We start from the raw sequence: 57,671 nt of genomic DNA, 5'->3' as shown, positions 1-57,671 counted from the left end.
CATTGTCGTAGCTGGCCTCAACTGTCGCCTCACTGTCGAGCAGTCCCTGCACTTCCTCGGGAATTGCCGCACCGGCGATTTCGGCCAGTGCCTCGGCGTCAGCATCAAAAATCCGCAGGCTGGTCGTGATATCAGAGGTTTCGGCAGCAACATCGAAACGCCCGGATGCCCGCAACAGGGTCCGGCCACCGCTGGCATAGAGGCGGGTCGAGCCAAGAATTCCCAGGCCCACTTCGGTTGCCAGAACGGACAGGGACATCTCGTCAAAGCGAATGATGTGACCCATCTTGCGGTCGATGAACAGGAACCGCGCATCATTTATGCTGAGGCTTTCGAGGCCACTTGGAATCTCACCCTGTTCATCGGGCGTCAGCGTGGTCAGCAGGTAGTTCAGCGTGTCGTCAGTGGTCGAGGCGCCCTCGGCCGGTGCCAATGCTTCAGATAACGGCGCGTCAGCTTCGGTAAAATCAACATCAAACTCACCATCGAGCTTGCGGGTCAGGCGGATAAACGGGCGCTGCAGGGTCGCTTGTTTGACCACCATCCTGCCGCGCAGCAGGTTCGGGACGCTGAAGGCCACATCCATCTGCGGCACCCGACCGACCAGCCTGCCGTCCTCACGACGCAGCTTGACCTGACGCCCGGCGAGGCGCAGCCAGCCTTCATCATTATCCCAGCGGATCGCGGCGGCCTCGATATCCACCCGCAGCGGCGCGACAGCCTGATTGACCGCGAGTTCAATCTCATCGGTCAGGAAATCGAGCGTGATCGGCCCGGACGACAGCCGCCAGGTCAGTGCGATGACCAGAATGACCAGCAGGCCGGTCAGCATCGCCGCACCCTCAAGGCACAGGATCAGCGGTCGGCGGCAGCCATGCCAGAAGCGGCGCAGCCCCAGATAACGGGGCGTGACATAGTTTTCCCCAGTTCCGTCATCGGAAGGGGTGTCAGCCGCCGTCTCGGGGATATTATGATGTTCATCAACCACGTTCTGTCGATGGTCCTTTAAATTCCGCTATCTGCCCGTTATCTGCCAGTATGCACAACAGATGGTGTTGCCAGAGGCCGGATACCAAGCCAAAAACACCTGACACCACTGAACCCGCATCAACTGTTCGTCACCATGATCGCCGCCGCCCTCGATACACTCCCCGGAACCGGACTTATGACCCTCGCGGCGCGGTCGGTAAGCGATGAGGTCATGCCGGACATTGCGGATGGCGACTACACGGACTGGATCAGCCAACTTGACCACTATGCGACAAAACACGGGGCAATAGACAAAAACCTGCGAGAGATTCTCACCAGCGCCAATCATCTGCACCTGACTTTGGGCAAAATGATGGCGTATTCGCCTTATTTATCAGGGCTGATGCACCGTGAGGCCGATGCCGGGCTGGCCCTGCTGACCCAACCGCTGAAAACCTCGCTTGAACAGATCCTCCAGCAGGCCAGCGACGACATTGACCCGCAGGCTTCCGCCGATTCTGTCGCGGCCACATTGCGCAAGGCCAAAACGCGGGCACATCTGGTGATTGCACTCGGTGATTTCTCCGGGCTCTGGCGTTTACGCGACATCACACTGGCGCTGAGCCTGATCGCAGATCATCTGATCCGGCTCGCGACCCGACACCTGCTCTGGCAACTCGCCGCCGCCGGGAAATACGCACCAACGGATATGACGGCACCGGAACGCGGCAGCGGGCTGGTTATCCTCGCCATGGGCAAACTCGGCGCGGGTGAGTTGAACTATTCCAGCGATGTGGACCTGATTGCATTCTATGATCCCACCGCCACGCCGATAGACCGCTACGACGCGCCACAGGTTTTCACCCGACTGGCCCGCGACCTGATCAACCTGCTGGAGAAGCGTACAGTCGATGGCTATGTCTTCCGGGCTGATCTGCGCTTGCGGCCCGACCCGGCATCGACCCCGCTCGCTGTCTCCACCACCAGTGCGATTGCCTATTACCACGCACAGGCGCTGAACTGGGAACGGGCCGCGATGATTAAGGCGCGTCCGGTTATTGCCGACCCGCCAGTGGCCCGCAGCCTGATGGAAACCCTCGGACAATGGGTCTGGCGTGCGGGCAGCGACTTTACCGCCATCGAGGACATGGAAGCGGTCAAGCGCAAGATCGACCTGAAGCAACGGCGGCATCAGGACAACCCATGGCATGGCTATAACGTCAAGCTCGACCGCGGCGGCATTCGTCAACTCGAGTTCTTTGCCCAGGGCCATCAGTTGCTGTTCGCCGGACAGCAGCCGGGCTTGCGCATCATGCAGACACTGGATGTGCTCGACGAACTGGTGCGCAGTGGTCGTCTGACACCAATGAAGCGCGACCGGTTGACCGATGCCTATATCTTCCTGCGCACGGTCGAGCACCGGTTGCAGATGCAGAGCGACCAGCAAACCCACAGCCTGCCCGTAAGCGATGAGGGCATCGCTGCCGTTGCCGCCAGCATGGGACAGACAAGCACCGCGTTTCTGGCCGCACTGAAAACCCATACTGATCTGGTGGCGCACGAGTATCAGCACTTCTTCAACGGTACTGCCGAGACCGATGACGCGAATAGCGGCGAGGCACTGCCATCGAACTGGCAACATGGCCTGAGCGCCTATGGCTTTGCCGATCTCACAAAATCACAGGGCATCATCACCGGCTGGCTCGAGGGCAAATATCAGTCGACCCGCAGCGAGCGAGCGCGGGACCTGCTGAAACAGGTTCTGCCGGTTTTGTTGAGCGCCTTCGGCAAGACGCCGGACCCGGATCAGGTCTTGCTTCGTTTTGACGGCTTCCTGTCCCAGCTATCGGCTGGCGTGCCGGTTTTCTCCCTGATCAAAAACAGCCCGCGCCTGCCGCAACTGTTTGCCAGCATTCTGGGCTTCGCCCCGGCGCTTGCCGATCTGGTGACCCGACGCCCCAATCTGCTCGACGCGGTCCTTGATCCGCAGGTGACCGAGCAACTGCCGGACTGGAATGTGCTGGAACAGGAATTATCCGGGCAGTTGAGTGTGGCCGGGTCCTATGAGGATTGCCTCGATATCTGTCGGCGCTGGACCGCCCGCCGCCGGTTTCAGGCAGCACTGCACCTGCTTGACGGCAAAACGCCCAGATACCGGGTCGGTCAGTTTCTGGCACGTGTCGCCGAAATCAGCCTGACCGCCCTCGAACCTATCGTGATCGGTGAATTCGAGCGCCAGCACGGCCATTTCCCCGGCGGCGGCCTGTCGATCATCGCCATGGGCAACCTTGCCAGCGGCCAGATCACCCTGACCAGTGACCTTGATCTGGTGCTGGTCTATCGGGTCGATCCGCATAACGAAAAATCCGATGGCAAACGTCCGCTCTCGCCCAATGAATACTGGATCAAGCTGGCCTCAAGGCTGGTCACGGCGATTACCAGCCTGACCTCGGAAGGTCGGATGTACGAGGTCGATCTGCGGTTGCGACCACAGGGAAACAGCGGACCGCTGGCGGTCAGTCTGGAGAGCTTTGCACAATATCAGGACAGCGATGCCTGGACCTGGGAGCATATGGCCCTGACCCGCGCGCGGGTAATCTCCGGCGACATTGATCTGCGGGCACAGGTCGAGCGGATCATCTTCCAAACCCTCACCGCCCGGCGCGACCCGGACCGTCTGCTCCGCGACGTGGCGGATATGAGCCGACGCCTGCGCGACCAGCACAGCCAGACCGATATCTGGCAGCTGAAGCATCATCCGGGCGGTATCACCGACATCCAGTTCATCGCCCAATATCTCCTGCTGCGCCATGCCCATGCGGAGCCGGGCATTCTCTCCGCCAGCACCACCGCGGCTCTGGAGCGCTGCAAGGCTGCCGGGTTTATCGAAACAGGTACCGCCGATGATCTGATTGCTGCCTACAGCCTCTATCGCCGGATACGCAGCTATCTGCGTCTGATCGCACCGGATGGTACGCGGTTTGACCCGGCCAGCGTCAACCCTACGATACGCGATCATCTGGCCCGGATCATCCAGCCTGATCATCCTGAAGACGCAGAAATTGACTTTGACGCGGCAACGGCTGATCTGTCGTCTGTCATTGACCGTACAGAGCATCACTTCAAAACCATCATCACCGATCCGGCAAGCGCCCTGCCGCCACCGGACAGCCAGTAACCGACAATCAGGAAACCCATAAGATGAGCACGGAAATCGGAAAACCAGCCCCCGCCTTTGATATGCCGACCGATGGCGACGGCACGGTCAGCCTCGCCGGACTGAAGGGCAAGACGGTGGTGCTGTTCTTCTATCCCAAGGACGACACCTCCGGCTGCACTGCCGAGGCCATTGCCTTTACCGAACAACTGCCAGCCTTCGAGGCGGCTGGTGCTGTTGTGGTCGGCGTGTCCAAGAACAGCGTCAAGAGCCACGACAAGTTCAAGGCCAAGCACGACCTCAAGGTCATTCTCGGTTCCGATGAGGAAACCGGCGTGGCCGAGGCTTATGATGTGTGGAAGGAAAAGAGCATGTATGGCCGCAAATATATGGGCATCGAGCGCTCGACATTCCTGATTGATGCCGATGGGGTCTTGCGTCAGGAGTGGCGTAAGGTGAAAGTACCCGGGCATGTGGATACCGTTCTGAAGGCCGTGCAGGAACTCTGACACTCCAACGGCCCGTTTAAGCAGCTTTTCTTGACCGACCAGCCCAGCCATTCCCCGTCATCAACCGGTGTCGCCATTGCCGAGGCACGGCACGCCGCCGCAACCGTAACCGGCGATGCGGGGAGGATTGTGCGCTATGGGCTGCCATGGTTCGGCGTGCTGTTCATGATGGCCCTGCCGCTGCCGTTTCTCGGTATCTTTGACGGCGCGCAGGAATATTCCCCGAGCGGTCTCGACTTCTCGGCCTTTGCCGCCACGCTCGCCCTGATCCTGCATGGCGCGATCTGGTTGCGCAGCGAGCTTGAGCAGAATTACCCCGGCGGCATCCCCTTCCCGCTCGGCATGCGTGAGGCCCAGATCGTCATCGGCGGGTTGTTCCTGATCGGTATTCCGGTCTGGTGCTGGCTGCAGGTTGGCGGGCTGCTGTTTTCCATGGAGCACCGGTTCTTCGCCACCCACAAGCTCGCCGGATGGTTCGGGCATCGCACCATCCTCGATATCGGCATCAGCGAGAGCCTGCGTCTTGCCAGCATTGCCTATGCCGCACTGGCCTTGCTGACCACGGCACTGGCCTTGCGGTTCAGCCTCGTCATGGTCGATCTCACACTCGACAAGCCGATACAGATCAATGCGGTCTGGGAAGCGCTCGACCGTCATGAGGCATGGCAACTGGCCCTTGCCCTGATCTTCGGAGCGGCACCGTTCCTGCTGGTTGCCGGGATTGCCCAGTCGCTGATCGTCTGCTGCGGTCTGCCCGGTCCGGTAATCGGTGTGCTGCAGGTCGTGGGCACGCTGGCGCTGTTCCCGGCATCAGCCTGTGTTGGCATCACCCTCGGGCGCATGTCCAGACATCTGGGCTATAACGGATAGCAGCAGGTGCTATTTCAGGCGTTTTGCGCCGCCTGCCGCCTTGTAGATTTCCGCCGCCAGCGCCTTGACCTCTTTTGCCCCGACGCTGCTTCGCTGGGTTTCGGAGACCGTCTTACCGTCCAGCATGGCCGCGGCAAGGCCGACCCGGTTACCGAGGCGGGCCTTGGCAACCTTGGCATCGAGCTTCTTCAGCTTGCCCTCGATCACCTCTGACAGCACCGCGCGCGGCGGCACCCGGTTGAGCGCCAGCATCGGCGTCACCTTCTCCGACTTCGCGAGATCAAGGGTTGGCTGGGTGGCCCAGAAATCCATCGGGCTCGGCTGCACCGGGATCACCACGAGCGAGGCCGCTCGGATCGCGGTCTTGGTCTCCATCTCCGCATGGGGCGCGCTGTCGATCAGCACCACATCGTGACTGGCGGCCAGTTCCTCGACCTCGCGTTGGGTACGCCAACCGGAAATCTTGCTATGGGTAAGCCCGGTCTCCTCGTCGCCGAAACTCTCCTGTCGGGCATCATACCAGTATGACAGCGAGGCCTGCGGATCGATATCGACCAGCGCCACGGACAGGCCACGCTGCATCAGGGAAACCGCGAGATGCGCAACCAGTGTTGTCTTGCCGGCCCCGCCCTTTTGCTGGGCGACTGTTATGATGGTTCCTGACATATCCCCTGAACTCCTGCTTGCTGGCTGTCTGAAATTGATGCAGCGCAACAATGAGTGCACGGGTCGGCACCGGTCAGCAAGTAGCGCCTGCAACCGTATCCGACACTTGCCATCGGTCCTGACACAGGGCATCAAACGGACATGAGCACAGAGACACCAACCATATTGCCCGGATCGGCAAGCGGAATTGCCCGCGCCGCCAATGCCTTAACGGCTGGCGATGTGGTGGCGTTCGGGACCGAGACCGTCTACGGGCTGGGTGCCGATGCCGGCAATGCAGCGGCGGTTGCCCGGGTGTTTGCCCTCAAGGGCCGCCCCCCGCAAAACCCGCTGATTTGCCATGTGGACGGCCCGGCAATGGCAAAAACCATTGCACGAGTCGATGACCGGACCGCCATGGTGATGGCGCAATACTGGCCGGGCCCATTGACCCTGATCCTGCCCTATGCGGGTGGTGCAGCGGTGGCCGACATCGCCCGCGCCGGTCTCGATACCGTTGCGGTACGCGCGCCCGCCCATCCGACGGCGCGCGCGCTCATCAGCGCATTCGGCAAGCCGATGGTGGGACCGAGTGCCAACAAATCCGGTCGTCTCAGCCCGACCACGGCCATGATGGTGGCGGAAGCCTTCGGCGCAGAGGTGCCCCTGATCCTCAGCAGCGGCCAATGCGAGATCGGGCTGGAGAGCACGGTGCTTGACCTCAGCAAACCCGACCGCGCCACCATCATGCGCCCCGGTGCGCTCGGCGTTGATGACCTGATCGACCTGCTGCCAGAGGTGATGGCGGTCAATGTCACTGACAATACCGCCCCCATTTCGCCCGGCCTGCTGCTGCGCCATTACGCGCCGCGCATCCCGGTGCGGATCAATGTCCGCGATAACGAGCTGTCTGATGGCGAAGCCTTTATCGGCTTCGGCCCCAACCCGTTCACCCCCAAAGGACAAGGCGAGCGCCGCAATCTCAGCCCGGTCGGCGATCTCGATGAGGCAGCACACAACCTGTTTGCCATGCTGCATGAGCTGGAAGACAGCGGTGCCACCGCCATTGCCATTGCGCCGATCCCGGATATGGGCCTCGGCCTCGCAATCAATGATCGCCTGCGCCGGGCTGCTGCAGCCAGCAAGGTGGACGCATGACCCAGAGCTTTCTGACCGCACTGCAGGAAACCATTGCCGACGAGGCGATCATCCTGCCCGATGACAGCCGGATCACGCCCTATATCACCGAATGGCGCGGCAAGTTCCGGTCGAGCGCACTGGCCGTGGTTCGACCAGCAGCGACCGAGGACGTGGCCAGCGTGGTCAAACTCTGTGCCGCCCATGGCATCGCCATTGTGCCCCAGGGCGGTAATACCAGCCTTGTCGGTGGTTCCGTGCCTTATGAGGATGAGGCGGCGATTATCCTGTCACTGGATCGCATGGGCGGCGTGCGCGAGCTTGACCCGATCAACAACACCATCACTGTTGATGCCGGCTGTATCCTCGCCGAGATACAGACTGCCGCCGAGGGTGCCGACCTTTACTTCCCGCTCAGCCTCGGTGCCGAGGGGTCGTGCCGGATCGGTGGCAATATCGCCAGCAATGCCGGGGGCATCCTGACCCTGCGCTATGGCAATACCCGTGATCTGGTGCTGGGGCTTGAAGTGGTGCTGCCCGACGGCACGATCTGGCATGGCCTCAACAGCCTGCGCAAGAACAACACCGGCTATGATCTGAAACAGCTGTTTATCGGCAGCGAAGGAACGCTTGGCATCATCACCGGTGCCTGCCTGAAGCTGTTTCCACGGCCACGCCATCGCCTGACCGCCATGCTCGCAGTGCCGTCACCAGCAGCGGCGCTGACGGTGCTGAACAGCCTGAACAGTGCCAGCGGCGGACAGGTCGAGGCCTTTGAGATCATCGCCCGCCCCTGCCTCGATATCGCGTTCCGGCATATGGAGAACTGCCGCGATCCCTTCGATGACGTTCATGACTGGTACGGTCTGACCGAGATCACTGCCGGACGGGCCGATAGCGGTCTGGACGAGACCATCGAGAATGCCCTCGGCGAGTTGTTCGAGGCCGGTGTCGTCAGTGATGTGGTCATTGCCCAGAATGACAGCCAGCGCGGTGATTTCTGGTATCTGCGTGAAGCGATCGTCGAGGCCCAGCGCCTTGAGGGCGGGTCGATCAAGCATGATATTTCCGTGCCGGTCTCACGCATTGCAGATTTTATCGAGGCCGGGATCGACCGGGTGACAGAGATAATGCCCGATATTCGCCCGACGGTTTTCGGCCATATCGGCGACGGCAATCTGCATTTCAACATGATGCAGCCGGTTGCCATGGACCGGGCGGATTTCCTCGCCCGCTGGGATGACATCACTGGCCCGATCCACAAGCTGGTCATGGCCCATGGCGGCAGTTTCAGTGCCGAACATGGTGTCGGACGCCTGAAGCTGAAGGATATGGCGGCCTACAAGGACCCGGCGGAACTGGCGATGATGCGGGCAATCAAGCAGGCACTTGACCCCGACAACCGGATGAATCCCGGCAAGCTGATCCCGGACGAAACGCCCTAGCGCCCTTGAAGTGCCACCGGTTTCTCGCCACCGGTTGCCCAGTTGATAAGCTCCACCGTATGCACGACCGGAAACTGCTTCGCGCTGGCGATCTGGGTGATACAGCCGATATTGCCCGTCGCCACGATGTCGGGAGCGGTTGAGGCGATATTCTTCAGCTTGCGCGCCCTCAACTGCTCGGACAATTCGGGCTGCATGATGTTGTAGGTACCCGCCGAACCACAGCAGAGATGCCCTTCCGCCGGTTGTTTCACGGTGCAGCCGAGCTGTTTCAACAGATTGACCGGCTGGTCCTTGATCTTCTGGCCATGCTGCATGGAACAGGCGGAGTGATAGGCAACGGTCAGATCGCTCAGCGGATTGGTCACATCACCAATGCCGAAATCGCTGAGGAACTCGGTAATGTCCCGTGTGATCGCCGATACCGCCTTGGCCTTCTCCGCCAGCTTCGCATCGTTCCGGAACATGAAGCCGTAGTCCTTGACCTGTGTACCGCAACCGGATGCGTTGATAATCACCCCATCCAGCCCCTCACCGGACATTTCACGGTGCCATGCCTCAATATTCGCGGCGGCCTGTACGTGGCTCGGATCGGTCTTGCCAAGGTGATGAACCAGCGCGCCACAGCAACCGGCGGCTTTCGGCACCACCACCTCGACGCCGATACGGTTGAGCAGCTTGATCGTTGTCTCATTGATCCATGGCTGCAGCACCGGCTGGGCACAGCCCGCCAGAAGCGCAACTCGTGCCTTGCGGGCACCGAGCGCCGGAAAGACGCCGGGACGGTCAAGCGGGCTTGGCGCCGGCAGATGCGCTGGGGCAAGGCGCAGCATCGCCTGCATCCGTTGCGGGAGCTTGCGCGATAGCTTCAGCTTCAGCACCGGCTTGGCAAACCATGCACCCATAAGCGCAAAGCGGAACCGCATGGGATGGGGCAGCAGGAACGCCAGCAGCGAGCGCAGGGCGCGGTCATGCCATGGGCGATTATAGGTGTTCTCGATATGCTCACGCGCGTGATCGACCAGATGCTGATAATGCACGCCGGACGGGCATGTGGTCATACAGGACAGGCAGGACAGGCAGCGGTCGATATGCTTGACCACCTTGTCGGAGGCAGGCTTGTCATTCTCCAGCATGTCCTTGATCAGATAGATACGACCGCGCGGGCTGTCGTTCTCATCCCCGAGCAGGGTATAGGTCGGACAGGTCGAGGTGCAGAAACCGCAATGCACACAGGTACGCAGGATTTCTTCGGATGCCGCCATCTGGGGATCGGCGAGCTGTTCGTCACGGAAATAGGTTTGCATGGGCGGGTATCGCGTTAGAGGCTGGCGTGCATACGGTACGGGCTGAACAACCCATGGGGATCGAAGCTGGACTTGATCCGTTTATTAAGCGCATCAATGGCATAGGACGGCACATCGAAGACGGGTACAGCCGTACGTACCTCATCCGATGCCCGAACCAGTGTCGAGCGGCCACCGCGTCTGCCAGTCACCTGGCCGACCGTGTCACGGATGGTTGCGGACACCTCGGCCATATCACCGGGTGCGATGGCGAGCCAGACGAGACCACCGCTCCAGTCCATGAACATAGTGGCGGCAGGCAATTTGACGCCGAGCGCACCTGCCACCGCCCCGCCGAGGACCGGCGGCACCGACAGGCGCCAGATATTGTGATCCCGGTAATCGGCACCGGTAAACGGCACCACATCACCGAGCGCGCGCCACAGCGCTTTCGAAACAGCGCCATCAACCTCGACAAACCCGGCACCGGCAAATTCCTTGCCCAGCAGCGCAGTCAGTGCTGCAATCCGGCGGGTAACAAAGGTTTCGAAATTCTCCAGCCGGAGATAGACACATCCCTTGCCGCCATCAGCCGGGATGCCATCAACGCCAAGGGCGGCAATAAGATTGCCCGGCACCCAGGCCGCCGCTGAAATCTCGTATGGGCTGGTAACGGCAGCGGACATGACCGCACTGGCCTGATCGAGATCGATACCACTGACAATCAGGGTACGGGTAACCTCGCCCTTGGGCAGAACCTTGAAGGTACATTCCGACAGCGCGGACAGCGTGCCATATGATCCCGCCATGATCCGGGGAATATCGAGGCCGGTGACATTCTTCATCACCCGGCCACCGCCACGGATCAGCTCGCCCATACCATTGACCGCGCGGGTACCGATCAGCAGATCGCGGGCGGCACCGGCATAAATCCGGCGCGGGCCGGACAGGTTGGTCGCCACCACACCGCCGATTGTCTGTTTACCCGGTTCGGTGCCGAGCAGCCGGGCATAATCCGGCGGCTCGAAGGCGAGCATCTGGTTGTTGCTGTCGAGCAGCTTTTCGATCTCGGCCACCGTGGTACCGGCCTTGGCCGACAGCACCAGCTCCGCCGGCTCATAGAGAGTAACCCCGCTCAAACCCGCCGTGCTGACGGTTGTGGCCGACGGATCGAACGGGCGGCCGAGACCGGCCTTGGTACCGGCGCCGATGATATTGACCGGCTTTTTCGCCTGTGCCGCCTCGGTTATGGCAGCGACAAGCGCCTCTTCGGTTTTGATAATGGTATCAGCCTCGGCCAACATCTGGATGCTCTGCTGTTCGGGTTATCGTGAGGTTATGCGGCTTCGTCAGCCAGACGGCTGTCGAGGGGGAAGACCTTGGCCGGGTTCAGCAGCCATTTGGCATCAAAAGCGGTCTTGATCCGACGCTGCTGGGCCAGTTCGATCTCGTTGTACTGGTAGGACATCAGATCGCGCTTTTCGATCCCGACTCCGTGCTCGCCGGTCAGGCACCCGCCAACATCGACACAGAGTTTCAGAATATCGGCACCAAACCGCTCGGCACGCTCGGTCTCGCCCTCAACCTGCGGATCGAACAGGATCACCGGGTGCAGATTGCCGTCACCGGCATGGAAGATATTGGCGACCTCGAGCTTGTATTCCGCTTTCAGCTCATTGATACGGTGGAGCACCTGCGGCAGCTGCCCGGTCGGAATGACACCATCCATACAGAGATAGTTCGGCAGAATCTGGCCGAGCGCGCCGAAGGCCGATTTCCGGCCCTTCCAGATCGCGGCACTCTCTTCTGCCGAGCCACTCACCTTCATGTAGCTGGGGTTGTGCTGGCTTGCGATCGCCGTGAGTTTTTCGAGCAGATAGTCGATTTCGTCATCAGAGCCCTCGACCTCAACAATCAGCAGGCTTTCCACATCGAGCGGATAACCGGCCTTGGCAAAGGCTTCGGAAGCATGGATCGACGGCTTGTCCATAAACTCGATGGCCACCGGAATGATGCCGGATGCAATGATCGCGGCGGTACAGGCACCGGCCTGTTCATTGGTGCCAAACCCCATGATCAACGGGCGGGCCGCTTCCGGGGAGCGCAGAACCTTGAGGCTGACCTCGGTAACAATACCGAGCATCCCTTCGGAACCGGTCATCAGGCCCATCAGGTCATAGCCATCGGTCTCATAGAAATCGCCACCGATCTCGATCACCTCACCATCAGCGAGCACCACCGTCATGCCCATGATGTTATTGGTGGTGACGCCATATTTCAGGCAATGGGCACCGCCGGAATTCATACCGATATTACCGGCAACGGTGCAGGCAATCTGGGATGACGGATCGGGCGCGTAGAAGAAATTCTCCGCCTCCACCGCGCGGGTGACATTGATATTGGTGATGCCGGTCTGAACCCGGATCGTGCGGTTATCAAGGTCGATATCCAGCACGTCCCGCATCTTGGATATGCCAAGGATGATTGCATCGGCGGTCGGCAATGCGCCGCCGGTTAGCGAGGTTCCGGCACCGCGCGCAATCACCTTGATCCCGTGCTGATGGCAATAGGCCATGATCGCCGAGACCTGTTCGGTGGTGCGTGGCAGCATGACCGCGAGTGGCATTTGCCGATAGACGGTGAAGGCGTCGGTTTCAAACGGGCGCATCTGATCATCGGTATCGATAATCACCTCGGCAGGCACAATACCGCGCAAATCGGCCAGAATACTGTTCCGGCGTTCGGTAATGCCTTTATCGGCCTCCGGCATATTGATAATGCCCATGGGCCAACCTCCCTGTTTCAAAACGATCTTATCCGGCCAAATATCTGGCTTCGTTATGCGCAGGATAGCCGGAATTACGGCAGATGCTACCGGCAAATCGACACAGAAAGGTTATTTACGCTGGAAAAAACTGATGCCCAAAACGCAAAAATCGGCGGCCTCACACGAGACCGCCGTTTTAAAAACTGTTAAGCCGCAATCGCCCGGATCGCGGACAGGATCAATCAGCCCTGACGCGCCTTGAAGCGTGGGTTCTTTTTATTGATCACGAAGACCCGGCCTTTGCGGCGGATCACACGGCAGTTTTTGTCACGCTTTTTCAGCGTTTTCAGAGAATTCGCAATACGCATGGTTCTATTCCTAATACGGGGATGCGTGGTTGATAATGGCTGACCCGCCGTCTGTCAACGCTGGGAACAACCATATCTGGCCAAAATCAGCAAAAAAATCCGCTTATTCCGTCAGATCATCGCTCTCCCCCGCCGAAATCGGCAGGATTGCGTGAACCCGCTTGACCCGCAGACCGTTTTCGAGCGCCAGCAGACGCCGGGTCAACAGCGCAATTTCATCGGTCAGGATAGTCTTGCTGTCCTGATCCAGATCCTTGGCCAGCAAATAATCATGCAGACGCGACAGCCCCAGCTTGGTCTCACGTTTATAGGCAGTCGACAAATCCTCAACGGTCCGCACATCAAACCCGGCAGAGGTAAGCTGCTTTTCCGTCTCCCCGATTGTCTGCAGATGGGGTTCGAGCCGTTCGGTATCCTGCCAGGCTCTCATGGGTTTGGCTGTCAGATCGGTATCACCGTCGATAACAAAGTCGGTGAACACCAGCTGCCCACGATCCTTCAGCACCGACGACAGATGCTGCCAGAGCAGCGGCTTATCAGCGATGGTATAGAACACATTGAGCGCGACACAGAACTCGTACCGCCGGGTAATGCCGAACCGTTCCAGCGAAAACTCATCGAGATTGATATGCGACTGGTCGGGAATGCTCTTCAGCCGCTTGCCTGCCTCTTCGACCAACAACGGGCTTTGTTCATAGGCATCGACATAGGTGCCGTATTGCTCGATCGCATGTCTTGAAACACCACCCAGCCCGGCAGACAGGTCAAGCAGGCTTGAGTCCCGGTTGAGCGGCAAGGTGGCTATCAGTTTGGGAATCCAGCTGGTGGCACCCGGCTCCACATAGCCCTCGCCCCACATCAGCTCGGCAAGCTCGATCCGGGTCAGGGACCAGAGCGCACGGCCATGGCGGTCGAGGCCATTTTCGATTTCCGGTTCCTCAACCGGCAATGGCAGCGGGGTGTCCTTCTGCTTTGACATGTCGCGCTTGGCCTCAAGCAGGCGGGCGCGTTGCTGCTCCTGTTTCTGACGTATGGCGTCGAGGTCAAAGCCCTCCCACCAGGCGACAATCTTGGTCCGCCAGTCAATCCGTACCTCGCTCAGCGGCATACCTTCATAAAGCAGGGGCATGATCGATTCCTCCTCATCTTGGACTAGGAGGAGAATACGGATCAGATGCTTAAGACTTGCTGAACGGCAGCGCGAAAATCAGAACAGCGACCCCTGACCGCCAGAGCCGGGGGAAGCCGGTTTCTTTACCGGCTTGGCTGGCTTGGCTGCCGGCTTGGTGGGCACTTCGGCTTGTTTTGGCTCGGATGGTGTCACCTGTGCGCCAGCACTGCCCACAACCGCTTTAGCAACACCATCTGCGAAGTTGAGATCGACCGCCTGCCCGTCGGACAGCGATGCCGCCTTGGTAATCGGCACGCCCTGTTCATCGGCCACCATGACATAGCCACGGTCGAGCACGGATTTATGGCTGACCGCTTCCAACTGGCGGGACACGGCGGTCAGGCGCTCGCCACGCCGCTCCACATCACGCACCATGCTGGCCTCAAGACGTGCCGCCATCTCGGCAACGCGGGTGGTAGACTGGGCAATCGCCTGCTGCATCGGCTTGAGGCTCAGACGGCTGGCGGCATGGGCGAGCGTGGTCTGACGGTCGCGCATATACTGCCCACCGGCCCGACGCAAACGTTCATCGAGTTGGTCGAGGCGCTGCATTTCGGTTTCGAGGCGCTGGCGTGGATGCACCAGCCCGCGTGCCATGCCTTCAAGCTGCAGCTTCAGCCGCTCCACATGACGACGGGCGGCACTGTCGAGGCGGCTTTCGGCATCACGCAAGGTATAGATCAGGTCGCTGCGAACCGGCACGGCCATTTCCGCAGCCGCCGTCGGGGTCGGTGCACGCTGGTCACTGGCAAAATCAATCAGGGTGGTATCGGTCTCGTGACCCACAGCAGAGATAAGCGGGATCGAGCTCGCCGCCGCTGCCCGGACAACATTCTCCTCGTTGAAGGCCATGAGATCTTCGAGGCTGCCACCGCCACGGGCAACGATAATCAGGTCAGGTCGCGGCACCTTGCCACCGCTTTCCGGCAGGGCATTAAAACCGTTGATCGCTGCCGTCACCTGTTCTGCCGCACCCGGACCCTGCACCACGGCAGGCCAGAGCAGCACATGGCGCGGGAAACGGTCCTGCAGCCGGTGCAGAATATCCCGGATCACCGCACCGGTGGGCGAGGTCACCACCCCGATTACCGTCGGCAGGAACGGGATCGGCTTTTTCCGCTCGGCATCGAACAGCCCTTCGGCTGCGAGCTTGCGTTTGCGCTCCTCGAGCATCTTCAGGAGTGCGCCCTCACCGGCCATCTCCATCGACTCGATAACGATCTGATACTTGGATCGCCCCGGATATGTCGTCAGGCGACCGGTACAGATGACCTCCAGCCCCTCTTCCGGCCGGACGCTCAACTTGCTGGCCGCACCGCGCCAGCAGACACCATCGATTACCGCCTGATCATCCTTCAGGGTCATGTAGATATGACCGGATGCGGCCTGCTTGGGCTGGCTGATTTCGCCGCGAACCCGCACAAAACCATAGGCATCCTCAACCGTGCGTTTCAGGGAGTTGCTGAGCTCACCCACACTGAAAATCGGCACATTGCTGCCGGTTTTCGCGCCCTCGGCATCGGGCGGCGGGCCTGCGAGCGCACTTAAAGGGCTAGATGATGGTGTTTGGGGGTCTTGTGCCATGGTCGCGGCATGATACAAACCGCTGACTGTAAAACAAGCGGCACAGCAACCGGTGGCCGCATAAATATGGCGAAGACGGATCAATGAAGATTTTGGTGGTTGGCTCAGGTGGCCGCGAACACGCTCTCTGCTGGGCTATCTCCGGCTCCCCTCTGGCAAATGAACTCTACTGCGCCCCCGGCAATGCCGGTATCGCCGAGGTTGCCAAACTCGTGGACATCAAGGCTGATGATGTGGACGGCATCGTGGGATTCGCCACCGAGAATGCCATCGACTTCGTTGTGGTCGGCCCGGAGCAACCGCTGGTCCTCGGCCTTGTGGACAAGCTGGATGCGGTTGGCATTCCATCCTTCGGCCCAAATGCAGCGGCAGCCCGGCTTGAGGGCTCCAAGGCCTTCTCCAAAGACCTGATGAAGAAATATGGCATTCCGACCGCCCGCTACGAGCGTTTCACCGATGCCGAAGCGGCCAAGGCCTATCTGAGCGGCGAGGAATTTCCGATCGTCATCAAGGCCGATGGTCTCGCCGCCGGTAAGGGCGTCATCATCGCCCAGAATTTCGATGAGGCCGATGCCGCCATTGAGGACATGCTGTCCGGCAATGCCTTCGGTGATGCCGGTTCGGAAATCGTGATTGAGGAGTTTCTCGAAGGCGTTGAGGTAAGCTTCTTTGCCTTATGTGATGGCAAAACCCTGCTGCCACTGGCCAGCGCACAGGATCACAAGCGCGTCGGTGACGGTGATACCGGACCAAACACCGGTGGCATGGGTGCCTATTCCCCGGCCCCGGTGCTGACCCCGGTACTGGAGGCAAAGGTCATGGAGCGGATCGCCAACCCGACCATGGCCGCGATGCAATCCGAAGGCTGCCCCTACAAGGGCGTGATCTATATCGGCCTGATGCTGGTCGAGCGTGATGGCGAGACCGAACCTTACGTCATCGAATATAACGCCCGTTTCGGCGACCCTGAATGTCAGGTGCTGTTGCCGCGCCTGATGTCTGACCTGCTGCCAGCCCTGATTGCCTCACATGACGGCGAGCTGGATCAGTTCGATCTGCGTTGGCACGATCAGGCTGCCCTGACCGTGGTTATGGCCAGCCACGGCTATCCGGGCAGCTATCACAAGCTGACCGAAATCCGGAATATCGAACGGGCGCTGAACCATGATGGCGTGCAGGTCTTCCATGCCGGCACCACCCGCGATGACATGGGGCGCCTGATGTCCAATGGCGGGCGCGTACTCAATCTGGTCGCGACCGGCAAGACCATCGCCGATGCCCAGAAGCTGGCTTATGTGGCGATCGAGGATATCGACTGGCCCAACGGCTTCTACCGCCGTGATATCGGCTGGCGTGCGGTTGGCGGCAGTACCAACTGACCCTGCCAGGCTGGTTGTCAATCAGGCGAGCGGTTCGTGGCTGGTGCCATCAATAACGGTATCGAACATCTCGGTCGCCTTATCGAACTTGTCGCGGCAGCCGGGATTGCAGAAACCAACGACCTTGCCCTTGTAGAGGGTGAGGCTGTCGGCTGAGACCGGCTTGCCCGACCATGGGCAGGTGTCATTCATGCAGTCTTCGAGTTTCAGATTGCTCATCGACGTTCCTTGAAAAAATCTTTCAGCATGGCAGCGGCTGGCAATTCCTGTATCCCGCCATAGACTTCCGGGCGGTGCATACAGGTCGGTTGCTGGAACCATTTTGGCCCATGATCTACTGCTCCGCCCTTAACATCGGCGGCACCGTAATACAGCCGCCGGATACGGGCGTGACTGATCGCCCCCGCACACATGGCACATGGCTCAAGGGTGACATAGAGATCGCAATTCGAAAGCCGCGACTGGTCAAGATTTTCAGCCGCCTGTCGGATGGCGACTAGCTCGGCATGGGCGGTCGGATCGCAATCGCTCTCGGTCGCATTGCAGGCCGCTGCCACCAGTTCACCGGTCGCACTGTCGACAATTACCGCCCCAACCGGCACTTCACCGAACTCGGCAGCAGTGCGGGCAAGCTCCAGCGCGCGGGTCATCGGATGCTCGTCAGGGCCTAATGGCCGCAGCGGATCACTGGCGTCAGCGGTTTCCAGATCAATATTTTCTGCGCGAACATCGGTCATGATAGCAGCATGGTAATTGCCTTTTGACGGCATCGAAGGTACCACCGCGCAATGACAAAGCCGACAGAAAATAAATCACCCGACACATCCGACGCAAAACCGCAGCCGGAGCGCATCGCAAAACGCATTGCGCGGGCCGGTGTGTGCTCGCGTCGCGAGGCGGAAACCCTGATTGCCGAAGGCCGCGTGCGCCTGAACGGCAAGCTGCTGGATACGCCCGCCACGACCGTCACACCCAGCGACCGCATCGAGGTTAATGGCAAGCTGCTGCCGGAACCGGAGCAGCCACGGGTATGGCGTTATCACAAGCCTGACGGCCTCGTCACCACCAACCATGATCCGCAGGGTCGCGAGACGATCTTCGACGCCCTGCCGAAAGACCTGCCACGGGTGATCACGGTTGGTCGCCTCGATCTGACGTCCGAAGGACTGCTGCTGCTGACCAATGATGGCGAGATCGCGCGCAAGCTGGAACTGCCAGCAACCGGCTGGTCCCGCAAGTACCGGGCGCGGGTTCATGGCACCGTCGATCCCAAACAACTGGCCAAGCTCGCCAAGGGTCATGAGGTGTCCGGCATCAAATACGGACCGATACAGGCCGAACTGGAACGACAGGTCGGGGCAAATGCCTGGATCACCGTCATCCTGCGTGAGGGCAAGAACCGTGAGGTCCGTAAGGTGCTGGAAAGCATCGGCCTGACCGTGAACCGCCTGATCCGCATTTCCTACGGTCCGTTCCAGCTCGGCAACCTGCCGGTAGGGGCGGTTGAGGAACTGGCACCGAATATTCTCGCCGACCAGATGGGTATCGGCACCCCGAGCAACAAAAAGGGCCATGCGGTCGCCAAGGTGAAGCCAAAGCGCAGCACTCGCCCGAAGCCGAAAACCGAAAGCGGCAATGACAAGCCCGGAAAAGCAGGCAAGTTCGCCAAGAGCGACGCCAAGCACCGCGGCAAGGGCAATGATCGTCCCGGCAAGCACAGCCCAGGAAAGCATGTCCCCGACAAGACAGGTCCGGGCAAGGCAGGCGCCGGAAGGCCCGCGACCGGCAAGTCTGGCAAACCCGGCGGCAGAGCAGGCAAGCCATCTGCCCGGCCACATAAATCTGGCAACCGTCAGGGTGCAGGTCGGAAATGAGGATTGTTGCCGGTGACTGGCGTGGGCGTCGTCTGACATCGCCGCCCGGACGCGAAACCCGTCCGACCACGGACCGGGTGCGCGAGAGCCTGTTCAACATTCTGGCCCATGCACCATGGGCGCAACAGGTGGCAGGACTGCTGACCAGTGGCGATGCGCTGGTGCTCGATGCCTTCGCCGGTTCAGGGGCGCTCGGCTTCGAGGCCCTGTCCCGTGGTGCCGAACGCGCCTGGTTCTGGGACCGGTCCGCCGCCTGTATCACCACCATCCGCGACAATGCCCGGCACCTCAATGCCGGGGACCGGGTCATCGCCCAGCGTATCGACGCCACCAAGCCGCCGACGGCACCGCGTCCGGTCGATCTGGTCTTCCTCGATCCACCCTATGAACAGGGGTTCATTCCGACAACCCTCGATGCGCTCACCCGCCATGGCTGGGTGCGTGACCTGACGCTGGTTGTTGCCGAGACCAAACGCCGGGAGCAACTGGTACTCAACACCGACTGGATCAGCCTCGACCGTCGGGACATTGGCGATACGGGACTGAGCTTCCTGCGGCCGAGCATGGCCGGAGCCGCTTAACGACGATCAAACAGCCGCTCAACCGCACCCAGATCAAGGGTGATGAAGGTCGGGCGGCCATGGTTGCACTGGCTCGCTGCCGGTGTCGCCTCCATCTGCCGCAGCAGGTTATTCATCTCATCCACATTCAGCCGCCGTCCGGCCCGGACCGAGCCATGACAGGCCATGGTGGCGCAAACCTCATGCAGGGCGCGGGTCAGGAGATCAGCACTGTCGATTTCCTGCAGCCGGTCGGCGAGATCACGCACCAGCGCCGCCGCATCGGTCTTGCCGAGCATGGCGGGCACTGATTGTACAGCAACCGCCCCCGGTCCGAATGCCTCAAGCTCCAGCCCGAGCCTGGTCAGGGCCTCGGCACAATCCATCAGCTCGGCGACATCGCCCTCCGACAATTCCACCACCACGGGCAGTAACAGCCGTTGCGCGGGTACCGTTTCATTATCCGCCAGCTTCGCCTTCATCCGTTCGAACACGATGCGTTCATGGGCAGCGTGCTGGTCCACCAGCACCAGCCCCTGCGGCGTCTGGGCGACGATATAGGTATCGTGCAACTGCGCCACCGCCGCCCCAAGCGGATGCGGGTTGTCCGCTGCCGCAGATTCACCCGACACCGGGGACGTCGTCACCTGCTCCGGTGGCAGGGCCATGCCGGGCATGATCGAGCGGACCGATGGCAGGCTGCCGGGTCGTGCCCCCTGCCCGAAGAACCGGGCCGATGGCGGTGCCTGATCCATGAAACCGGGCATGGTCGAGGTGACCGGCGTGCTGTTTTCCGTCGCTGCGGACTGGTGCCCGGCGGCCATGCTGTTGAGCGTGGCGGCACTGCGCTCGCTGCTGACCCGAACCCCGGCATCGGCCAGCGCGTGGCGGATCGAGGTGACAATCAGCGAGCGGATGCGCCCGGCATCCCGGAACCGCACCTCGGTCTTGGCCGGATGCACATTGATATCGAGTTCCGGAGCCGGAATATCGAGAAACAACGCCACCATGCCATGACGGTCGCTCGCCATCACATCCATATACCCGGCACGAATTGCACCGAGGAACAGCTTGTCCCTGACCGGGCGGCCATTGACGAACAGATACTGAAATTTTGACGAGGCCCGGCCATGGGTCGGCAGCCCGATCCAGCCGGTGAGCCTGATAGCGGTTTCAGTGTCATCCCCCACCGGACGCTCGACCGCGAGCGGTACCGCATTGGCGATAAAGTCCTGCCCCATGAGCGCATCGAGACGCTGGGCCTGCGCCACATCAACATCGGTAGTGGCCAGATCGGCGGCGGGCAGGTTCAGGACCGTGCGATCCTCGCTCTTGACCGTAAAGCCGATCAGCGGGTGCGCCATGGCCAGCCGCGTGACCGTATCCATGGCAGTAGTCGTTTCGGTTCTGGCGGCCTTGAGAAACTTCAATCGTGCCGGGGTGGCGTAGAACAGGTCGTTGACCGCAACGGTCGTACCCGGCTGGCGGGCCGCGGGCTCGGGCTTGCCGAGTTTGCCCCCGGCAACCTCAAGCTGCCAGCCATGGTCACTGCCCGGCTGGCGCGTGGTGATGGTGAGACGCGCAACGGCACCGATTGACGGCAGCGCCTCCCCCCGAAACCCGAGGGTGGAGATATGGACCAGCTGGTCGTCCTGCAGCTTCGATGTGGCATGGCGCTCCACCGCCAGTTGCAGGTCGCTGCTGCTCATCCCGCGACCGTTATCGGCAATGCTGATGGCGCGGCGACCACCATCGCGCCAGGCAATGTCGATCTGGGTCGCACCGGCATCAATGGCGTTCTCCACCAGTTCCTTGACCACGGCAGCCGGGCGCTCGATCACCTCACCGGCGGCGATGCGGTTGACCAGCGTTTCCGGCAGGCGGCGAATGACGTCCTGTGTTTCGGCATCGGCCATCATGGGCGCACTCATCCCTCCCCCTGTCCGCGGTGACGGCGCAGCCAGTCGAGGATGGCATTGGTGGAGCAGTCATGACCGGTAACCGGCTGGCTCTTGTCGTCCTGCAGATCGCTGAGCGTACGCTTGGCCAGTTGCTTGCCGAGCTCAACGCCCCACTGATCGAAGCTGTTGATATGCCAGACCGCCCCCTGTACGAAGACCTTGTGCTCATAGAGTGCGATCAGGGCACCGAGGGTATAGGGCGTCACCTGCTCCATCAGGATCATGTTCGAGGGGCGGTTGCCGGTAAACACCTTGTGCGGGGCCAGCGCCTTTGCCGCCGAGCCGACAATATCGTCGGCCTTCAGTTCTGTCCGCACTTCCTCGATAGTCTTGCCCATGGCCAGCGCTTCCGCCTGGGCGACGGCATGGGCCATCAGGATGTCATGATGCTGGCCGAGCGGGTTATGACTGCGGGCAGGCAGGATGAAATCGCATGGGATAACGCCGGTGCCCTGATGGATCAGTTGATAGAAGGCGTGCTGACCATTGGTGCCCGGCTCCCCGAACACAATCGGGCCGGTTGATACCGGTACGGCATGGCTGCGGCGATCAATGGATTTGCCATTGGATTCCATATCCATCTGCTGCAGATGCGCCGGGAACTTCGCCAGATACTGATCATAGGGCAGCAGGGCATAGGCCGGGAATTCCCAGAAACTCGCATACCAAAGCCCGAGCGCGCCAAGCAGCATCGGCAGGTTGCGGGAGAATTTCTCGGTGCGGAAATGCACATCCATACCATGGGCACCGTCGAGCAGCTCCTCGAACCGCTCGAAGCCGATGCTGAGAGCGATAACCAACCCGATCGCCGACCAGAGGGAATAGCGCCCGCCAACCCAGTCCCAGAACCGGAACATATTGGCGGTATCAATCCCGAATGCGGCCACTGCCTCGGTATTGGTCGAGACCGCGACGAAATGCCGGGATACGGCCTTGTCATCGCCAAGCTGCTCGATCAGCCATGACCGGGCCGTATGGGCATTGGTCAGGGTTTCCTGTGTCGTGAAGGTTTTGGACGCAATGATGAACAGGGTGGTTTCCGCATCGATGCGTTTCAGCACCTCGGCGATCTGGGTCGCATCCACATTGGAGACGAAATGAGTCTGGAACCGATCAGCATAGGGAGTCAGCGCCTCAACCACCATGGCCGGGCCGAGATCGGAGCCGCCAATGCCAATATTCACCACATGCTCGATCCGCTTGCCGGTATGGCCAAGCCATTGGCCGCTGCGCACATCCTCGACAAATACCCGCATCTGGTCGAGTACGGCATTGATGCCGGGCATGACATCAGCATCATCCACCAGCACCGGCTCATTGCTACGGTTACGCAGCGCCGTGTGCAGGACCGCCCGTTCCTCGGTGGTATTGATGACCTGACCATCGAACATGGCATCGCGCTGAGCCGCCACCTGCTCCTGCTCGAACAGTACAGCGAGCAGCCCCATGGTTTCTTCGGTAATCAGGTTCTTGGCATAGTCGAGCACTAGCCCGCAGGCTTCGGCGGAAAACCGCGTGTGGCGGTTCTGATCGGTGGTAAAGGCATCGCGCAAATGAAAACCGCTCAGGCTCTCCCGATGCGCTTCCAGTGCCTGCCATGCCTTGGTCTGGTTCAGTGGCGTCGTCATGGTCTCGTTTCATGTCGCATGAAAGGGATGACAACGCTAGCAAGTCACCCGCCGGGGCGCAAAGCCGCCATCCGGTTTCCCGGTGGTTTATTCCACCAAACCACTGAAAAACCGGGATAGCCCCTGTGTATTAACTGCCGCTGACCGGTTCGGCATCGAGAGCCTCAAGAATATCCGCCCCCAGAGGCACAACCCGGTCCGCCTCGATTCCCTCGGGCTTGCCGACCACGACTATGCGCAAGGCATCAGGGGTCAGCAGATCACCGACCACCCGCATGATGTCATCACGGGTCACCGCTTCGATCTCGGCAGATCGCCGGTCGATATAGTCGATACCGAGATCACTTTCCCGAATTGCTAGTACAACATCGGCAATATCCGAAGTCGTGGTCATGGACAAAGCAAAGGAACCGATCAGGTAACCCTTGGCCCGCTCGATTTCATCATCGGTCGGGCCTTCCTCGGCAAAACGCTGCCATTCGGCCTTCACGACCTCAATAAATTCAGCTGCAGTCTCGTTCTTGGTGGAACCGCCGCTCAGCAGCACATCAAATGATTGTGCCGGACGCAGTACCGAATAGACGCCATAAGTCAGGCCACGCTTGACCCGTGCCTCGACCATCAACCGGCTCTGGAATCCACCGCCACCGAGAATGTAATTGGCGATCGATGCGGCAAACCAGTCAGGATCCTTGCGATCCACGCCCTTCTGACCGATGGAAACAATGCTCTGGGGCAGATCCTGCTCGATCAGAACCAGCCGCCCCTGATCCGGCACCGTCCCGACAGCAGGCACTGCACCGATACTGGTGGCAGGCAGACCGCCGAATATGTCATCGAGCGCGGGGGCCAGTTCCTCGGGCGTAATATCGCCAACCACGGCCACCAGCAGCGTGTCACGGGCAAGGCGATCATGCATGAAGCCACGCAAATCATCCGCCGTCATGGCCCGGACAGATTGAACCGTTCCCTGTCCGTTATGGGCATAGGGATGGTCGCCATACATCATGCGGTTCAGAAACTGCCGTGCGATCCAGCTGCCCTGTTTCTGGTCTTCCTCAATGCTGGCGACGAACTGATCCTGCAACCGCGCCAAGGGCTGCTCATCAAACCGTGGCTCGTTGAGGGCCAGCTTCAGCAGGTTGAATGCTTCATCCTTGCGTGGGCTGAGCGTGGTCAAGGAGCCATAGAAATTGTCGCTATAAGCGCTGAAATCCATCGAGATCGAGCGATCATTCAACTGCCGCTGAAAGCTCTGTTCATTAAGCTCGCCCGCCCCCTTGGTCAGCATACTGCTGAGCAGGGCGGAAAGACCGGGCCGGTTTGCCGGGTCAAAGGACGACCCGGCATCGAAATCAAAGCGCATGGAGACAATCGGCACGGAGCTGTCCTGCACCAGCCATGCCTCGATCCCACCGGGCGATACCACCTTCTGAATATCGGTCGCGGCCCGGGCATCCGGGACCAGCGCAACAAGGATCAGCGCACTGAAAACTGCGGTTCTGACAAATCTGATCACTGGCTCAACTCCGCTTCCTGTGCGTTTTCCGCCTTGGGTGGCATGAGGATGCCGGTCACCACTTCCTCCTCGTCGAAGACATCACGTGCGACCGCATTGACCATCTCCGTGGTCACCGCCGCAATCCGTTGCGGCCATGCCTCGACATCTTCCAGCGTGTAATCCTCCATCAGCGACCGACCAAAGATATTGGCCGGACCACTGACGCTGTCGCGGGCATAAATAGCCTGCGCCAACAGCCGTTCCTTGGCTGCAGCCACCTCGTCATCGGTCACGCCACCATCAAGCAGACGCTTGATCTCCGCATCCAGAGCGGTGCTCAGATCATCCACGCTTTTGCCCTCGACCGGGTCGCCATAGAGCGAAATTTCGCTGGCGCTGATCCGGCCACTGCCCTGCGCCATGCCAACGGAATTGGCAATCCGTTCCTTGACCACCAGCGCCTCATACAACCGGCTGGTGCTGCCTGAACTCATGATGTTGGTAAGCACGCTGAGGGCATAGGCTTCCGGCTCGGTGCGCAGGGTATTCTCAGGCGCCAGAAAACTGCGGACATAGCTTGGCCGGTCAACCTGTGGATCGCGCAGGGTGATTTCACCGGTTGCCTTGATCGGATGCGGCATCGGTCGGATGCGCTCCGGGATATCCTCACTCGGTTTGACCGGGCCGTAATACTTCTCGGCCAAGGGGCGCAGCTCATCCAGCGTGATGTCGCCCGAGACGATCAGCACGGCGTTATTCGGCGCATACCAGCGGCGGTAGAAATTCTCCACATCGCTCTGGCCCAGATTATCAATATCCTCGGACCAGCCGATGATCGGCACCGCATAGGGGCTGCCGGCATAAAGCAGGGCATCCATAGCCTCACCCAGACGGCGATAGGGACGGCTTTCAATCACCTGTCGCCGCTCCTCTGCGATGACACTGCGCTCGGATGTTACAATATCAGGCGACAGCGTGAGACCGGTCATACGATCAGCCTCAAGCTCCATCATCAGTGGCAAATGTTCCTTGGCGACGGTTTGGTAAAAAGCCGTGTACTCGAACGAGGTAAAAGCATTCTCCTGCCCGCCCAGGCTGGAGATAATCTGGGAAAACTCGCCCGGCTCGATCTTGTCCGTGCCCTTGAACATCAGGTGTTCGAGAAAATGGGCAAGGCCGGAGCGACCGCGCGGATCATCGGCGGAACCTACCTTGTACCAGACCATATGGGTCACCACCGGTGCCCGGTCATTGGTGATCACCACTACCTGCAGGCCATTATCGAGGGTAAAGGTCTCCGGCTCGAAAATGCTGTCCGGCACATTGTCCAGCAAGCTCCCGGCAAGGGCTGCGGTATGGGCATCGGCGGCAAGGCCGGGCGTCGACAGGGCGGGCACAGTGCCAACGGTCGCAAGCGCAAGGCTGACACAGAGAACAGGACGAAGAGAGAGAAGTCGCATGGGAATGGGCGGTCCACTGACTGGATTGGCCATATGGCCAGCTATAGGGCGAGAGAATAGTAGCACTGATCTGGTTGCCGGATAATCGCATTTCCAGTGGTTATCCCGGATGCGGCCATTTTACGCGCGAGTTGCACAGGTAATGGCACCGGAAAATAGCTGGCCAACCACGTACCCGGAGGGGTATGCCTGCGCCCATGAATATGAGCAGCAAAACAGCCGGATCACCATGATCGAGACATCAACGCAATTTCTGGGCTTTATGGCCGGGTTCGCCATTTTCGGCACCGGGATTGCCCTGCTTGCCCATCGCAAGCTGAAGGCAATCGGCCGCGTGATCGACCTGACCGATCCGCGCCAGTCGCAGGGCGTGGAATACTGGCGGCGTATTCGTGGCGGCGGGATTTTCCTGCTCGTGCTGTGCAGCGCCCTGCTCTATGCCGGCATCAATGCGCGGCTGCCCGATGACCTCGGTGCGATACCGGATGATCTCAGACAGCCATCAGGATCAGAAGTCGAACAGACCCTCGAGTAGCGCACGGCTCTTGCGTTCGATCTGCGGGGTTTCGCCGGTGGTGGCAGGACGGCCAAAAGCCTCATTTTCCTGCAGACGACGACGCTCGGCATCGGCATCGACAACCGTGCCCGGCTCATCCTTCTTGCGCCAGAAGATGATGTTGTCAGCAAAGCTCTCGCTGGCAGAGACCAACTCGGTTGATTCCGCATTCACAATCTGGCGGATATTCGGCTCGGCCTGACTGGCACCGGCGTTTTCCAGCAGCCCAAGCTCACCGCGTGAGGTGCGCTCGACCGTGCCGCGTGGCGATGCGGTGGCAATCACGCCGGATACATTGGCCTCGGTCAAACCACGGCCATCGCGCGGCGGGAACTGACGGGTTTCGGTTTCCAGCGGCTGATCGGAGATAGAGGCGGTCTGCTCACCCCGGAACAGGGCACCGGCGGCGGCATCGGTCATGGTGCCTTCCTGCGGGCGGGTAGTGCCGGGTTGCGGTGGCCGCAGATTGATATCCGGCGGCAGCGACAATGGTGCGCGTGAGACGACATTGAACTCGTCAGGCGCTGTCCGTGACAGACCCAGCTGCTTCTGCACCCCGCTGCATCCGGCGATTACTCCGGTGGCGGCGAGCAGCACGACAAACCTGTATGCGCCCAGTTTACGACCCGTTTTCCCCGACATCATGATGTCTGCTCCGTATTTCCCGTATCGTTTTTGACCGGGGCTCTTGTGTCCCCTGATTGCATAAAACTGCGCCATAAGAGAATCATAACACCGACGACAATACAACTGTCAGCAATGTTGAAGGCTGGCCAGGCATAGTCCCCGATATAAAAATGGAAGAAATCGGCAACAGCACCGAAGCGTACCCGGTCGATTATGTTGCCGAGCGCGCCGCCGATCACCGCACCGATGGCAAAAACCGACCACCGATCCGCCGTGCCACGCAACCAGTTGAGCAGCACCGCAACAATCAATACAGCCAGTCCACTGAGAACATAGGGCTGCCAGTCGCCATCGGTATTGCCGAGGCCGAAACTGACACCACGGTTCCAGACCATGACCAGCTTGAAGAACGGTGCCACATCAATCGGCGGGTACCAGTCCTGCCGCGTAATCTGCCCCTCGAAACCATAGAGCACACGCAGAAACCACCATTTGCAAAGTTGATCCGCCGCCATCATGGCGAGCGCCATCAACCCGGCATCGCGCCACCGGCTGCGTGGCAGCGCGACAGTTCCCGTGTTTTCCGGTGTCTCCGACAAGGTTCTTCCTACTCCGCAGCGGTTCGCATATTGGCGACGGCATCGGCACAGCGGTTACAAACCTTGCCGTTCTCGATCGGCGCCACTTCCGGCAGGATCTGCCAGCAGCGGTCACATTTCTCGCCATCAGCCTTGGCCGGCTTCACACCGACGCCAGCCACTTCCGCCTCGGTAAAGGCATCCTGTGGCACGTCACCGGCAACCAGCTCCACAGCAGAGGTAATCGCGACCTCGGCGAAATCAATGCCCTTAACCGTCTCGGCGATATCAGCAGACAGATAAACCACCGGTTTGGCCTCGAGGGATGAGCCGATGCGGTTTTCCGCCCGTTCGATCTCGAGAGCGCCGGTGATGACTGAGCGCACCTGACGCACAGCCGCCCAGCGTGCCGCCAGCGCCTCATCGCGCCAGTCAGCAGGAATATCCGGGAAGGTCTGCAGATGCACACTGCCCGCTTCCTTGCCATGGCGGGTAAGCCAGGCTTCCTCGGCGGTAAAGCACAGTACCGGTGCCAGCCATGTGGTCAGGCAGTTGAACACCTTGTCCAGCACGGTGCGGGCAGCACGACGGCGCAGGCTGTCGGGCTTGTCGCAATAGATCGCATCCTTGCGAATGTCGAAATAGAATGCCGACAGGTCCTTGGCACAGAAATCATGCAGTTCACGGAACATGCGCTGATAGTCATATTTCTCGAGGCTGTTACGCACCAGCGCATCCATCTGGGTCAGACGATGCAGCACCCAGCGCTCAAGCTCGGGCATCTCATCGGCAGCAACCGCCTCGCCCGGCTCGAACCCGGCAAGACTGCCGAGGGTCCAGCGCAAGGTATTGCGCAGACGGCGATAGAGATCAGCCTGCCCCTTCATGATCTGCTTACCGATGCGGATATCCTCGTGATAATCCGACGCGATCACCCAGAGGCGGAGAATATCGGCACCATATTCCTTCATGATGTCCTGTGGTGCCGTCGTATTGCCGAGCGACTTGGACATCTTGCGGCCCTGCTCATCGAGCACGAAGCCGTGGGTCAGCACCGCATCATAGGGCGCGCGGCCACGGGTACCACAGCTCTCGAGCAGCGATGAATGGAACCAGCCACGATGCTGATCCGAGCCTTCGAGATAGAGATCAGCAGGCCATTTCAGATCGTCACGCGCCTCAAGTACAAAGGCATGGGTCGACCCACTCTCGAACCAGACCTCGACGATATCCTTGATCTGCTCATAATCATCGGCCTTGTACTCATTGCCGAGGAAGTCCTGCGGATCACGCGCGAACCATGCGTCAGAGCCTTCCGCACGGAAGATCGCCTCGATCCGGTCCATGACCGCATCATCGGTCAGTACTTCCCCGGTAGATTTGGACACGAACAGGGCAATCGGCACACCCCAGGCACGCTGGCGGCTGATGCACCAGTCGGGACGGCTCTCAACCATTGAGTAAATGCGGTTCTCCGCCGTACCCGGCACCCATTTGGTATCGCGGATCGCATCCAGCGCCCGTTTGCGCAGATTGTTCGTCTCCATGGAGATGAACCATTGCGGCGTGGTGCGGAAAATCAGCGGTGCCTTGGAGCGCCATGAATGCGGATAGGAGTGCTTCAGACGGCCTTGCGTCAACAACCCGCCAGCCTCGATCAGCTTGGCGATTACGGCCTTGTTGGCGGTACCGGACTTGCCCTTGTGGTCGAGCACGGTCTCACCGGCAAACAGGCCGACACGGTCATAATAGCGACCATCCTCGGCAACGGTTTCCGGCACCTCGATACCGTGTTCCTTACCGAGCAGGAAGTCATCCTCACCATGACCGGGGGCGCAATGAACGATACCGGTACCGGCCTCGGTGGTGACAAAATCACCGGGCAGCATCGGCACGTCGAAGCCGTAATAATCATCAAGCGCATGGAGCGGATGGCGGCAGACAGTGCCTGCCAGTTCCGCGCCCTTGAACCGGGCGAGTTCGTTGGTCGCGGCGATACGGGCCTGCTTGCAGACCGCATCGAGCAGTTCGGCTGCAACCACCAGACGCTCGCCGGGACGGGCATGGCTGCCCTCTTCCAGTTCCGTTACCTCAACCAGCACGTAATCAAACTCGGCACCATAGGCGAGCGCACGGTTGCCGGGGATGGTCCACGGGGTCGTGGTCCAGATCAGCACCGCCGCATCCTCGATCGCCGGAACAGATGTTTTGGCAACCGGGAAGCGGACCCAGATCATCTGGCTCTGATGCTCGTGATACTCGACCTCGGCATCGGCCAGCGCGGTTTTCTCGACCACCGACCAGAGCACCGGCTTGACGCCCTTATACAGGCCGCCATTGCGCACGAACTTGAAGATTTCGGCAACGATGGTCGCCTCGGCATCGAGGGTCATCGTCTTGTAGGGCTGTTCCCAGTCGCCGATAACGCCAAGGCGCTTGAATTCCTCAGCCTGAATATCGACCCATTTCTGGGCGAAGTCGCGGCATTCCTGACGCAACTCGAGGATTGGCACATCATCCTTGTTCTGGCCCTTGGCGCGGTACTGTTCCTCGATCTTCCATTCGATCGGCAGACCGTGACAGTCCCAGCCGGGGACATAGACGGCATCCTTGCCGAGCATCTGCTGCGACCGGGTCACCACATCCTTCAGAACCTTGTTGACCGCATGGCCGATATGGATGTTGCCATTGGCATATGGCGGGCCGTCATGGAGAACAAATTTCTCCCGTCCCTTCGCGGTTTCGCGCTGCTGTTTATAGAGGTCAATCTCGTTCCACCACTGGAGGATTTCCGGCTCCTTCTTCGGCAGGCCGGCGCGCATCGGGAAATCGGTAGTGGGCAGGAATACGGTATCTTTAAGCTCGGTTGTCATATCGGTCGATCTTGTCGTCTCGAGTCAGTCGCGCGGTTCCACGTTCGGGCAGGCACAACGCCAAGCCCCCGCGCCGCGGTTCTAACGGATTTGATTGGCAATGTCTCGGTAAGAAACACGTCAGATGGCCGCAATACCGGCCATACACTCAGCACAAATGTCCCAGCCGCCGGGTCAGACGACTGGGTTGATAATTCGTATGGCGAATTGTGTGTGCTCACATGTCATGGGATCAGCATGAACCAAGCGCAGGTCAAAAACAAGCAGCGGCCCTGACACATAAGCGCGAAAAGTTTCATCCGCTACTTGATACACCATAAACGATTCCCCAGATAACCATAATAGCAATGGATATGGAGGGGGTCCTGACAGCGCGACGATGTCCTGATGATCGCACAGCGATGGTTGAGGTGGATCGGTTCGGTACGATCATTGACATATGCCCGACCTGCAGCGGTACCTGGTTTGATATTCATGAACTCGAGGCAATAACCGATCAGGCTGCCCGCAGAATTGCCAAACTGAAGATCGGGCAATGCGGTACTGAAATCACCGAAGAACGGTTGCGCAAAGTCTTTGCCCGCAATTTCGCCCTCCCGACCGAAACACCCCATCGACACTGTCCCTGTGAGGGCACCGGCATGGAGCTCCGCGAACGCAATGGTGTCACTGTCGACTGGTGCCCGATCTGTCGTGGCATCTGGTGCGACAAGGGCGAACTGGACGCCATCGTGCACAATACGGCCTGGCTGCTGGTCGGCACCGGGGCCTATCATGAAATCGATGCATTGCCCCTGCCGCTTGTCAGCGAAACCGCTCCGCCAGACCTACCGGACTGGATTGGCGACGGTCCTCGCGGACCGGCTGCCATCCGCGCGGTTCGCCAGAGTGTTCATGGTGTTCACCGCCTGCCGCCATTCGATTCCGAACGCACCTGGTCCTCACGCGATACCATGAGAGCAGGCAAGGATATCGCCTTCTCATGCGGGACGGCCCATCCAGTCGGGCTGGCAATCGGCATTGGCATCATGGCGATCGGGGCAATATGGACACTGCGCAACAACAGTGATCGGAAATACCAACTTTCAGACAGTCAGTTACTGGCAAAGGCAGTAGCATTGGACGCGAAAAGGCGACGATCTGAAGCTGGAGACAGGCAGGATGAGTGACCGGCTATGCCCTGTGGACGGGGCCAAACTTGCAGAAACCGAGCATTACACGGCGGTTGTCGATCAGTGCCCGCATTGCCGTGGCGTATGGTGCGACAAGGGTGAACTGGAAACCATGGTCGAGATGTCGGCCCGTGGCCTCGCCAAGCTGCGCCGGAACCAGCCGAACCGCACGCCCTTTACCATCCGTGATCCCAACATGCTGCGACCCGGCACCCATCGGAGTTGCCCGAATGACGGTGCCGGTCTCGATCACCGGGAACGACACGGGGTTGCCGTGGATTTTTGTCCCTTATGCTATGGCATCTGGCTCGACACCGATGAATTGCAGGCGATCATCAATCTGACTGCCGAATGCCTGATCCGGATGGGTCCGGATGTAGACCTCGATACGGTCGACCTGCCCCTGCCGCGCGAGCCGGAGCGGGCAACCAAGCCAACCGCCGAGCAACTGCACAAGCGTTTCTACCCATCCGACAAGCCTGCCGATGACCATGAGCTGACCAATATCTTTGGCAACGTCAGCGATTTGCTCGACATCTTCAATCGCTAGACAGATCAAACCCCAAGCAGACTGCGCGCTTTCAGGGCATCCTGTTCGATTTGCGCCTTCAGGGCATCGAAGTTGTCGAATTTCTGTTCCGGCCGGATGTAATCGACCAACTGCACCCGCAGAAAGCGGTCATAGAGTTCCGGCGCCACATCGAACAGATGCACCTCGAGCAATTCCTGAACGCCGTCAACGGTGGGACGCTTGCCGAAATTGGCGACACCCGACCACCATTCGGCTGGTTCGGCCGCATCGATCTTGTCCTCGGAAATCGCAGCCCGGACCGCATAAACGCCATAGGCCGGGCGCTGCAGATCCTCATCAAGGGTGATGTTGGCGGTCGGGAAGCTGATTGTCCGCCCCCGTTGCGCGCCCTGCTTGACCGTCCCGGCCAGCGTAACCGGTCGTCCCAGTATCTCGGCGGCATGGCCAACATCACCGGCCATCATCAGCGCTCTGATCCGTGAGGATGACAGTGCACCGGTTTCGTCACCGACCGCGTCAAGCGCAACGGTTTCGGCATCGGCAGATGCCAGCATGCGGGTCAGCAGGGCAATATCGCCCTTGCGCCCATGGCCGAACCGGAAATCCTGGCCCACCACGACATAATGCGGTTTCAGACCGTCGATCAGCGTGTTCTGGACAAAATCCTCCGCACTTTCCTCGGCCAGTTCGTTGTCAAATCGCAGGGCGAGCAGATGCTGCACACCCAGCCGTTGCAGCAGCCGAGCCTTCTCCCGGAAGGTGGTGAGACGGAAAGGTTCGAGATCAGGCGCAAAGAAAGCACGCGGATGCGGCTCGAAGGTCATAACCAGCAGCGGCAGATCATTGTCCGAGGCAAGCCGGGCAGCCGTTTCGATCAGGGTACGGTGGCCCAGATGAATCCCGTCGAAATTGCCGATCACGACAACACCACCAAGGGCGTCGGCGGCAAGGTCGCCAATGCTGCGATAGAGTTTCATCGGGTCAGTAGATACAGCTCGGGATCGGAAAAAGACGGCGAAGTTGTACGCGGATCATCCGCGAGACACCAGTGCCGAACCCGAATTAGCGAAAATAATTATCGGCTGTAGAACAGGCTGCGGATCTGCATCGCGACCTTGCTGAACACCGAGCCGGTATCCGGCGGGATGAAGGCATAGGTATCGAGCATCTGGCCGTCATAGGGCAGGCCGAATTGTTGCGCCACCACATTGGGGTCGATCACGATCGGACCCGGACCAACCCCCATTTCCTGTGCCAGACGCAGGTGCTCCTGCATGCTCGGATGAGCCTGGAAGAACCGCTCGTAACTCGGATTGATCGGATCGACGGCATTGACCATCTGGTTCAGACCGCTGCGCACACCGGCCGGGTCACCATTCATCATCGCCTGACTGATCGGTGGCGTTGCCTGTTGCTGGCCGCCGCTGACACCGGGTACCGCAGTGCTATAGACATTGTTTTGCGGCGCTGCCGGCGCCTGATAGCTGCTGGCGGCTGAGCCATAGGAAGCGTTGCTCGCCTCTGCACCACCAGAGTAACTGGCTGCCGCCGCCGCGCGGGCACCATCGAACACATGGGAGCCGTCATTCGGCGCTTCATTACCACCAATGCCGAACCCCTGTTGCGCCCAGCGGTCTTTCAGCTGTTTACCGGCAACCTTCATCAACTCGACCTGCGAGAGCAGTGCCTGGCTGTGCGGGCTGCAGGCATAGCTTTCGATTTCATTACCGGGGTCTGGAGTTGGCATGATCGATTGAGCATGGGCCTTGCCAGCAAAACCGAACAGCATGGCCGCCGCCGCAATCCCGGCAGCAAGCGCCAGCAACGACGTGCCGATGGCCAGATCGCGGGCGCGCGTATCTTCAGCGGCACGGGCGGCAGCATGGGCCGCAGCGCGATTATGGTACGGGTAGTTGCGATGTGTCACGACAGAAACCCCCTATTCAAACCTGATCCGGCCAATCCAGCGGGCACACCCTGCCCGCACATGATCATGCCTATAACTATGGTATCTCCCATCACCCTTGTCAGTAAATTAACACAAATTAACGGAGAATGAACGCGTGATTCTGTCGGAATCATTTGTTTACCTGTTGTCACTGCCCGCACAACGCACGGCAGGTGATTTATGCAAGAGGTTAAACAGAATGGTTGTTATCGACTTTTACACCCGCCGTTTGCTCGGTCCGAAAGAAATTTCCGATCGCGCCGCCTATCAACCGCAAGAGCTTGATTACGACTATCCGCTGGTTGATGACCGTGACGACATCGACGAGCATGCATTTGACCACAGAAACCTTAATGAAATGTATCCGCATGATGACGGGGATACAGGCTCGGCGAGCCATGATGTGACGGAGTATGCCCGCTGGATGGCGGCCAATCATATCCGCTACAGCAAGGACCAGACCAAAGCGCCGGAACAGCAGAATGGTGCCGCCAATCTCGATCGCTCGGCCATGCCCAATCGGGACCTGATCCGCTCGGCCCATGAACTGCGGGCAGCGGCACAGAGACTACGCGATCTCGCCGGTGAATTGCGCGCAACCCGGACCCGGCTGCAGGGACAGGAACACGGGCATATTGGCAAAAATCCGTAAACCATGCGGCAACAGAGAAAAGCGGCTGAACTTCCCGACCATTTCTGATTAAGTCATGCCTGATTTCAGCCTTGGTATCTTGCAGCCCTCAGGATCAGCCGCTTTTCCATGTCTCACCTCTCTGAAGCTGACGGCACCGCCGATAACCGTGAGCAACGCCAGCAGAATCTGGCGATTGCCGCACTGCTTCTCGGCGCTGTCGGCATCGCATTCGCGCCGATCCTGGTCCGGCTCAGCGATGTCGGGCCAACCGCCATTGCCTTCTGGCGCGTCGCCCTCGCCTGCCCGTTGCTGTTCGCCATGGTGGCATGGCGTGGCCACAGACAACGCAAGCGTCAGGAAGAAAACCGGGTCCAGCCTCAGCCTCTGGCAATCAGGGAAATCGGCGCACTGTGCTTTTGTGGGTTGATGTTCGCTGGTGATCTCGCGGTCTGGCACTACTCCATCGCCTTCACCACCGTCGCCAATGCGACTTTGCTGGCCAATCTGGCACCAATTTTCGTGGCACTTGCCGCCTGGCTGATTTATCGCGATCCACCGAACCGCACATTGCTGATCGGCATGGCGCTGGCCATGGCTGGCTGCGGCATCCTGATGTCGACCAGCCTGAAACTGGGACAGAGCCATGTCTTCGGTGACTTGCTCGGCATCATTACCGCCATGTTTTATGCCGCCTATCAGATCAGTGTCGGGCGGCTCGGGAAGCGCTACAGCGCTGTCATGATCATGGCGTGGTCATCACTGACCACCGCACCGGTGCTGCTGGTACTGGTTCTTGTTCTCGGCGAACCGTTTCTGCCGACAAGCGCAACGGGCTGGGCGGTGGCATTCGGCGTGGCGTTTATCAGCCAGTTTCTTGGGCAGACGCTTATCGCCTACGGCTTTGCCCATCTGAACGCGACATTCTCTTCTACCAGCCTGTTGATCCAGCCGGTAATGGCAGCGCTGCTGGCATGGGCCATCTTCGGGGAAGCCCTCGGGCCAATACATATTGCCGGGATCGCCGTGGTTCTGTCCGGTATCTATATTGCGAAGCGGGCAAGTCGCCGGATCATCAAACAGACCATCAAGCCCAAGGGTTAAGCCCTAATGCACTGCCTCGGAACCGGGTGCGGTTGAGGCATCGCTCGCAGGTGCGGCACTGCCCTTACCCGCCATGCTCGTTAGCTTCCGGGCAAATTTCCGGGGACCGGAGGCTGCCTTCTCCGCAGTCTCAAACACGGGTTTGAAGCGGCCAAGCGCCTTGCCCATGGTTAGGACATTGTCGATCCGCCGGTCGAGAAACTTCCAGCTCGCCTCGTGATCCTCGGAACTGTCATTCAGCCAGAACAGGGTGGTCGAGATAATGACACCCGACAGCAGGCCGCGCTTTGTATAGTGATTGTAGTCCTGCGCGGTATCCCCCGCCTTGATCCAGAACCGGTCCGCCGAACGCCAGACCGACTGCGGCACCTGTCCGCCATAGCGCGGACGCGGCAGCAGGGCAAAGGAGCGGCGCACCGCATCCTTGTGCGGGGCGAGCGCTTCCAGACGCGCCTTCACAGCGACGGTAATACGGTCACGGACCCGCATGGCGTCGAGGTCGAGCGTCTCCATATGGGCCAGCGCCTGACGATCGGCCCAGTCGGCCATTTGATCCAGCAACTGCGGGATACCGTTCGGACAGGCCGCCTCAATATCCGCCTGTCCGAGCTTGAGCATATCCCGGGCATGCTCAACCGCTTTCGGTGTCCAACCATCGAAGGGAACATTATCCAGAACCGCGAGCATGATCCTGTCGCGCAGGGCGTCCAGATCCTCAGCCTTCTTCTTCGTCATCATCCGCTCCTTCAGCCGCCATCAGTTCCTCGGAAAATCCGAAACTGAGCAAATCATCCATACGATCCAGATAGAGCACACCATCCAGATGGTCCACCTCATGCTGCAAAACCCGGGCATGGAAATCAAAAACTTCCTCATCAATTTCATTGCCATCGAGATCGTGGGCCTGCACCCGCATATGGCGATAACGCGGCACCAGACCCTGCATACCCGGAATGGACAGACAGCCCTCACGGCCACCCACCATTGCCTCATCCAGCGGCGTCAGTACCGGATTGACAAGCACGCGCGGCTCCATCGGCACGGTATTCTCACTGTCGCCGATCCGCGCTTCAGGGATTCGATAGACCAGCAGTCGGGCGGCAACCCCGACCTGCGGCGCGGCAAGGCCGACACCGGGGGCCGCCACCATGGTTTCAATCATATCGACGGCAAGTCGGCGGATTTCCGGGGTTATCGGCTGGGCAACTGGGTCGGCAATCCGACGCAGTGTCGGGTGTCCCATGCGGATGATCGGCAGGATGGCCATAGAGGAAAAGGTCCAGTCAGAGAGGCAAAAAACCTATATTTTCATAAATGATGGCTGAATATCAGAAAAACAGTTAAATTTACGGTCAGTCAGGACTTTACCTTACAAAACGGCTGGTGTATCAACGCCGCTGATTTGATGAATGGGCCGTTTTCGGTCATATTCATATGGGTAGATCGACACGTGACGGGCCTTGCACGGCAGATCGTCATGATATAGACCGCCCAAACTTGTCATTGTAACGGTTTTGAATTTTATGCCGCGGGGACGCGGTGCGGGCTACTGGTCCGCATGACCCCGCACCAACTGGAGGATTGAACCATCGTTAACGTTCAGGTTCGCGACAACAACGTCGACCAAGCTTTGCGCGCGCTGAAGAAAAAGCTGCAGCGTGAAGGTGTGTTTCGGGAAATGAAACTGCGTCGTAACTACGAAAAGCCTTCCGAGAAGAAGGCTCGTGAGAAAGCGGAGGCCGTTCGCCGCCACCGCAAACTCATGCGTAAGCGCATGGATCGCGAAGGCTATTAAGCCTTAAAATAAATTCAAATCGTTACGCGATGGCGCGGATCAGCAGGTCCGCGCCCTTTTGCGTTTGCAACTCGGTAGCCCGAGGCGATAGCCAATCAGACCATGCAAGCCGGATCAGACCGGCTGGGTCGCAATCGCCAGCCAGTGCCGCAGATCATCATTCAGATGCGGCGCGATCAGGTCATAAACCCGGGCATGATAGGCATCGATCCAGCCCTGCTCCTCCGGTGACAGCATCTCGGCCACGATCAGGTGGCGGTCATAAGGGGCCAGCGTCAGGGTTTCAAACCCGTACATTTCCCGCTCGTCACCGGGGCTGGGTGCCGGTTGGACCAGCACCAGATTTTCGATGCGGATGCCATATTCGCCGGTGCGGTAATAGCCGGGCTCATTGGACAGGATCACCCCCGGCTCAAGCGCATGGTCATTGCTGGCCTTGGAGATGCGTTGCGGCCCCTCATGGACATTGAGGAAGCAGCCGACGCCGTGTCCGGTGCCGTGATCGAAATCCAGCCCGCGTTGCCAGAGCGGCTGACGCGCCACCGCGTCGATCGCCGCTCCATTGGTGCCCTTGGGAAACCGGGCCATGGCCACCGCCAGATGCGCTTTCAGCACCAGCGTATAATGCACGCACATCTGCGGGCTCGGATGGCCGATGGCGGCGGTTCGGGTTATATCGGTAGTGCCGTCGGGATACTGACCGCCGCTGTCGATCAGGAACAGTGCATCCTCGGCAAGCGGAATATCCGTCGCCTCGGTCGCCCGGTAATGGACGATCGCGCCATGGGCACCCATCCCGGCGATGGCGTCAAAGCTGTCATCGGTATAGCCGTCAACATCGCGGCGGAAGTCGCGCAGCTTGGCCACCGCCGTCAACTCGGTAGCGCCCTCGCCGACCGCGGCGGTTTCGAGCCAGTGCAGAAAGCGGGTAATCGCCACTCCATCGCGCAGATGGGCATTGCGCATACCCTGCTGTTCGGTGGCGTTCTTTACCGATTTCGCAACCTCGACCGGATCGGTCTGGCGCTTCAATTCGGCCTTTGCCGCCTTCAGCACTTCAACGACCGCCTGCGGCGTTGAGCCGGGGGCGATTGATACCCGCCGCCCCTTCAGCTTTTTCGAGAAATCGGCGAGCCAGTCGGCAAGCGCGCCTTCCTCATGCAATTCCACGTGATTGCCCAGATGGCTGCGCACCGCACGGGTCAGCTTGCGCTGGTCACAGAACAGCGCCACATCGCCATCATCCTTGAGTACAGCAAAGGACAGGGGCAGCGGTGAATTCGGCACATCACAGCCACGGATATTGAGCAGCCAGGCAATGCCATCCGGCTGGCCAAGGAAATGAGCCGCGCAATTATCCTGCTGCAGTTTTTCCGCAAGACGTTGGCATTTGTCCCGGGCGGATTCACCGGCCAGATCAGCCTGATAGACACTGAACACGCCGAGCGGCTCAGCAGGCTGGCCGCCCTGCTCGGCCTGCCAGATGCGATCAACCGGATTCCCGTCCACCGGCTTGAGGTCGATGCCCCGTGCCTCCAGCGCTGTTTTCAGACGCCGAATAGCGGCATCGGTATGCAGCCACGGGTCATAGCCGACCACATCACCCTTGCCGAGCGTGGCCGTGACGAAATCACTGACGGTATTGCCGCCATATTCCGGGAAGGTGAAAACCTCGCCATTGGACTGGTCGCGCACCTGTAGCGTGTAGCGCCCGTCAACAATGACCGCCGCCGCCTTGGCGGTGACGACACAGATACCGGCAGATCCGGTAAACCCGGTCAGCCATGCCAGACGTTCATCACCCGGCGGCACCTGCTCGCCCTGAAACCGGTCTGAGCGCGGCACCAGAAAGGCATCGATCCGCGCTGCCTTCATATCCCGCCGCAGGGCCTTGATCCGATCCGCCTGTGTTCCCGCGTCGGGCGGTGCCGCAGTGGGAGACTGTGGCGGCAGTTGCGCCAGACCGGCCGCGAGATCATCAAGCAATGCCTCATCCACCGAGCCCAGCTTTTCCGCCAATGCCGCCAGATCATCACGGGGGCTTGCCTGCCCTGCCCGCCGGGCAACGCTGGACAGCCCGGCAAGCCAGTCCCGCAACGCTGCCCGGTCCATGTCACCGGCCTGATTGCCCAGCTTGTTGAGAAAGGTATCGATAGAAGAATTGGGCATAAAACGGGGGACTCCGCAGACAGAAGAGCCAAGAGAAGAAGACCCGTTATCTGTCGCATGGGGTGCAACATATGCACAAGTCCCCATATTTCGTTCGCACTCGCACAAAAATATATTGCAACGCAGTAAAGGTCATGTATGCTGACCTATATGCGCACATACAATGTGTACCAAAAACATAATCACGAAATGGGATCAGGAACGACCGGTGGCGCTAATCGCAACCACGTCGGCCGTGCCTAATCGGCCAAGTCGACAATGCTTGAAAGGCGCTTACCAATGTCACAATTCAATCAAGACGAAGATTTCGCACCTGTACCAGTTCACGAAGATCTCGAAGCCCTTATGGCTCGTGGTCGCCGGATGCGCTCTGAAGCGTTCATCACCGGCCTGAACGTCCTGTTCCATGCTCCGGGCAAAGCGCTCGATTCAGCCAAGCCAAAAGGCTTCGCCCACGGCGCGCGCAAAACCCACGCGTAATAGTCAGCCCGGGCGCCGGATAACCAGCGTTGTCCAGATACCCCGGGCGATCTTGCGCTGCAGGACCATACCCTGTCTCCGATAGGCGGCATTCACCCGTGCCGCCTGTCGGTTAAGTAAGCCTGCCAATACCAGATAGCCGCCCGGCGCCACCTGACGCGCCAGATCACGGGACATCCGCTCCAGTGGCCGCGCGAGGATATTGGCAAATACCAGATCATATGGCGATTGCCCGGCGATTAGACCCCCTGACGGCCCGTTCGACCAACCGGTGCTGATCCGGTGCTGCAAGCGATTCTGACGAATATTCTCCTTCGCGACCGCGACCGCCTGCCGGTCAATATCCGTCGCGACCGCCATCGGGCACCCGGCCCGCACCGCCGCCATGGCGAGCACCCCGGTTCCCGTACCGACATCAAGAACCTTTCTGAACCGTCGCCGCTTGAGCAGATCATCGAGCGCCAGCAGGCAACCGCTGGTCGAACCATGATCGCCGGTACCGAAGGCCGTTGCAGCATTGATCTCAAGCGGGAAGATAGAGGCTGGCAGTGGATCGGTCAGATGGCTGCCATAGATATAAAACCGACCGAGATGGATCGGCTTGAACCCCTCATAGACCCGCGCCACCCAGTCAATCGGGTTCAGATGCTCAAGCGTGACCTCGGGTGTGTCCATATTCAGCCCGGCAGCCACAATCGCGACAACCGTCTCAATGCCGCTCAGATCAGGCTTTTCAGCGGCGTAACCCTTGGCGGCCCACACATCCTCGCGGATTTCAAACTCCATCTGGGCATCGGTGAACTCGGCCAGAGCCAGGGCAAAGGCTTCTGCCGTCACATGATCTGTCTCAAGGTGGATCATCACCACCCAGCTTTCGCCCGGTTTGGTCATTGCTGATATTGCCTGATTGGTTCTGGCATCAAAGACGCCGAAGGATGCCGGACCATATACCGCCGATCCCGATCAGGCTATGGCCAAGGCCAAAAATGCAGCGGCCTATACATCACTCGCGGGTTTCAGGAAGCTGTCCATCAGCTTCTTCTCCCCTGAATGATCGAACTTGACCCTCACCTTGTCCTTGTCCGCACCGGTGACGGAGCCATAACCGAACTTGTCATGGAACACCCGGTCGCCGACCTGAAAGGCCGAGGACGGGCTGGAGCGTTTGGGCACGGAATAGGATGGCTTGCGTTCACGCGGCTGCAGTTTCCGCGCCTGGGTCATGGCATCGCGCAGGCGTTGGGCAGATGCGCTCGGCTGATTGCCGACATTGTTCCAGCTCGCCCGGCCACCATAGCCCTGCCCCCAGCCGCCAGAGCTGACACTGGCCGGTGCCTCGGCATCCACGTCGATACTCTCGTCCGGCAGTTCATCAACAAACCGCGACGGCAGTGAACTGGTCCATGACCCGTGAATCCGTCGGTTACCCGCATGGGTAATGATCGCCCGCTTGCGTGCCCGCGTGATGCCGACATAGGCAAGCCGTCGTTCCTCCTCGAGACCGGCAACACCGCTCTCATCCATCGCGCGCTGGTTCGGGAAAACGCCCTCCTCCCAGCCCGGCAGGAACACGGTATCGAACTCCAGCCCCTTGGCCCCATGCAGGGTCATCAGGGTAATCGCCTCACCATCGGCATTTTCCTGATTCTCCATGACCAGCGAGACGTGCTCAAGGAAACCAGTCAGGCTCTCGAATTCCTCGATTGCCGTCACCAGTTCCTTCAGGTTCTCGAGCCGACCCGGCGCTTCAGGGGATTTGTCCTCCATCCACATGGCCGTATAGCCACTCTCATCGAGGATCATCTTGGTCAGTGTCGCATGATCCTCGGTCTCGATCAGCGACCGCCAGCGGGCGAAGTCTTCGAGCAGACCGCGCAAGGTGGTCGCCGTCTTGCCCTTGACCGCACCATTCTCGATCATCCGCCATGACGCCTCGACCAGCGGCATATTCATGTCCCGCGCCGCCATCTGCAGGTTCTGCAGGGTCTTGGCACCGATCCCGCGCTTGGGCTTGTTGATAATACGCTCGAAGGCGAGGTCGTCAGCCGGTTGCGCCACCACGCGCAGATAGGCCAGCGCATCGCGAATTTCCTGCCGCTCATAGAACCGCGCCCCGCCGATCACCACATAGGGCACGCCGAGGGTGATAAAGCGTTCCTCGAACTCACGGGTCTGGAAACCAGCACGAACCAGCACCGCCATATCGGCAAGCGAATGCCCCTTGGTCTGCAGCGCCTCGACCTCGTCACCGACCCAGCGCGCCTCTTCCTCACCATCCCAGACCGAGCGCACCCGCACCTTCTCGCCGCCATCGGCACTGGTCCAGAGCGTCTTTCCCAGACGGCCCCGGTTATTGGCAATTACACCGGTGGCACAGGCGAGAATATGGCTGGTCGAGCGATAATTTTCTTCCAGCCGGATGATCGCGGCACCGGGGAAATCTTCCTCGAACCGCAGGATGTTGCCCACCTCGGCCCCGCGCCAGCCATAGATCGACTGATCATCATCGCCGACACAGCAGATATTCTTCGATGCCTGCGCCAGCAGACGCAGCCAGAGATATTGCGAGACGTTGGTATCCTGATACTCGTCGACCAGAATATACTTGAACTGGTGGTGATAGCTGGCCAGCACATCGGCATGGGCCGGGTCCTGAAAGATGGTCAGCATGTGCAGCATCAGATCGCCGAAATCACAGGCATTCAGGGTCTTCAGCCGGTCCTGATACAGCTTGTAGAGCAGGTTCAACCGGCCACCGGCGAGGTCACCGGCATCGGCTCGGCTGATCTTGTCCGGGGTCAGGCCACGATCCTTCCAGCGCTGGATCACGCTCATCAGCACCCGTGGCGGCCAGGCCTTGTTGTCGATACCCTCGGCTTCCATGATCTGCTTGAGCAACCGGATCTGGTCATCGGTATCGATGATGTTGAAATCGGATTTGAGACCGACCCGTTCCGCATGACGGCGCAGCATCCGTGCCGCGAGCGCATGGAAGGTGCCGAGCCACCAGCCCTCGACCGGCACACCAAGCAATCCGCCGACCCGCTCGCGCATCTCGCGCGCGGCTTTGTTGGTGAAGGTAACCGCAAGGATCTGGTGCGGTGCCGCCTTGCGGGTCGCCAGCAGATGCGCAAGGCGGGTGGTCAGCGCACGGGTCTTGCCGGTACCGGCACCGGCCAGCACCAGCACCGGACCATCGGTGGTCAGCACCGCTTCCCGCTGCGGGGCGTTGAGGCCATGCATATATGGCGGTTCATCCGCCGCCGGGTTTGCCATATCGGCTGAGTGATCGATCATCGCGTTTTCCATGATGCCTATGAATATAGCAGCGTGCCATGGATGGCCAACCAGCGAAAAAGATCAAAACGTGAACATTAGGCCTTTTTATGTGCATAAATGGCTCAGTTTACCGCCACACCGGTCCGCCTGCGCGCTGGTCCGAACAGGCAGGCAAACAACAGCACCAGACCACTGACCGTGGCGATCATGCCGGCCGCGCTGACGGCATAATCAATGCCGAACCACATGGGGCCATAGCCCGCGAGAACATAGCCGAGCACGGCAGAGACAGCAGCAAACAGCGCCGACCAGCAGAGCTGTATACCGAGCCGGTCGGCCATCAGCCGAGCCGCCGCCGGTGGGCAGATAATCATGGCAATCACGATGATCGAGCCAACGGCATCAAAGGCCGCCACCGCCGCAATCGCCACCACCAGCACCAGCGCCATACCGAGGATGCGCACCGGAATGCCGATGGTTGCAGCATAGCCGGGATCGAAAGTGGAAATGCCGAGTGGCCGCCACAGGACACCGATGAAGCCGAGTACCAGCACCAGCGCGCCAAGCACGCGCCAGACCTGCACCGGCATATCGGCCAGTGCCACCGGATCAAGCAAGGCAGCCCAGCTATCCCCGGCGAGCCAGATCAGGCTTTCCAGATTGCCATAGAGCGCGTGCTGGACATCGAGATGCACGCTTGAGGTGTCAGACTGCTCAAGCAACAGGACACCGGCGGCAAACATGGTGGTAAAGACAACGCCCATCGCCGCCCCCGGCTCAACCCGGCCCACCTGTCGCACCAGTTCGATCAGCAGCACGGCGACAATCGCCGCCACCGCCGCACCGATCATCATCGGTACCGCCGCCACCGCACCGGTGACCAGAAAGCCGAGTACGATGCCCGGCAACACCACATGGCTGATCGCATCGCCAATCAGGGCCTGACGACGCAGGAGCAGGAAGTTACCCGGCAAGGCACAGGCGAGGCTGGCGAGCATACCGATCAGCATCGGGGTCAGGCTGAGGGCGACAAACTCATTCATGACATCACCCCGGCGATGGCGGAGAGGTCGCGATCCAGCGCCTCGATTTCATCGACGGCCAGCACGGTCTCGATCGGGGTCAGCCCGTCATAGCGTCCGGCCAGCGCACCATCAGGATCACGGCGGCGGGCCAGCGCCCAGCGTGCCTCATCCTGTGCCACGGCACGGGCGGCGTTGCGCCCGGCAAGGGTCGGCACGCCATCGGCCTGCAGCAAGCCTTCACGACGCAACAGATTGCGGCTGACCGGCTCAAGGATCGGTTCGCCGCGCGACATGGCGAGCAGGCCCTGGCGCCGATGCACAACCTTCTGAAACCGGCGCCAGGCAAGCCAATGGGCCAGCACACCACGGGTCGGGGCCAGCAGCATCGACAGGGTGAACAGGGTTGTAGCGGTCAGGACGATCACGGCACCGGTCGGCAGGCTCTCGCCGCTGGCCGAAATCGCCGTGCCGATATAACAGGCCGCACCGCCCATCACGGCGGCAATGCCGATCATATGGTCAGCTCGGTTGGTCCAGAACCGGGCGGCGACCGGTGGAATGATCATCAGCGCCACGATCAGGATCAGGCCGACAATCTTCAAGCCGATCACGGTAACGGCCAGCGCCAGAAACATCATGATCCGGTCGGTCCGGTGGGTCGGCACACCTAAAGTTTCGGCATAACCGGCATCAAAGGCAACCAGCAGCATCCGACGCCAGAGAAAGGCGATGCAGAGGGCCAGAACCGCTCCGCTGACCAGTACGGTCAGGGCCTCGGCATAGAGCATGGCTGCCGCCCCGCCGAGTAAGAACCCTTCCAGCCCCGCCGGTTTGCCGATGCCCAGCGTCTGGATCACCGTCAACAGTACAATACCGAGACCAAAGGCAACGGACAGTACCGCACCGATGGCGGCATCCTCATGCAACCGGGTTCGCCGTACAATCCATTCGACGGTCAGCAGGCCGATACCGGCCGATGCCGCCGCACCGAGCAGCAGCCCCGGCAGGAACCGCCCGTCACCACCGGCCAGCGCCATGATGATAAAGGCAATACCGACACCGGGCAGGGTCGCATGACTGATCGCATCCGAGACCATGGCGCGCCGCCGCAGCAGAACAAAGCAACCGATGGCCCCGGCGGTAATGCCGAGCAGCGCCGCCCCCAGCGTCACCAGCGCCGAGTTATAACCGGCACCGAGCGTCAGGGCGCGCAGGAACAGTTCCATATCCATGTCGCTTAACCCCCAATGCGTGCCGCATTCAGACGACCGGCATAGGCGGCATTGAGGTTCTCTTCCGTCAGCACCTCGGCGGTCGGGCCCTCGGCTACTTTCTGACAGTTGATCAGCAGGATACGGTCGAAATAGTCCCGGAGGGTCGAGAGATCGTGATGCACCGCGAGGATGGTCTTGCCCTCGGCCTTCAGCCCGCGCAGAACCTCGATAATCGCACTCTCTGTCGCGGCATCGACCCCGGCAAACGGCTCGTCAAGGATCAGCAAATCTGCCTGCTGTGCCAGGGCACGGGCCAGAAACACCCGTTGCTGCTGGCCGCCGGACAGCGCCCCGATCTGACGGTCGGCAAAGGCGCTCATCCCCACCCTGTCGAGGCATTCACGGGCAATGTCGCGCTCGCGCTTTGTGGTCAGCCCGAGCCAGCCGAGGCGGCGATAACCGCCCATCAGCACCACATCAATGACTCTCGTGGGGAAATCCCAGTCAACACTGGCGCGCTGGGGGACATAGGCAAAACGGTCCCGCGCCCGGCCAATGGGCTGGCCAAAGATAGCCGCCGATCCTGCCAGCAGCGGCACGATACCGAGCGCCCCTTTGAGCAAGGTGGATTTACCGGCACCGTTGGGGCCGACAATCGCCATCATGCTGCCACGGGGCACGGTCATGTCGACGGCAAACACCGCCGGTTTCGCGCCATAGCTGATGGTAACACCGCGCAAGTTCAGGGCATCATGCCCTTCGTCGGCAAGCGGCAAGGCACTATCAGGGATCAGGGCTGGTGACGGGCTGGCAGTCATGTGAGATCAGGCTCCACCGCCGAGGCGACCGAGACGACCATCCGTCGGTGCCTTGCCACCGAGGGCACGAGTAATCAGCGTCACATTATGATCGATCATGCCGAGATAGGTGCCCTCATAGGTACCGTCCCGCCCCATGGCATCGGAGAACAGCTCACCACCAACCGAGACCTTGTGACCACGGGCCGCCGCACCCTCGATCAGGGCGCGTATGTTGCGCTCGGAAACCGAGCTTTCGACAAAGACGGCCTGAACATTATCGCTGACCAGCCGGTCAACCAGCGTCTCGATCCGCCGCAACCCGGCCTCGCTCTCGGTCGAAATGCCCTGAATACCGACCACATCGAAACCATAGGCCGCACCGAAATAGTTGAAGGCATCATGGGCAGTGATCAGCACCCGCGACGTCTCCGGCACCGTGGCCAGTCGCTCTCCGGCATAGGCGGTCAGCCGGTCCAGTTCCTGTTTGTAGGCATCGGCATTGGCATGGAACTGCTCCGCCGCTTCCGGGAATTGCGCGCTCAGGGTTTCAGCCGCCGCATCGACCACATAGCGCCACAGGACCGGGTTCATCCAGATATGGGGATCATAGCGCCCCTTGTATTCATCATGGGCCCGGAGCAAGTCCTTCGGCACCGCCTCGCCGAGCGCCACAACCGACTGGCTTTTCGCCAGTCGTTCCATGAACTCTTCCAGTTGCGCCTCAAGATAGAGGCCGTGCCAGATCACCAGCTCCGCCTTGGTCATGGCAACAATGTCCGAGCGGGTCTGACGATAGGCATGGGGATCAACGCCGGGGCCCATCAGGGCCGTCACCTCGACCGCATCACCACCAACAACCCGCACAGCATCGGCGAGCATACTGGTGGTGGCAACCACGCGATGCGGTTCTGCGGCACCCGCCTCATGGGCAGGTGCGAACAGGAACACCGAAACAAGGAATGCCGTCAGGGCACGGATCAACATAGGCAACGCGTAATCTCTCGCAGTGGCAGTAGCAGCGGCTGAGGTTATGTTTTTGGAATAATTCCAATTCACGTTTTCAGAGTTACAGCGATCATATATTGCGTCAATGGACAAAATTTTTTAGACTTGTCTAAACTTTTACACCCAAACACAAAACCGGCTGAAATCATGGCCTCACCGAAGAAAACGCCCTCCCCCCTGCAGGAAGCAAAAAATCAGGCACGCAGCTTCGAGGCGCTGCGGGAAGCGCATCAGCGTGAAATGTTCGAGGATTATGTCGAGCTGATTGCTGACCTGATCGACAATAACGGCGAGGCACGGGTTACCGATCTCGCCGAACGTCTGGCCGTTACCCCGGCGACCGTGAACAGCGCCCTGCAACGGCTGGTGCGTGAGGGGCTGGTGCGCAAGCTGCCCTATCGTTCGATCTTTCTGACCGATGAGGGGCGCAAACTGGCGGTGAATTCAAAAATCCGGCACCAGCTCGTGGTCTCGTTCCTCACCGCCATCGGGGTCAGTCAGGACGTGGCCGAAATCGATGCCGAGGGTATCGAGCACCATATCAGCACCGAAACCATGGCCGCATTCCAGCGCATTATTGACGAGCGGGCCTGAGCATCAGTGATGGCGGCCAAGGCGCTGATCAAGGCGATGGTCATCGATGCCCGCCGGTTCCTGATGGATAATGATCTCGGCATTCGGAAAGGCCGTCATCAGATCGGCTTCCAGCGCATCGGTAACCTTATGCGCCGCTGATACGGTCATGTCGCCGTCCAGTTCCAGATGAAACTCGATAAACAGGGTCGTGCCATCGGTACGGGTTCTGAGGTCGTGCAGGTCATCGGCTTCGGCATGAGCCGTTACGATTTCCGCAATCTGCTGCCGCACATCCTTCGGCAATTCATGATCGAGCAAGAGATGAAATGCGCGATAGCCGATCTTGCCAGCAGTCCAGAGCCAGAAGCAGACCGCAACCATGGCGAGACCGGTATCGAAAAACACCTGCCCGCTGCGCTCGGTCATGAACAACGCTCCGATAACCGCCAGCGTCATGATGATATCGCCGGAGTAATGCGCCTGATCGGATTCAATCGCGACAGACTGGGTTTTCCGCGCTACCCAGCCCTGAAACAGTACCAATACGATTGTCAGGACCAGTGAGAACACCAGTATCGAAATGGCCGGTGCCGCAGGTCCAACCGGCTGTGGATCCCATAGACGGTTGAGTGTTTCGATCGAGATCGCAATCGCCGACCCGGCGATAAAACCGGACTGCACGAGTGCCGCCAGCGGTTCGGCCTTACCATGGCCGAAGCGGTGCGAGCGATCCGCCGGGCGCTGGGCATACATGACACTGATCAGGATAACCGCCGAGGCCAGAAGGTCGAGCACGCTGTCGAGCAGGGAGACCAGCACACCGATACTGTTGGATGACAGATAGGCATAGGCCTTGACCCCGATCAGGGTCATGGCAACCCCGACGCTGGCATAGGTCGCCAGCCGCCGCAGCAGATTGTTCCGATTCATCTCGGCTGCCTGTTCCATAGTATTCATGGGAGAATTCCGGTTACGGGTAGAGACGTTCGGTGCGCCAGCCCTTGACCGGTCCCTCGGTCACGGACGGGTCGGCAGTGAAGACCATGCGGTTATGCAGGCGGAACGGCATATCTTCCCAGAACTCGATCCGGCGCGGCACGACCCGGAACCCGGACCAGTGCGGCGGGCGCGGAATGTCATCCTGCGTGCCATATTGCTGTTCCAGTTCGGCCACCCGCTGTTTCAGAGTCTCGCGACTGTCGAGCGGCTGGGATTGCAGCGAGGCCCAGGCACCGATGCGGCTGCCGCGCGCACGGCTGGCGAAATAGGCATCGGCATCGGCGGGATCGACCGGCACCACATCGCCCTCGATCCGCACCTGTCGGCGCAGGCTCTTCCAATGGAACAGCAAGGCCGCCGCCGGGTTGTCATGCAGCGCCTGTCCCTTGCGGGAAGCATAATTGGTGTAGAAGACAAAACCGCGACTGCCGAAATCCTTGAGCAGGACCATACGTGCCGAGGGAGTGCCGTCATCATCGACCGTCGCCAATGTCATGGCATTGGGATCATTCGGCTCCTTCTGCCGGGCCTCACCGAACCAGCTGCCGAACAGGTCATAGGGATCAATCAGCTCAATCGCCGAGACGCCCTCTTTATCGGGGTCAATCATGCCGTCGGCATTCGGGCCGGTGGTGAAAACAGACATCGCGCAAGCATCCTTTTTCAACTCTCTGCCAGTGAGGTACCCGCTCCTGCCCCTGGCTGCAATCCCTATCCATCCGGTTTTCACCCCGATCACGACTGACCGGGCCTCGTGCCCTGATATCCACACTGTTTTGAAAAAAAACACCCGAACCGCATCGGCACTGGCCTGTGCAGGCTTTCACAGGGAAAGTACGGGATATGAGACAGATCGGGATTGGCGGCAGTCACGGTCTGACAGAAAGATCAATATCGCTGTGAGATGGCTGACGCACAATGCGGAAAACGCCCACGGCACCGGGAAGGCAGACGAGAATGAAAAACCGCCCCAGCTTCAGCACCGTAATGGCAGGCGCCCTTCTGGCGCTCGGCATCACCGCCTGTACCCCTGAACATATTCCGGTGTTCTACGACACCTATGACAGCCCGGCGATCCGCGTGACACCGGTGCGTGGCGGCCTGATTTCATCAAGCCTTGGCCCCGGCCACGGTCCGACGGCCCAACCGCAATACGGCACCATCCTTGGCGCGGCCATTCCCGGCCAGCCCGGTCGTCAGCTGTCACGCACCGACATGATTTTTGCCGAGGAAGCAGGCTTCCGCGCCCATGCAGCCGCCCTCGGCCAAACGGTCCAGTGGGCGAATCCGCAATCCGGAAACTCCGGCACCATCACCCCGATCCGTCAGGGCCTTTCCACAATCGGCAGCGTCTGCCGCCAATATCACCAGATTATCAATATCGGTGGTCAGGTCGAGGAAGCTTATGGCACGTCTTGTCGCCAGCCGAACGGCGATTGGGTTGTGGTAAACTGAGTACCCTGCTAACACCTGCGGCATGGGCTTTTTGCGCCTGACCATTCAAGACTGAAAAAACGCGGCAGTTGGTTGCTGCCGCGTGAATAATATTGCCGCTGGGAAAACCTGTTATGACCAATACTTCGCAACTGATGGCCGGCAAGCGCGGCGTTATCATGGGCGTTGCCAATGACCGTTCCATCGCCTGGGGCATCGCCGAGGCACTGCACAACGCCGGTGCGGAACTTGCCCTGACCTATCAGGGCGAAGCCTTTGCCAAGCGTGTCAAGCCGCTGGCCGAGCGCATCAACTGCGATACCCTGATTGATTGCGACGTCACCGATGCCGCCTCCCTTGACAAGGCATTCGAGGAGTTGGGCAAGAAGTGGGGCAAGATCGACTTCCTCGTCCACGCCATCGCCTTTTCCGACAAACGTGAGTTGGATGGCCGCTATCTGGACACCACGCCGGAAAACTTCCGCCTGACCATGGATATCTCCTGCTATTCCTTCACAGCGGTCTGCCAGCGCGCGGCACCGCTGATGAGCGATGGCGGCTCCATCGTTACCCTCACCTATTACGGTGCCGAGAAGGTCATGCCCCATTACAACGTCATGGGCGTTGCCAAGGCGGCACTTGAGGCCTCGGTCAAATATCTCGCCGTTGACCTAGGCAAACAGAATATCCGCGTCAACGCCGTCTCTGCCGGTCCGATCAAGACCCTGGCGGCAAGCGGTATCGGCGATTTCCGCTATATCTTGCGTTGGAACGAATACAACGCACCGATGAAGCGCAATGTCAGTCAGGAAGAGGTGGGCAAATCCACCCTGTATCTGCTGAGCGATCTCGGCTCCGGTGTCACCGGTGAATGCCTGCATGTGGATGCCGGTTATCACGTGGTCGGCATGGCCTCGGTCGATGGCGCACGCGAAAGTGGTGAATTGCTGCAAAGCCTCGGCAGCAGCGAGTAAGGACACGCCGCAACGATGGCCGATAACAGCTTTGGTTCCCTGTTTCGCTTTACCACCTTCGGGGAAAGCCATGGTCCGGCCATCGGCTGTGTTGTGGACGGCTGCCCGCCCGGCCTGACGTTGTCGGAAACAGACCTGCAAGCCGATCTGGATCGTCGCAAGCCCGGCCAGTCACGCTTCACCACCCAGCGGCGTGAAGCCGATGAAGTGCGCATCCTGTCCGGCGTTTTCGAGGGCAGAACCACCGGCACGCCGATCGGGCTGCTGATTGAAAACACCGATCAGCGCTCCAAGGACTACGGCGAGATCGCCAACAGTTTCCGCCCCGGCCATGCCGATTACACCTATTGGGCAAAATACGGCTTCCGCGACTATCGCGGCGGCGGGCGTTCGTCGGCACGGGAAACCGCCATGCGGGTTGCCGCCGGTGGTGTTGCGCGACAGGTGCTGACCCAACACCCGGCCCTGAAAGACCTGCCCCCGATCCGTATCCGCGCTGCCGTTACCCAGATCGGCCCGCACGGCATCAACCGTGAGAACTGGGACTGGGATCAGGTTGACCAGAACCCGTTCTTCGGCCCCGATGCCGAGGCTGCGGCCACATGGGCCGACTACCTCGACGGTATCCGCAAGGATGGTCTATCCGCTGGTGCGATCATCGAATGCGTGGCCGAGAATGTGCCCGCCGGTCTCGGTCAGCCGATCTATGGCAAGCTCGATGCCGAACTGGCCTCGGCCATGATGTCGATCAATGCCGCCAAGGGCGTCGAGATCGGTGCCGGTTTTGCTTCTGCCGCGCTGGATGGCGTGCAGAATGCCGATGAAATCTTCCTTGATGAAAAGGGTCGCCCCGAATTTGCCAGCAACAATGCCGGTGGCATTCTGGGCGGTATCTCCAGCGGTCAGGATGTGGTCGTGCGCGTAGCGATCAAGCCGACCAGCTCAATCCTGACCCCGCGGGCAACCGTCAACCGGTTCGGTGAGAGCACGGACATTGTCACCAAGGGCCGCCACGACCCCTGCGTCGGTATTCGCGGTGTGCCGGTGGCCGAAGCGATGATGGCGATTGTGCTGGCCGACCAGTTGCTGCGCCATCTGGGCCAATGCGGTCCCGATGCCTTCACCCGCCCATGGGATCAGCGCTGACCCGAAAGCGTCGCCGCTTACTGACCCCTAATCATCGCCTTAATCATCATCGTCGGGGATAATCGCCTCGAACTGGATGCGCACATAATCAATGTGCCATTCGCCATTATAGGCCTGCAGCGCCGGTTTCAGCAGGGCCGCGACCTCTTTCACGAATTGCGGGCGCTCATTCACCGGCAGCTTGGCAATGGTCTTGGCGGTCATCAGCTCCAGCCAGGCCTCGATCCCCGCCGGAACATGGGTCAGGCGCGGAAAGATCGCGATTTCCCGCACCATGAACCCGGCATCTTCGAGCATGTCATGATACTGATCACGGGTCGGGAAGAACCAGTTGGGCAGGCAATCCGGCCCCAGCCCCCATTGGATCGCGACAGCCCGGAGAGCGGTACAGACGGCAGCGATATTGCCATGGCCGCCGAACTCACCAACAAAACGACCGCCGGGTTTCAGATGTGCCTTCACCTGACGGATCGCATCATCTGCCTTTGGCACCCAGTGCAGCACGGCATTGGAGAAGACGGCATCCACCATCTCCGGCAGTTCAAAATCGGTGGCATCGCCGAGGCGGGCATCAATGCCACGATCAACGGCGGCATCCACCATGGCCTGATCGGCGTCGATGCCGATCACGGTGGCACCGGCATCGAGTATCTTCTCGGTCAGGGCGCCATCGCCACAGCCGAGATCAATGATCGTCTCACCGGGTTTTACGGCCAGCAGGTCCAGTGCAGCGATCCCCAGATCGGAGACAAATCGTGCATTGCGCGCGTAGGCTGCGGCGTCCCATTTCTGTTCAACCATAGTTAATTACAAGTGTCCGTTTATGCCGAAGGCGGTTACGGTTGGCATACCCATTCCGTCCAGTCGGTGCAGTGCAGCACAGGACAGTATGCATAACAAGAAGAACCGCAAGGAGGAGCCCGGAAGATGCCGCAACCAGACCAGATCATGGCGCTCGATATTATCCCTGATCCGAGCACGCTTGATGATGCCAACCGGAAACTGTTTCAAATCTGCGAGGAAAAGTTCGGCTTTGTTCCCAATGTCCTGCAGGCTTACAGCGCGCGGGAACGGAAGCTGCAGACCTTCTCCCGCCACTATAATGAGCTGATGCTGGGAGAAAGCCGGTTAAGCAAGCTTGAGCGGGAAATGATCGCCGTGGTCGTATCCTCGGCAAATCATTGTTATTACTGCCTTGTTGCCCATGGTGCCGCCGTGCGACAATTATCCGGCGACCCGGAACTAGGTGAAATGCTCGTCATGAACTATCGTACGGCGGAGTTGTCCCCACGCCACCGCGCCATGCTTGATTTCGCCCACCGGCTGACCGTGCAACCGTCACAAATGGGTGAAACCGACCGACAGGCCTTGCGCGATGCCGGATTTGTTGATGAAGAGATCTTTGACATTGCTGACGTCACCGGCTTTTTCAATATGTCGAACCGTGTTGCCAGTGCCGTCGAGATGATGCCAAACCCCGAATATCACACCCTCAACCGTCAGGCCGCCGCGATTTCCGACACCTGATTCTGATTTGATTATCCCCCTCTTACGCGTCCCACCAAGGCCATAGACCATGTCTGATAACAATCCCTTCCGTACGCAGCATCCTGCCACTCCGAGCGATGCCGAGCGTCGCGCCGCCTGGCCGGAGACCCCGGCATCAGCGAAGAAAAGCCGTGCTGCCAGCAGCGGTGGCAATGGTGGGGGCGGCAACCTGCTCTGGCGCGCGGCCAAGGGCTTGCTGACCGTTATCGTCATCATGTTTGCCGGCGTGGGCCTGTTTATCGTTGCCGGCTTGTTCAGCCTGTTCAGCAGCCTGAGCGACATCGAAACCCCTGTCGCGCCGACAATGCCGAATGAAATAACCCTGTCCTATGCGCTTAACAAGTCACCGGCGGAAACCAATGTCGGCGGCGGCTTTGCCAGCCTGCTGACCTCGGACCAGACCGTACCGCAATTTGTCCGGGCGCTCGACGCAGCGGCGAAGGATGACCGGGTAAAGGGCCTGATCTTCCGCATTGAACCCATGCATATGAGCCTCGCCCATGCCCAGGAGATGCGCGATGCGATCATCCGGTTCCGTGAGGCAGGCAAGTTTGCCCATGTGTTCAGCTTCTCCATGGGCGACTTTATCGGCGGTACCGGCCCGTATTACCTTGCCAGCGCCTTTGACGAGATATGGATCCAACCGGCTGGCAGCATTGCCCTGACCGGTATCGGTACCGAACTGCCCTTCGCCGCCGACCTGCTCGCCCGCTTCAACGTCAAGTTCGAGGCGATTACCCGTGAGGAATATAAATCCCTCATGGCGCAATATACCGAGAGCTCAATGCCACCGGCACAGCGCGAGGCAATGGAAGCGCTGATCAACGACATGTATGAGCAACTGGTCGACGACATTGCCGCCGATCGCGGACTGCCTGCCGAAACCGTTATGGGCCTGATCGACCGCGCACCGCTGACAGCACAGGAAGCACTCGAAGCCGGGTTGATCGACCGTATCGGCTATCGTGACGAATTCCTCGACGAGGCACCGGAGAAGATTGTCTCCCTCGCCCGCTATGCCGCCCAGATCGAGCAACCTTCGGTCAAGGAGAACGGCATCGCGCTGGTACAGGCCGCCGGTCCGATCATGCAGGGCGTGGATGGTGAGGCCGCACTGTTCAGCGGCAACATGCGCACCAGCTATATCAATGAGGTGATGGAACAGATCATCGACGATCCGGCGATCAAGGCGGTTGTGTTCCGTCTCGACAGCCCCGGTGGCTCCCCCGCCGCCTCGGAGTTCGTTCGCCGTGCCCTGAAACGGGTGAGCGAGGCTGGCAAGCCGGTGATTGTCTCCATGGCCCGTGTCGCCGCGTCCGGCGGTTACTGGATTGCCAGTGGTGGTGACGCCATCATCGCGCAACCGGGCACCCTTACCGGTTCCATCGGTGTGGTTGCGGGCAAGCCGAACATGCAGGATTTCTGGCAGGAATGGGATGTCAGCTGGGCCCAGATCTATCGCGGCGAAAACGCCGACATGATCTCACCCAACGAGCCGTTCGATGCCGCCGGTCGGGCTGCGATCAACCGCTCCATGGATGCGATCTATCAGGACTTCCTCGCCCGTGTGGCCGAGAGCCGTGGTTTTAGCGTCGAGGAAGCCCGCGAACTGGCCAAGGGCCGGGTCTGGAGCGGTCGTCAGGCCTATCAGGTCGGTCTGGTCGATGAGCTGGGTGGTATCGACAAAGCCTTCGCCCGTGCAGCCTCTGCTGCCGGTATCGATGAGGGCGATGCCACGCTGCTGGTCTATCCGCGTCCGACCAGCCGGTTTGAAACCGTGATTGATCTGGTGAAGAATATCGGCAGCATCTATGAGGGGCTGCAGATCCTGAGCGAGCTTTCGGTGGTGGCTGAGAAAACTGGCATTCGCAATGTTCTGGAACTGGCACGCGATCCGTCCATGAACCAGACACCGGAGATTCTCACCCGCTGATTACGGCACCTTTCGGCCAAGGATCAGAAACTCGCGATTGCCCTCGGGCCCGGTAATCGGGCTCGGGGTCATCCCCTCGACCTGCCAGCCCGGCTGATCGGCGAGCCATGCCGCGATGCGCTCACAGACCTGCTGCTGCTTGTCGGTATCGCGCACCACCCCCTTCTTGCCGAGCTGACCGCGACCGACCTCGAATTGCGGTTTGATCAGCGCCACGAGCAAGGCGTTATCGCCGGTGAGCGCCATGGCCGCCGGCAGCACCAGTTCGAGGCTGATAAAGCTGGCATCGCACACCACCCAATCCACGGGGTCGGGTATCTGTTCACGGGTCAGGTGCCGGGCATTGGTCTGCTCCATCACCACCACCCGCTGATCATCGCGCAGCTTGTCGACCAGTTGGTCCTGTCCCACATCGACGGCATAGACGCGCGCAGCACCGTGATGCAGCAGCACATCGGTAAAGCCACCGGTTGACGCCCCCACATCAATCGCCGTAATGCCCTCAGGATTCAGGTTGAAATGCGTGATGGCGTGGACCAGCTTGAGCCCGCCTCTGGAAACCCATGGGTGGTCCTCACCGCGCAACTCCAGCACGGTATCGGCGGCGATCATCTGTGAGGGTTTGGTGACCGGCTTATCATCGGCGAAGACAATGCCCGCTTTGACCATGGCCTGCGCGCGGGAGCGACTGCGGGCATGGCCGAGATCAACAAGATACTGATCAGCCCGGACCCGCCGCCCCTGCTTAAGCTCGGCTTCAGGCGCGTTTGTGGGCATCTTTGGCAGTGGCATCGGCAATGCCCAGTGCCCGCATGGCAGTCGCAACGATCTGCGGTGCGTTCAGCCCCGCTTCCTCATATTGCAGTTCCGGTTTGTCATGCTCCTGGAAGATGTCTGGCAGGGTCATGGTACGGACAATCATGCCGCCATCGAGAATCCCGTCACCGGCCATGAATTGCAGGGTAAAGGCACCGAAACCACCAATGGAGCCTTCCTCAACGG

At 60.2% G+C, this 57,671-nt stretch carries 54 protein-coding genes (2 of these 54 running past the window's edge); 21 read left to right on the top strand and 33 right to left on the bottom strand.

Annotation, left to right across the window (positions count from 1 at the left end):
• A protein-coding gene (locus tag CBB62_06345) for a hypothetical protein (GenBank protein OUT41924.1) crosses the window boundary here: on the bottom strand, positions 1-988 show its 5' end (the start). It extends 2,255 nt beyond the left edge of the window; only the first 988 of its 3,243 coding nucleotides appear in the window; the start codon lies at positions 986-988; its stop codon lies off the left edge, out of view.
• Positions 989-1,123: 135 nt separating this feature from the next.
• Here CBB62_06345 and CBB62_06340 point away from each other — a divergent pair, with 135 nt between their 5' ends.
• Genes CBB62_06340 through CBB62_06330 form a run of 3 tightly spaced genes read left to right on the top strand, consistent with a single transcriptional unit; the run spans position 1,124 to position 5,505 of the window.
• A complete protein-coding gene (locus CBB62_06340) occupies positions 1,124-4,147 on the top strand; it encodes a bifunctional glutamine synthetase adenylyltransferase/deadenyltransferase (GenBank protein OUT41923.1) in 3,024 nt (1,007 codons plus the stop codon).
• Between the two features lie 23 nt (positions 4,148-4,170).
• Complete coding sequence (locus CBB62_06335; GenBank protein OUT41922.1) at positions 4,171-4,635, top strand: peroxiredoxin; 465 nt, start codon at positions 4,171-4,173, stop codon at positions 4,633-4,635.
• 30 nt (positions 4,636-4,665) lie between these two features.
• Positions 4,666-5,505: a hypothetical protein gene (locus CBB62_06330; GenBank protein OUT41921.1), complete on the top strand. Its 840-nt coding sequence runs from the start codon at positions 4,666-4,668 to the stop codon at positions 5,503-5,505.
• Positions 5,506-5,514: 9 nt separating this feature from the next.
• On the opposite strand, the gene CBB62_06325 is transcribed toward CBB62_06330, so the two are convergent.
• The gene (locus CBB62_06325) at positions 5,515-6,171 is read right to left on the bottom strand and encodes a cobyrinic acid a,c-diamide synthase (GenBank protein OUT41920.1); all 657 of its coding nucleotides are present in this window, start codon (positions 6,169-6,171) and stop codon (positions 5,515-5,517) included.
• A 141-nt stretch (positions 6,172-6,312) separates the two neighbouring features.
• Between CBB62_06325 and CBB62_06320 the strand changes: the two genes are divergently transcribed.
• Positions 6,313-7,308 carry a threonylcarbamoyl-AMP synthase gene (locus CBB62_06320; GenBank protein OUT41919.1) on the top strand — a complete coding sequence of 332 codons (996 nt, stop codon included), beginning with the start codon at positions 6,313-6,315 and terminating at the stop codon, positions 7,306-7,308.
• Positions 7,305-8,732, top strand: coding sequence for a hydroxyacid dehydrogenase (locus CBB62_06315; protein ID OUT41918.1), 1,428 nt, complete (start codon positions 7,305-7,307; stop codon positions 8,730-8,732). The genes CBB62_06320 and CBB62_06315 overlap by 4 nt, the downstream gene beginning before the upstream one ends.
• Here CBB62_06315 and CBB62_06310 read toward each other — a convergent pair.
• The 6 genes from CBB62_06310 to CBB62_06285 all read right to left on the bottom strand — a co-directional run bounded on the left by CBB62_06310 (position 8,729) and on the right by CBB62_06285 (position 15,908).
• A complete protein-coding gene (locus tag CBB62_06310; GenBank protein OUT41917.1) occupies positions 8,729-10,039 on the bottom strand; it encodes a glycolate oxidase iron-sulfur subunit in 1,311 nt (436 codons plus the stop codon). The two genes, CBB62_06315 and CBB62_06310, sit on opposite strands and share 4 nt — an antisense overlap.
• A gap of 14 nt (positions 10,040-10,053) precedes the next feature.
• Entirely contained in the window at positions 10,054-11,322 is a 1,269-nt protein-coding gene (locus tag CBB62_06305; GenBank protein OUT41916.1) for a hypothetical protein, read from the bottom strand.
• Between the two features lie 32 nt (positions 11,323-11,354).
• Complete coding sequence (locus CBB62_06300) at positions 11,355-12,803, bottom strand: FAD-binding oxidoreductase (GenBank protein OUT41915.1); 1,449 nt, start codon at positions 12,801-12,803, stop codon at positions 11,355-11,357.
• Between the two features lie 224 nt (positions 12,804-13,027).
• Positions 13,028-13,153 carry a 50S ribosomal protein L36 gene (locus CBB62_06295; GenBank protein ID OUT41914.1) on the bottom strand — a complete coding sequence of 42 codons (126 nt, stop codon included), beginning with the start codon at positions 13,151-13,153 and terminating at the stop codon, positions 13,028-13,030.
• 103 nt (positions 13,154-13,256) lie between these two features.
• Complete coding sequence (locus CBB62_06290) at positions 13,257-14,282, bottom strand: hypothetical protein (protein ID OUT41913.1); 1,026 nt, start codon at positions 14,280-14,282, stop codon at positions 13,257-13,259.
• A 78-nt stretch (positions 14,283-14,360) separates the two neighbouring features.
• Entirely contained in the window at positions 14,361-15,908 is a 1,548-nt protein-coding gene (locus CBB62_06285; GenBank protein ID OUT41912.1) for an exodeoxyribonuclease VII large subunit, read from the bottom strand.
• Between the two features lie 83 nt (positions 15,909-15,991).
• Here CBB62_06285 and CBB62_06280 point away from each other — a divergent pair, with 83 nt between their 5' ends.
• A complete protein-coding gene (locus tag CBB62_06280; GenBank protein OUT41911.1) occupies positions 15,992-17,287 on the top strand; it encodes a phosphoribosylamine--glycine ligase in 1,296 nt (431 codons plus the stop codon).
• A 21-nt stretch (positions 17,288-17,308) separates the two neighbouring features.
• Here CBB62_06280 and CBB62_06275 read toward each other — a convergent pair whose 3' ends face one another.
• Together CBB62_06275 and CBB62_06270 are read right to left on the bottom strand one after the other, a co-directional pair.
• Positions 17,309-17,506 (bottom strand): glutathione S-transferase, encoded by a 198-nt coding sequence (locus CBB62_06275; GenBank protein OUT41910.1) that lies wholly within the window; start codon positions 17,504-17,506, stop codon positions 17,309-17,311.
• Positions 17,503-17,937 (bottom strand): tRNA-specific adenosine deaminase, encoded by a 435-nt coding sequence (locus CBB62_06270; GenBank protein OUT42677.1) that lies wholly within the window; start codon positions 17,935-17,937, stop codon positions 17,503-17,505. The genes CBB62_06275 and CBB62_06270 overlap by 4 nt, the downstream gene beginning before the upstream one ends.
• 138 nt (positions 17,938-18,075) lie before the next feature.
• Between CBB62_06270 and CBB62_06265 the strand changes: the two genes are divergently transcribed.
• Positions 18,076-19,161, top strand: coding sequence for a hypothetical protein (locus CBB62_06265; GenBank protein OUT41909.1), 1,086 nt, complete (start codon positions 18,076-18,078; stop codon positions 19,159-19,161).
• Positions 19,158-19,742 (top strand): 16S rRNA (guanine(966)-N(2))-methyltransferase RsmD, encoded by a 585-nt coding sequence (locus tag CBB62_06260; GenBank protein OUT41908.1) that lies wholly within the window; start codon positions 19,158-19,160, stop codon positions 19,740-19,742. The genes CBB62_06265 and CBB62_06260 overlap by 4 nt, the downstream gene beginning before the upstream one ends.
• Here the strand turns inward: CBB62_06260 and CBB62_06255 are convergent.
• The 4 genes from CBB62_06255 to CBB62_06240 all read right to left on the bottom strand — a co-directional run bounded on the left by CBB62_06255 (position 19,739) and on the right by CBB62_06240 (position 26,304).
• Positions 19,739-21,652 (bottom strand): DNA mismatch repair protein MutL, encoded by a 1,914-nt coding sequence (locus tag CBB62_06255; GenBank protein OUT41907.1) that lies wholly within the window; start codon positions 21,650-21,652, stop codon positions 19,739-19,741. The genes CBB62_06260 and CBB62_06255 overlap by 4 nt on opposite strands.
• The gene (locus tag CBB62_06250) at positions 21,649-23,310 is read right to left on the bottom strand and encodes a glucose-6-phosphate isomerase (GenBank protein OUT41906.1); all 1,662 of its coding nucleotides are present in this window, start codon (positions 23,308-23,310) and stop codon (positions 21,649-21,651) included. Before CBB62_06250 ends, CBB62_06255 begins: the two co-directional genes overlap by 4 nt.
• Before the next feature lie 130 nt (positions 23,311-23,440).
• A complete protein-coding gene (locus CBB62_06245; GenBank protein OUT41905.1) occupies positions 23,441-24,829 on the bottom strand; it encodes a hypothetical protein in 1,389 nt (462 codons plus the stop codon).
• Entirely contained in the window at positions 24,826-26,304 is a 1,479-nt protein-coding gene (locus CBB62_06240; GenBank protein ID OUT41904.1) for a hypothetical protein, read from the bottom strand. Before CBB62_06240 ends, CBB62_06245 begins: the two co-directional genes overlap by 4 nt.
• A 109-nt stretch (positions 26,305-26,413) precedes the next feature.
• Between CBB62_06240 and CBB62_06235 the strand changes: the two genes are divergently transcribed.
• On the top strand, positions 26,414-26,806 hold the full coding sequence (locus CBB62_06235) for a hypothetical protein (protein ID OUT41903.1): 393 nt from the start codon (positions 26,414-26,416) through the stop codon (positions 26,804-26,806).
• Here the strand turns inward: CBB62_06235 and CBB62_06230 are convergent.
• The 3 genes from CBB62_06230 to CBB62_06220 form a co-directional block, all read right to left on the bottom strand.
• Complete coding sequence (locus CBB62_06230) at positions 26,780-27,469, bottom strand: hypothetical protein (GenBank protein ID OUT42676.1); 690 nt, start codon at positions 27,467-27,469, stop codon at positions 26,780-26,782. The genes CBB62_06235 and CBB62_06230 overlap by 27 nt on opposite strands.
• Entirely contained in the window at positions 27,469-27,984 is a 516-nt protein-coding gene (locus CBB62_06225) for a signal peptidase II (GenBank protein OUT41902.1), read from the bottom strand. Before CBB62_06225 ends, CBB62_06230 begins: the two co-directional genes overlap by 1 nt.
• 77 nt (positions 27,985-28,061) lie before the next feature.
• Positions 28,062-30,905: an isoleucine--tRNA ligase gene (locus tag CBB62_06220; protein OUT41901.1), complete on the bottom strand. Its 2,844-nt coding sequence runs from the start codon at positions 30,903-30,905 to the stop codon at positions 28,062-28,064.
• A gap of 347 nt (positions 30,906-31,252) precedes the next feature.
• Between CBB62_06220 and CBB62_06215 the strand changes: the two genes are divergently transcribed.
• Positions 31,253-32,074, top strand: a complete 822-nt coding sequence (locus tag CBB62_06215; GenBank protein OUT41900.1) for a hypothetical protein — start codon at positions 31,253-31,255, stop codon at positions 32,072-32,074.
• Complete coding sequence (locus CBB62_06210; GenBank protein ID OUT41899.1) at positions 32,067-32,627, top strand: hypothetical protein; 561 nt, start codon at positions 32,067-32,069, stop codon at positions 32,625-32,627. Before CBB62_06215 ends, CBB62_06210 begins: the two co-directional genes overlap by 8 nt.
• A gap of 5 nt (positions 32,628-32,632) precedes the next feature.
• Here the strand turns inward: CBB62_06210 and CBB62_06205 are convergent, their stop codons facing one another.
• Together CBB62_06205 and CBB62_06200 are read right to left on the bottom strand one after the other, a co-directional pair.
• Positions 32,633-33,586, bottom strand: a complete 954-nt coding sequence (locus CBB62_06205; protein OUT41898.1) for a riboflavin biosynthesis protein RibF — start codon at positions 33,584-33,586, stop codon at positions 32,633-32,635.
• Positions 33,587-33,684: 98 nt separating this feature from the next.
• A complete protein-coding gene (locus CBB62_06200) occupies positions 33,685-34,536 on the bottom strand; it encodes a hypothetical protein (GenBank protein ID OUT41897.1) in 852 nt (283 codons plus the stop codon).
• A 220-nt stretch (positions 34,537-34,756) separates the two neighbouring features.
• On the opposite strand from CBB62_06200, the gene CBB62_06195 reads away from it, so the two are divergent.
• Positions 34,757-35,209 carry a hypothetical protein gene (locus CBB62_06195; GenBank protein ID OUT41896.1) on the top strand — a complete coding sequence of 151 codons (453 nt, stop codon included), beginning with the start codon at positions 34,757-34,759 and terminating at the stop codon, positions 35,207-35,209.
• A 108-nt stretch (positions 35,210-35,317) separates the two neighbouring features.
• Positions 35,318-36,292, top strand: coding sequence for a hypothetical protein (locus tag CBB62_06190; protein OUT41895.1), 975 nt, complete (start codon positions 35,318-35,320; stop codon positions 36,290-36,292).
• 3 nt (positions 36,293-36,295) lie between these two features.
• Here the strand turns inward: CBB62_06190 and CBB62_06185 are convergent, their stop codons facing one another.
• Together CBB62_06185 and CBB62_06180 are read right to left on the bottom strand one after the other, a co-directional pair.
• Positions 36,296-37,030 (bottom strand): hypothetical protein, encoded by a 735-nt coding sequence (locus tag CBB62_06185; protein OUT41894.1) that lies wholly within the window; start codon positions 37,028-37,030, stop codon positions 36,296-36,298.
• Entirely contained in the window at positions 37,008-37,559 is a 552-nt protein-coding gene (locus tag CBB62_06180; protein OUT41893.1) for a peptide deformylase, read from the bottom strand. Before CBB62_06180 ends, CBB62_06185 begins: the two co-directional genes overlap by 23 nt.
• 321 nt (positions 37,560-37,880) lie before the next feature.
• Between CBB62_06180 and CBB62_06175 the strand changes: the two genes are divergently transcribed.
• Entirely contained in the window at positions 37,881-38,087 is a 207-nt protein-coding gene (locus tag CBB62_06175) for a 30S ribosomal protein S21 (GenBank protein OUT41892.1), read from the top strand.
• Between the two features lie 114 nt (positions 38,088-38,201).
• On the opposite strand, the gene CBB62_06170 is transcribed toward CBB62_06175, so the two are convergent.
• Positions 38,202-40,199, bottom strand: a complete 1,998-nt coding sequence (locus CBB62_06170) for a hypothetical protein (protein OUT42675.1) — start codon at positions 40,197-40,199, stop codon at positions 38,202-38,204.
• A 336-nt stretch (positions 40,200-40,535) separates the two neighbouring features.
• On the opposite strand from CBB62_06170, the gene CBB62_06165 reads away from it, so the two are divergent.
• Entirely contained in the window at positions 40,536-40,736 is a 201-nt protein-coding gene (locus CBB62_06165; protein ID OUT41891.1) for a hypothetical protein, read from the top strand.
• A gap of 3 nt (positions 40,737-40,739) precedes the next feature.
• On the opposite strand, the gene CBB62_06160 is transcribed toward CBB62_06165, so the two are convergent.
• The 6 genes from CBB62_06160 to CBB62_06135 form a co-directional block, all read right to left on the bottom strand.
• The gene (locus CBB62_06160) at positions 40,740-41,627 is read right to left on the bottom strand and encodes a hypothetical protein (protein ID OUT41890.1); all 888 of its coding nucleotides are present in this window, start codon (positions 41,625-41,627) and stop codon (positions 40,740-40,742) included.
• Positions 41,628-41,732: 105 nt separating this feature from the next.
• Positions 41,733-44,033, bottom strand: a complete 2,301-nt coding sequence (locus tag CBB62_06155) for a DNA helicase II (GenBank protein OUT41889.1) — start codon at positions 44,031-44,033, stop codon at positions 41,733-41,735.
• Positions 44,034-44,137: 104 nt separating this feature from the next.
• Positions 44,138-45,058 (bottom strand): zinc ABC transporter permease, encoded by a 921-nt coding sequence (locus CBB62_06150; protein OUT41888.1) that lies wholly within the window; start codon positions 45,056-45,058, stop codon positions 44,138-44,140.
• Positions 45,055-46,266, bottom strand: coding sequence for a zinc ABC transporter permease (locus CBB62_06145; protein ID OUT42674.1), 1,212 nt, complete (start codon positions 46,264-46,266; stop codon positions 45,055-45,057). Before CBB62_06145 ends, CBB62_06150 begins: the two co-directional genes overlap by 4 nt.
• Positions 46,267-46,277: 11 nt before the next feature.
• On the bottom strand, positions 46,278-47,072 hold the full coding sequence (locus CBB62_06140) for a manganese ABC transporter ATP-binding protein (protein OUT41887.1): 795 nt from the start codon (positions 47,070-47,072) through the stop codon (positions 46,278-46,280).
• A gap of 6 nt (positions 47,073-47,078) precedes the next feature.
• Entirely contained in the window at positions 47,079-48,038 is a 960-nt protein-coding gene (locus CBB62_06135) for a manganese transporter (GenBank protein ID OUT41886.1), read from the bottom strand.
• A 168-nt stretch (positions 48,039-48,206) separates the two neighbouring features.
• Here CBB62_06135 and CBB62_06130 point away from each other — a divergent pair, with 168 nt between their 5' ends.
• A complete protein-coding gene (locus tag CBB62_06130; protein OUT41885.1) occupies positions 48,207-48,653 on the top strand; it encodes a transcriptional regulator MntR in 447 nt (148 codons plus the stop codon).
• A 3-nt stretch (positions 48,654-48,656) separates the two neighbouring features.
• Here CBB62_06130 and CBB62_06125 read toward each other — a convergent pair whose 3' ends face one another.
• Both CBB62_06125 and CBB62_06120 read right to left on the bottom strand, forming a co-directional pair.
• A complete protein-coding gene (locus tag CBB62_06125; protein OUT41884.1) occupies positions 48,657-49,592 on the bottom strand; it encodes a hypothetical protein in 936 nt (311 codons plus the stop codon).
• A gap of 13 nt (positions 49,593-49,605) precedes the next feature.
• The gene (locus CBB62_06120) at positions 49,606-50,244 is read right to left on the bottom strand and encodes a pyridoxamine 5'-phosphate oxidase (protein OUT42673.1); all 639 of its coding nucleotides are present in this window, start codon (positions 50,242-50,244) and stop codon (positions 49,606-49,608) included.
• A gap of 308 nt (positions 50,245-50,552) precedes the next feature.
• Between CBB62_06120 and CBB62_06115 the strand changes: the two genes are divergently transcribed.
• The 3 genes from CBB62_06115 to CBB62_06105 all read left to right on the top strand — a co-directional run bounded on the left by CBB62_06115 (position 50,553) and on the right by CBB62_06105 (position 53,188).
• A complete protein-coding gene (locus CBB62_06115; GenBank protein OUT41883.1) occupies positions 50,553-51,089 on the top strand; it encodes a hypothetical protein in 537 nt (178 codons plus the stop codon).
• Positions 51,090-51,202: 113 nt separating this feature from the next.
• Positions 51,203-52,042, top strand: a complete 840-nt coding sequence (locus CBB62_06110) for an enoyl-[acyl-carrier-protein] reductase (GenBank protein OUT41882.1) — start codon at positions 51,203-51,205, stop codon at positions 52,040-52,042.
• Positions 52,043-52,057: 15 nt separating this feature from the next.
• A complete protein-coding gene (locus CBB62_06105) occupies positions 52,058-53,188 on the top strand; it encodes a chorismate synthase (GenBank protein OUT41881.1) in 1,131 nt (376 codons plus the stop codon).
• Positions 53,189-53,227: 39 nt separating this feature from the next.
• Here the strand turns inward: CBB62_06105 and CBB62_06100 are convergent, their stop codons facing one another.
• Positions 53,228-53,989 (bottom strand): hypothetical protein, encoded by a 762-nt coding sequence (locus CBB62_06100; protein OUT41880.1) that lies wholly within the window; start codon positions 53,987-53,989, stop codon positions 53,228-53,230.
• A 126-nt stretch (positions 53,990-54,115) separates the two neighbouring features.
• Here CBB62_06100 and CBB62_06095 point away from each other — a divergent pair, with 126 nt between their 5' ends.
• Positions 54,116-54,715 carry an alkylhydroperoxidase gene (locus CBB62_06095; protein ID OUT41879.1) on the top strand — a complete coding sequence of 200 codons (600 nt, stop codon included), beginning with the start codon at positions 54,116-54,118 and terminating at the stop codon, positions 54,713-54,715.
• 49 nt (positions 54,716-54,764) lie between these two features.
• Positions 54,765-56,669, top strand: coding sequence for a signal peptide peptidase SppA (locus CBB62_06090; protein OUT41878.1), 1,905 nt, complete (start codon positions 54,765-54,767; stop codon positions 56,667-56,669).
• Here CBB62_06090 and CBB62_06085 read toward each other — a convergent pair whose 3' ends face one another.
• Positions 56,670-57,446 carry a TlyA family rRNA (cytidine-2'-O)-methyltransferase gene (locus tag CBB62_06085; protein ID OUT41877.1) on the bottom strand — a complete coding sequence of 259 codons (777 nt, stop codon included), beginning with the start codon at positions 57,444-57,446 and terminating at the stop codon, positions 56,670-56,672.
• On the bottom strand, positions 57,427-57,671 hold the end of the coding sequence (locus tag CBB62_06080) for a 1-deoxy-D-xylulose-5-phosphate synthase (protein OUT41876.1). It continues 1,693 nt past the right edge of the window; only the last 245 of its 1,938 coding nucleotides appear in the window; the start codon falls outside the window, past its right edge; its stop codon occupies positions 57,427-57,429. Before CBB62_06080 ends, CBB62_06085 begins: the two co-directional genes overlap by 20 nt.

The sequence above is a fragment of the Micavibrio sp. TMED2 genome (genome assembly GCA_002168225.1).
In the GTDB taxonomy this organism is placed as follows: Bacteria; Pseudomonadota; Alphaproteobacteria; order TMED2; family TMED2; genus TMED2.
Note: the sequence above shows the minus strand (reverse complement) of the source record. Positions and strands in the feature narration are given on the sequence as shown.

Bases quoted from the DNA above. Each gene is read 5' to 3' on its own strand.
- CBB62_06205 (OUT41898.1), bottom strand. From the start codon at position 33,586: ATGAAACTCTATCGCAGCATTGGCGACCTTGCCGCCGACGCCCTTGGT.
- CBB62_06155 (OUT41889.1), bottom strand. From the start codon at position 44,033: ATGATCGATCACTCAGCCGATATGGCAAACCCGGCGGCGGATGAACCG.
- CBB62_06230 (OUT42676.1), bottom strand. From the start codon at position 27,469: ATGTCGGGGAAAACGGGTCGTAAACTGGGCGCATACAGGTTTGTCGTG.
- CBB62_06130 (OUT41885.1), top strand. From the start codon at position 48,207: ATGGCCTCACCGAAGAAAACGCCCTCCCCCCTGCAGGAAGCAAAAAAT.
- CBB62_06160 (OUT41890.1), bottom strand. From the start codon at position 41,627: ATGACCAAACCGGGCGAAAGCTGGGTGGTGATGATCCACCTTGAGACA.
- CBB62_06340 (OUT41923.1), top strand. From the start codon at position 1,124: ATGATCGCCGCCGCCCTCGATACACTCCCCGGAACCGGACTTATGACC.
- CBB62_06240 (OUT41904.1), bottom strand. From the start codon at position 26,304: ATGGCCAATCCAGTCAGTGGACCGCCCATTCCCATGCGACTTCTCTCT.
- CBB62_06115 (OUT41883.1), top strand. From the start codon at position 50,553: ATGCGGAAAACGCCCACGGCACCGGGAAGGCAGACGAGAATGAAAAAC.
- CBB62_06225 (OUT41902.1), bottom strand. From the start codon at position 27,984: ATGGCGCTCGCCATGATGGCGGCGGATCAACTTTGCAAATGGTGGTTT.
- CBB62_06135 (OUT41886.1), bottom strand. From the start codon at position 48,038: ATGTTGATCCGTGCCCTGACGGCATTCCTTGTTTCGGTGTTCCTGTTC.
- CBB62_06300 (OUT41915.1), bottom strand. From the start codon at position 12,803: ATGGGCATTATCAATATGCCGGAGGCCGATAAAGGCATTACCGAACGC.
- CBB62_06190 (OUT41895.1), top strand. From the start codon at position 35,318: ATGTCTCACCTCTCTGAAGCTGACGGCACCGCCGATAACCGTGAGCAA.
- CBB62_06105 (OUT41881.1), top strand. From the start codon at position 52,058: ATGGCCGATAACAGCTTTGGTTCCCTGTTTCGCTTTACCACCTTCGGG.
- CBB62_06250 (OUT41906.1), bottom strand. From the start codon at position 23,310: ATGACGACGCCACTGAACCAGACCAAGGCATGGCAGGCACTGGAAGCG.
- CBB62_06120 (OUT42673.1), bottom strand. From the start codon at position 50,244: ATGATTGACCCCGATAAAGAGGGCGTCTCGGCGATTGAGCTGATTGAT.
- CBB62_06180 (OUT41893.1), bottom strand. From the start codon at position 37,559: ATGGCCATCCTGCCGATCATCCGCATGGGACACCCGACACTGCGTCGG.
- CBB62_06210 (OUT41899.1), top strand. From the start codon at position 32,067: ATGAGTGACCGGCTATGCCCTGTGGACGGGGCCAAACTTGCAGAAACC.
- CBB62_06090 (OUT41878.1), top strand. From the start codon at position 54,765: ATGTCTGATAACAATCCCTTCCGTACGCAGCATCCTGCCACTCCGAGC.
- CBB62_06275 (OUT41910.1), bottom strand. From the start codon at position 17,506: ATGAGCAATCTGAAACTCGAAGACTGCATGAATGACACCTGCCCATGG.
- CBB62_06270 (OUT42677.1), bottom strand. From the start codon at position 17,937: ATGACCCGCGCGCTGGAGCTTGCCCGCACTGCTGCCGAGTTCGGTGAA.
- CBB62_06110 (OUT41882.1), top strand. From the start codon at position 51,203: ATGACCAATACTTCGCAACTGATGGCCGGCAAGCGCGGCGTTATCATG.
- CBB62_06305 (OUT41916.1), bottom strand. From the start codon at position 11,322: ATGTTGGCCGAGGCTGATACCATTATCAAAACCGAAGAGGCGCTTGTC.
- CBB62_06295 (OUT41914.1), bottom strand. From the start codon at position 13,153: ATGCGTATTGCGAATTCTCTGAAAACGCTGAAAAAGCGTGACAAAAAC.
- CBB62_06170 (OUT42675.1), bottom strand. From the start codon at position 40,199: ATGGACCGGGCAGCGTTGCGGGACTGGCTTGCCGGGCTGTCCAGCGTT.
- CBB62_06095 (OUT41879.1), top strand. From the start codon at position 54,116: ATGCCGCAACCAGACCAGATCATGGCGCTCGATATTATCCCTGATCCG.
- CBB62_06265 (OUT41909.1), top strand. From the start codon at position 18,076: ATGACAAAGCCGACAGAAAATAAATCACCCGACACATCCGACGCAAAA.
- CBB62_06145 (OUT42674.1), bottom strand. From the start codon at position 46,266: ATGGAACTGTTCCTGCGCGCCCTGACGCTCGGTGCCGGTTATAACTCG.
- CBB62_06150 (OUT41888.1), bottom strand. From the start codon at position 45,058: ATGAATGAGTTTGTCGCCCTCAGCCTGACCCCGATGCTGATCGGTATG.
- CBB62_06310 (OUT41917.1), bottom strand. From the start codon at position 10,039: ATGCAAACCTATTTCCGTGACGAACAGCTCGCCGATCCCCAGATGGCG.
- CBB62_06215 (OUT41900.1), top strand. From the start codon at position 31,253: ATGGATATGGAGGGGGTCCTGACAGCGCGACGATGTCCTGATGATCGC.
- CBB62_06125 (OUT41884.1), bottom strand. From the start codon at position 49,592: ATGAATACTATGGAACAGGCAGCCGAGATGAATCGGAACAATCTGCTG.
- CBB62_06140 (OUT41887.1), bottom strand. From the start codon at position 47,072: ATGACTGCCAGCCCGTCACCAGCCCTGATCCCTGATAGTGCCTTGCCG.
- CBB62_06335 (OUT41922.1), top strand. From the start codon at position 4,171: ATGAGCACGGAAATCGGAAAACCAGCCCCCGCCTTTGATATGCCGACC.
- CBB62_06290 (OUT41913.1), bottom strand. From the start codon at position 14,282: ATGCCCCTGCTTTATGAAGGTATGCCGCTGAGCGAGGTACGGATTGAC.
- CBB62_06285 (OUT41912.1), bottom strand. From the start codon at position 15,908: ATGGCACAAGACCCCCAAACACCATCATCTAGCCCTTTAAGTGCGCTC.
- CBB62_06260 (OUT41908.1), top strand. From the start codon at position 19,158: ATGAGGATTGTTGCCGGTGACTGGCGTGGGCGTCGTCTGACATCGCCG.
- CBB62_06195 (OUT41896.1), top strand. From the start codon at position 34,757: ATGGTTGTTATCGACTTTTACACCCGCCGTTTGCTCGGTCCGAAAGAA.
- CBB62_06280 (OUT41911.1), top strand. From the start codon at position 15,992: ATGAAGATTTTGGTGGTTGGCTCAGGTGGCCGCGAACACGCTCTCTGC.
- CBB62_06085 (OUT41877.1), bottom strand. From the start codon at position 57,446: ATGCCCACAAACGCGCCTGAAGCCGAGCTTAAGCAGGGGCGGCGGGTC.
- CBB62_06220 (OUT41901.1), bottom strand. From the start codon at position 30,905: ATGACAACCGAGCTTAAAGATACCGTATTCCTGCCCACTACCGATTTC.
- CBB62_06100 (OUT41880.1), bottom strand. From the start codon at position 53,989: ATGGTTGAACAGAAATGGGACGCCGCAGCCTACGCGCGCAATGCACGA.
- CBB62_06165 (OUT41891.1), top strand. From the start codon at position 40,536: ATGTCACAATTCAATCAAGACGAAGATTTCGCACCTGTACCAGTTCAC.
- CBB62_06315 (OUT41918.1), top strand. From the start codon at position 7,305: ATGACCCAGAGCTTTCTGACCGCACTGCAGGAAACCATTGCCGACGAG.
- CBB62_06235 (OUT41903.1), top strand. From the start codon at position 26,414: ATGGCACCGGAAAATAGCTGGCCAACCACGTACCCGGAGGGGTATGCC.
- CBB62_06255 (OUT41907.1), bottom strand. From the start codon at position 21,652: ATGAGTGCGCCCATGATGGCCGATGCCGAAACACAGGACGTCATTCGC.
- CBB62_06325 (OUT41920.1), bottom strand. From the start codon at position 6,171: ATGTCAGGAACCATCATAACAGTCGCCCAGCAAAAGGGCGGGGCCGGC.
- CBB62_06185 (OUT41894.1), bottom strand. From the start codon at position 37,030: ATGATGACGAAGAAGAAGGCTGAGGATCTGGACGCCCTGCGCGACAGG.
- CBB62_06320 (OUT41919.1), top strand. From the start codon at position 6,313: ATGAGCACAGAGACACCAACCATATTGCCCGGATCGGCAAGCGGAATT.